Consider the following 57,671-nt stretch of genomic DNA (forward strand, 5'->3'; position numbering starts at 1 on the left):
TCAGGGCATCGATTGGGTACAGCCGAAATTGAAAGTGCGTTAGTTGCCCATGAAGCTGTTGCTGAAGCTGCCGTCATCGGGATGCCGCATGACATTAAAGGGCAAGGTATTTGTGCCTTTGTGACCTTACAAGCTGGTGTTGAAAGTACAGATTTATTGCGCCGTGAACTCATTCATTGGGTTCGAAAAATTCTGGGTCCAATTGCAACGCCTGATGCTTTGCACTGGGCGCCTGCGTTACCGAAAACCCGCTCAGGGAAAATTATGCGCCGTATTTTAAGAAAAATTGCTGCCAATGAACTGGATAGTTTAGGGGATACCTCAACTTTGGCTGAGCCGCAAGTGGTGGATCAATTGATTGAAGAAGTGAAACGCAATAGTTAAAAAACTGATTTAGCTTTCTAAAAATACCGACTTTTACGTCGGTATTTTTATGTGGGGAATAAGCTCAGCATGCTTTTGCATAATGTCAGGGAAAGTGATCTGTTAAGCTAATTGCATGCTGTAAATGAGTAATAAGAATGAATGCACGATCACCTAATTTAGAATTATCCGCTGTTGAAATAGCAGAAAAACTAGCAGCAGAATTTGCGAAAACTGCTGCACAGCGTGATAAACAAGGGGGCAACCCGAAACATGAGCGTGATCTGATTCGTCAAAGCGGTCTGCTAGGATTATCTATTCCTAAAGCATTTGGTGGTCAGGGGGCAGATTGGCGAACGATTTTTAAAACCATTCAAACCATTGCCCGTGTTGATAGCTCATTGGCACATGTCTATGGCTTCCATCACTTACTCATTGCGACGGTTGAACTTTTTTCTCAAGCTGAACAATACGCACCGTGGTTTAAACAAACTGCCGAACAGAATCTATTCTGGGGAAATACTTTAAACCCTTTGGATCGACGTACCACAGCGACCCAAGTGTCTGAAAATGAATTTATTTTCCATGGAGATAAAAGTTTCTGTTCAGGTTCAATGGATTCGGACATTTTGCTGTGTTCAGGATATAACGAGGCAGGAAAATTACTCATTGGGGTGATTCCTACCGCACGCGAAGGCGTGAGTTTTCTTGGTGATTGGAACAATATGGGACAGCGCCAAACGGACAGTGGTACCAGTCATTTTGAACAAGTCAAAGTGTTTAAAGACGAACTACTTTTAAATCCTGGGCCGCTTAGTACACCGTATTCAAGCTTACGTCCGCTTATTGCTCAATTGATATTCGTGCATATGTTCTTGGGTGTGGCGGAAGGTGCTTTCGACGTGGCAAAAGATACAGTCCAAACGCAAAAGGCATGGTCGAAGTCACTTGCGGAGCAGGCGGTAAATGATCCATTTACCCAAAAACATTTTGCTGAATTTTATGTGCAACTTGAAGGGGTACGTTTGTTAGCAAACAAAGCGATTCAAACTTTGCAGCAGGCGTGGGATATAGGTGCTGATTTGACTGCGGCACAGCGTGGTGAAGTCTCTATTGCAATTGCGACGGCCAAAATCGCCGCGACCAATACCTCGCTCTATATCACGCAGAATATCTTCCAAGTTATGGGGGCTCGTGCAACCACCGCGAAATTAAACTTAGACCGTTTTTGGCGTAATGTACGGACCCAAACCTTGCACGACCCTGTAGATTATAAATATCAGGAAATTGGTGAATGGGTACTGACAGGTAAAGTGCCTGATCCAAGTTTTTATTCTTAATCAATATCAAGAAGCCCTCAATAGAGGGCTTTCATCTTTAGGTATTGGCGTGTTTAAAGACTTCAATCGCACATGCTCGGGAACTTTTTAAGTCGACAATCGGATGTGGATAATCCAATTTAAGCTCCTTATTTTTCGCATAAGGTTCATGAACCATAGTGCTGTCTAAATGTTTCAACTCAGGCAGCCATTTCTTAATGTAGTCACCGTTAGGGTCAAAACGCTGCGACTGATTAATCGGGTTAAAGATTCGGAAATAGGGCGCTGCATCCATACCTGTCGAGGCACACCATTGCCATCCACCATTATTGGCAGCTAAGTCACCATCAATCAAATGTTGCATAAACCATGCTTCACCAAGTCGCCAATCAATCAGTAAATTCTTGCACAAGAACATAGCCGTAATCATTCTGACGCGATTATGCATCCACCCTGTTGCCAAGAGTTGACGCATGCCTGCATCCACAATAGGAATACCTGTTTGACCGCGTTGCCAAGCGTCTAAATCTTCAGGTGCATCGCGCCATGGAATCTGTTTGGTATTGGCTTTAAATGGTTGATGTTTTGAAACGTGTGGGAAGTCGTGCAAGGTATGCTGATAAAACTCACGCCACAGCAATTCATCGAGCCAAGTCTGTTGACCTTCGTTATTAATTTGGAAATAACCATTGGTGTTTTTAAATAATGCTTGTATGCAATGGCGAATTGAAAGCATGCCTAAATTTAAATAAGGCGAAAGTTGGCTAGTGCCATCTAAACTCGGGACATCGCGTTCATCTTTATAGTATTCGACTTGATCTTCTATCTTAAAGTGAAAGAGGACTCCACCCGACAGTCAGGGTGGAGGTGAATTTCAAGGATTTTAACCTTGTTGGTTTTCAATGTATTTTTTAATAATATCCAAAGGTGCGCCACCACAAGACCCTGCAAAATATGAGCGTGACCACAAAACAGGTTTTGCGTAACTACCACGTAAATCTAAAAACTCATTTCTCATTCTTCTGCTTGTTACTGATTTTAAGTTATTTACCAATTTACTGAGTTGAACTGTCGGTGGGTACTGAATAAGCATGTGAACATGGTCAGCTTCACCATTACACTCCTTTAATTCCGCATCAAACTCTTTGCAGATTTCAGATGCACACTCAATAAAATACTTATGATGCAACTCACCTAGAATTTTCTTTCTGTACTTAGTAATAAACACTAAATGTACATGCAAATTAAAGGCTGAATGTCGGTTTTTATATATTTCTGTCATTGGTGAATGGCTTAATTAGTGGTAGTATTTATACATATTAACACATACACACTCATTTATGAAAATCAACAAAGCGTACAAATTTAGGCTTGAGCCTAATGCAGAACAGGAGCTTGTTTTAAACAAGTTGCTTGGTTCTGCACGTTTTGTTTGGAATCAGATATTGGCTGCATCATTCGAGATGCTTGCTAATAATGAGCGAATTAACAAAGTTAATTTAGTTAATAAAATCCCTGAATTACGCAAAAAGCCTGAGTGTGCTTTTTTAGAAAACAGTTCAAATGGTGTCTCACTTCAACAAAAAGTTCGTGATCTTGGTGATGCTTGGGGTAAATTCTTCGATAAAAAAGAACAAGCCAAGCTAAAGCAAAAACCATTCAAAGCTAAGAAGCCAAAATTTTTTAAATTACCCGATGGTAATGAAATTCAACTTAGACCACTCATGCCACGATTCAAGAAAAAATCAGATGGTTATGATTCAATTCGTATTGTTCAATTTAATAGGTATTGTTGGGTTAAAGGCAACCAAGTTAAATTGCCTAGTGATATTGGCGTTGTAAAATTTAGAAAATCACAAGATATTTTAGGCGAGATTAAGAACGTCACAATCTCAAAGCATGTTGGCAAGTGGTATATCTCTTTTGGTGTTGAAAACACAATTGAAACACCAATTCACCCATCTAAATCAGCTATTGGTGTTGATCTTGGCATCAAGAAATTGGTCACAACCTCTAATGGTCAGGTATTCAACCCGATCAATAGTTTTAAAGCCAATCAAGTGAAATTAGCTAGACTTCAACGCAAGTTGAAAAAGAAAACCAAGTTCAGTGAAAATTGGAAAAAACTTAATTTAAAAGTTAACAAACTACATCATCATATTGCCAATATTCGGCATGACTACTTGCACAAAGTCACTACAACTCTCAGCAAAAACCACGCAATGATCGTAGTTGAGGACTTAAAAGTAGCTAATATGTCGAAGTCTGCAAAAGGCTCAATTGAGAAAAAAGGAAAGAATGTTAAAGCCAAATCAGGCTTAAACAAATCAATCCTAGATCAAGGGTGGTCAATGCTTGTTGATATGTTGGAGTATAAGCAACAATGGCGAGGTGGCTTACTTGTTAAAGTTGACCCTAAATATACAAGTCAGACTTGTAGTTCATGTGGTCATGTTGCAAAAGAAAATAGGCTCACTCAGGCAAACTTTAACTGTATTGAGTGTGGTTTTAGCGAGAATGCGGATATAAATGCTTCTCGCAATATTTTGGCGGTGGGACACACCGTTTTGTCTGTGGAGGGTGGATGCGGTAAAGGTCGCCTTGTGAAGCAGAAAGCAAGCGAAATCCGTGAGGGAGTCGCCTAAGAGCTTTTGCTTTTAGAATCCTCCACTTGAGCTAGTCGAAAGTGGTGGGAGTGTGTCAAAAAGTGATGCAATCGTTGTTCAATGGTTTCATCTTCAACTGACCATAATTGAGCGATGTCAGGATTATGATAAGGCTGAGCAAACTGATATAAATCAACTTGTTTGAGGCTTAGATTGAGCTTCAATTCTTTCTGTACTCCAATATCAGGTAAACATGCTGGAACATCCAAAATTAACCGCTCATAACATTTTTTCTTAAAAGCAGTGAAAACCTGATAGGGCTGATTGCTACCATTACGAATGGTCGTTAAAGGAAACAGGGTAAGATCTTCATAAAGGCTCAGTTGAATATCAAGTTTTTTTAATAGCTCCAAAGCGACTTGATCACGCTGTTCTTCATTAAAACCGACTTCGATATTGGCATGAACGTGATGAATGTTCAGACTTTGGCAGAGTTCTAGTAACCGTGTTGGAATGTGTTGCCACAAAGGTTCTTCTAAGATTAAAAGTGGAATGTTGAGTTCCGCCAATTGGGTTTTTAAAACTTTTAATCGTCTGAGATAAAGATCAATTTTAATATCGGCATCTTGATGTAAGCGCCACTGTTCCGGCGTAAGAAATACCACGCCAATACAGAGACCGTGTTGCGCTGCAAAGAACAGGGCACTGTGATCATGAATACGTAGATCCTGACGAAACCAAACCAATTGCATAGCGGTTATTCTAAAATGATGACTTAAACCAATTGTAAGAAAAGGGATGTGAATAAACTGTATAGAAATGGATGCAATACAAAAATTTAAAAGCAATGGTATTTTACTTATGCAAAATACCATCAAAAATAGAATCGGGCTGGATATTAGCCTCGGTGAATATTTTCCAATGTATCCACCAATGTTCGTGTGGTTTGATCAATTTCATAATTGATTTCATCACCGACTTTGACATTTTTCCATGTGGTAAGGCGTAAGGTTTCAGGAATCAAGTCGATTGAAATTTCACTCGTTTCACGGTCGACACGATTGACCGTCAGACTACAACCATTTAGCCCAATAAAACCTTTAAGGAAAAAGTATTTGATATTGCCGTTCGGAATTTGAATATCAATATGATAGGTCTCGCCACGTCTTTCTAATGCTTTTACGAGCGCTGTTCCTTCAATATGTCCATACAGATTATGTCCGCCATTTTCACTACCGACTTTGGCAGAGCGTTCAATATTGACTTCATCACCCACCTTAAGTGCTTTTAGGGTGGTCAGTTCAAGTGTGACATTTGAAATATCAAAATGGATTTGATTAAGCGTAGTATCAATTTTAGTGACGGTTAAGCAGACACCATTGATGGCAACACTTGCACCGATAAATACATCCTGAAAAAACTGCTGTTCATTACTGACGATAATTGTAATAAAACCATCGCCTTTTTTAATTTCAATAATTTTTTCTAAGCCTTGAACAATACCTGTATACATCGACATATTCCTAATTAAGCTAATTTTGATTGTAAGCAGCAATTGAAAAGCTGACCACCACATTTATATAAAAAAACCCTCAGGCCGAGCCCTGAGGGTTGAAATTGGAACAACGTTTATCGTTATTATTATCGGGCTGCTTTAGGCAGATTTAGCAGTAATTAGACTTTGCTCTTTGGCTTCAAGTTCACGTACCAATGGCAACACTTTTTCACCGAAGTATTCTACTTCTTCAATGAAATGCAGGAAGCCTGAAAGAATTAAATCAACACCAACTTTCTTCAGTTCAACAATGCGCTCTGCAATTTGCTGTGGTGTACCGATGAGGTTAGTACGGAAACCATCGTTGTATTGAACTAAATCTTCAAAGGTTGATTTTGCCCAGTTACCTTCACCTTCGTTGGTGGCTGCACCTGCTTCACGTGTTGCATCACCAAAAGATTTCACGGCATCAACATGGGCTTTATCAATAATCTCTTGAAGCACGGCTTTAGCTTCTTCTTCAGTATCACGTGCAATGATGAAAGCATTGACCCCGATCTTGACCTGATGATTATTCGCCTTGGCTTTTTCACGGATATCATCAATTTGTTTTTTAAGTTCTGAGGGTGTGTTGCCGTTGGTAAAATACCAATCTGATACACGTGAAGCCATATCACGTGCCGCACGTGAGCTGCCACCTTGGAAGATTTCAATATGTGGTTTTTGTACAGGTTTAGGACTCAGGGTGTAATCTTTAAATTGGTAATATTTCCCATCAAAACTAAAATTATTCTGTGTCCATACGCCTTTTAAGCTACGAATAAATTCTTCTGAACGTGCATAACGCTGATCATGTTCAGGCCATTCTTCACCGATTGCATCGAACTCACTACGAAACCAGCCACTAACCACGTTAATGGCAATACGGCCATTGGTTAGATGATCAATCGTTGCAAGTTGCTTCGCGGCAAGTGCAGGTTTCCATGGGCCAGGTAGGATCGCTGCAATGACTTTTAGACGTTCAGTTTTTGCCAAAATACCATGACTGAAACTGACTGATTCATGTTGATTTTCTGCGTTATAGCCTGCAGTAAAACGGATTTGAGTCAATGCATAGTCAAAACCTGCTTTTTCAGCAGTTTGTGCGAGACGCACGTTATAGTCAAAGCTCCAATCTGTGCGTTGCTCAATGGTACTGACTACAAGGCCACCACTGACGTTCGGTACCCAATAGGCAAAAACAATATTATTATCTTTAGACATTTTAACGACCCTCTAGATGCACGATGGTTTTATGCCACGTGCGTTTTCGGCGATTTATTTTGGTGAATACGAGCTTCTGCAGCATCTAGGTTAGGTACTGCGGCAGATGGTAAAACTTCTTCTTGTTCAATTTGTTTGTTAATACCCAAGTTTTGGCTGGCTTGAATGGTTTTTTCTTTGATCACGTCAGCACGTTGACCTTTGGCAGGTGCCCATTCAAGAATCGGTAATGCACGTGCCACAGCAAGGGTAATGCGTGCGCGTAGAAGTTCACTTTGAATAGTGTATTCAGGTGTGAAATCACGATCAGTCGCATAGACGCCAATTGGTAGTGTTTGTGCTTGGAAGAAGCTGAACAATGGGCGAAGCTGATGTTCAAGGACAAGTGCATGACGTTCAGAGCCGCCAGATGCAGCAAGCAGTACAGGTACATCAACCAATGCCGTTTGTTCTACAAAGTCAAAGAAGTGCTTGAAAAGACCCGTAAATGAAGCACGGTATACAGGTGTTCCCACAATGAGAGCATCTGCTGCTTCTACTTTGGCTAAATCATCCTGTACACGTTGTGGCAATTGGTTGCGGTAGATTGCACCCCCTAAGAGTTGTCCAATTTCACTAAATTTAATGAAATGCACATTGATTGGCGTTGCCTCACCCAACTCATCAAGAATAGCTTGAACCAATGCTTCTGTCTTCGATGGATTATTGAGACCACCGGAAACAGCAACAATGTTTAGTGGTTTTTGGAGAGATGAATGTGACATAAGAAAAACCTAAACTGTATATTTATGGATTAACGTTATTAATCCAAAATCAGCTTATGCGGTAAAATAAGGAAAATCTTAAAAGTTATCTATTTTTCATATATGACTAAATTGGTAGGGATTGATCTTGGTAGCTATTGCTAATACTTTGAAAAATAGATTTATATTCAAATCTGCTAAGCTTTGCTAAATCGTGATATACCATATATAAAAAAGTGATTAGAATTAAATAATTAACGAAAAAGAGCTGCATCATTTTTTTATGTAGATAAACTGAACATAAATTAAATATTTATTAATTCTTGCATACCCTAAATAGCACTTGTGTGGTTAGAATAGAGCTACCGTGCACAAGATCTCTCATGTTGCCTATGAATATTTTAATCGTTGATGATCATCCACTGTTTCGTCATGCTTTAATTCAAGCCGTTCGTTATAGCCTGCCACAAGCGCAAATCCATGAAACTGCTGCTGTGAATGAGTTTTATGAACGTCTAGAGAAAGGTCCTGAACCAGATCTTGTTTTGCTGGACTTGAATTTACCAGGGGCTTCAGGCTTCTCCGCTTTGGTTCATGTACGCGCGCAGTATCCTTCATTGCCAATTATTGTGGTGTCTGCACATGAAGAAGCCAGCATTATCCAACGCTCAATTGCACATGGTGCGATGGGCTATATTCCAAAATCGGCACATCCAAGTCATATTGGTGAAGCGATTCGTGAAGTGTTGGAAGGGGAAATCTGGTTACCACCAAACTTGCCTGCCAATATGAACTTCGACCCACGTGCGGCTGATGAAACTGCTTTAGCTGAACGTATTCAATCTTTAACACCACAACAGTTCCGTGTGTTGATGATGGTGGCAGAAGGTTTACTCAATAAACAAATTGCTTATGAGTTAGATGTGTCAGAAGCGACCATCAAAGCGCATGTCACTGCAATTTTCCGTAAGCTCGGTGTACAAAATCGTACCCAAGCTGTATTAGCAATTAATGCGTTGAATATCGAAGAAAAGAAAATATAAACACTTTGATATCGCCAAAAAGAAAAAGGAGTCGATGGTTCGACTCCTTTTTTGTTGTGTGTTTCACTTAAAATTACGCGATATAGTCCTGTTTTGGTGTCATATCTGCACAAAATAATGGGTTTAATGCACACTGTAATTCATCAATTTCTTCCTGCGACACATAGCCTTTATTTTTTAAAAATTCAGCGACACGTTCATCGCGTAAACTTAAGAATGTCGCATCATAAACACCAAGATCGACAAATAGCGCTGCGGTTTCAAGGCTATTAAAGCGGTCTAAATATACATCGTTGCCATACATCAAAAAGATATGGTCTTCATCGGCATGTGGGTCAACATTCAAACTTTCTGCCAAAACTTCAGGCGGTGTTTTAATAAATAGCAGTTCGGAGAGTTCATCAAACTGAGTGGTATCCAGTTTGAGTTCACCGGTTTTTACATGACCCAACCATGCTTTAAACACCAATACCGCACCGCCGCGTAGTAACATGCTCCAAATTTGGTGGCGAACTTCATGGCTTAATTCGCGTGATTCGACTTCTAAACTTTGAATCAGTTTCGATTCTTGTTCGGCAATTCGTTCAAATAAGCCTAGACCTTGAGGCTTGTAGGCATAAGGCTGGAATACATCAAAATGCAGCTCATCAAAAACTTTTAAGGCCAAAGGGACTGCGCTTTGATAAATCACATCGAGTGCTTGGATTTGAGCAGCATTCAGTTTGCTATGCTGAAACAGTTGTGCCCAATGAATCACAGGCAAAAGGGCATTTACGCCGTATTCACGGTGGAATTGTTGATTTTGATTATGTTCCAGCTCAGTGGTATTGATCGTCATTGTTGTTTGTCCTCTGCGTATTCGTGGTTGATCTTTGATAATCAGCTAATGTTTAGAATCAGAAGATCAAATCATGTGTTTATTTTTAGGCTTTATTACGTGAAAATTAAAGTAGGACAAAAGTTTAAAATTTATTTTTAATTTAAAAATAATTATAAATAACAATATCTTGAAATTTAAATTTTAGATTTTCTATATGTTTTTAAGAATTTTGAACAGTTTTTGCCATTCCAAAATTCAAAATGAGCACTTTGGTCTATAAAAAGTATGCGCGGGTATCGAAAAATGATGCGTTTTGTACATTCGCTTAAAAATTAAGCCAATTTGGAAATTTTTATTTACACTTAAAATAAAAATGCCCATGTTGCAGCACAACATGAGCATGCTCAAAACAGCAAATAGACCTAGCTATCTGAAATTTTTAAACCCGATAACCATGACCGTAATGAAGCAGGTTTAAGCGGTTTTTTCAGTAGGACAATATTTTGCTCTTTTAAGCGTTGAGGAAGTTCAGGATCAGAATCTGCAGTAATTAATGCCACAGGCACATTCTCTTTACGATGTTGCAAAATAAAATCCAGTCCCATTTTATTTTGATTCAAATGTTGATCCACCAACCAAACCTGAATATTTTCCTGTTGGATGAGTTCAGCCGCTTGCTCGGGCTCTGTTGCTTTAAAGACTTGATAACCCCATTTGCTGAGCAATGTGGACATTCCTTCCAAAATGGTTTCGTCATTATCTAAGCACAGCACTTTAAAGGCTTTCGCTTTTAATGGAACAGCTTGCGTTGGTGCTGCCACAACTTTTGGAGCTTCAACCAAAGGGACCTCAATCATAAAGCATGAGCCTTGACCGAGTGTTGAATAGACATAAACAGGATAATTCAACATGCTGGTCATACGCTGCACAATGGCTAAACCAAGACCTAAACCTTGTTCACCCCAAGGTGAAGTATGTCCACAGCGCTCAAACTCTTGGAATAGCTTGATGCGTTGTTCTTCAGCAATACCAGGACCTGTATCCCAAACCCCGATACGAATATGCTGGGGCTTGCTGCTTGAGCGTAATACGCCAACCACCACTTTACCTTTAGCTGTGTAGCGTAGGGCATTGCTGACAAAGTTTTGAATAATACGTCGAATCCATTGTGGATCGGTATCAATCCAGAATTGAGCATCATGTACGCTAAATTTAATCTCGCGTTGTGCAGCAATCGACTTAAATTGCAATTCTAAATCGCTAAGCAAATCGTGTAATGGATAGGCCTGACGTTTAGGTTGAATAGTTCCACCTTCTAAACGGGCAATATCTAACAGTGCAGACAACATACTTTCTGCACCATGTAAGGCACGATCCAGTTGCTGCAAGGTTTTACGGTCTTCTTCAGACTGTACACTTTGCTCGAGCGCAGTACTAAATAGACGTGCCGCATGCATCGGCTGCAATAGGTCATGACTGGCAGCAGCAATAAATCGACTTTTCGACATATTGGCTTTATCAGCTTGTTCACGTGCCAGTTGTTGCTCCGAAAGGGCATCCGCAAGCTGTTGTGTCCGGTCACGTACACGGCCTTCAAGCACAGCTTCATTTTCACGGAACGCTGTAATGTCGGCAAAGGTTGTCACAAAACCGCCACCTTCGATCGGATTCCCACGCATCTGAATCACACGGCCATCTTTACGAATACGTTCAAACTCATGGGCACTGCCTACACGCATCCAATGCATACGTTTACGGACATGCTCCTCGACAGAACCTGGTCCACATTCACCACGTTCAGCGTTATAACGAATCAAATCTGAAATTGGACAGCCAACATAGACAATGTCTTTTGGATAATCGAAGAGTTTAAGATATTGATTATTCCATGCAACCAAACACATGTTTTCATCCACCACACTCACCCCTTGGGTCATGTGGTCGATCATGGTCATAATCAGATTTTGGTTAAACCGTTGCCATTGGGATGCTTGGTCAAGAATATTCGCGACCTGACCAAGTGCCAAACCATTATTAACCATCGCGGTTGTCAGTAATGTCCGCGCAGAAGCAGCGCCAATCGTGCCTGCCAAATACTGTTCGGTAAAACGCCACCACATCCCGTTTGCACTGCTATTTTCATTCAGCTCTACATTGTTTTGAGTGCAGAACTGCTCAAAAGCACGCATGGTCGGTTCTTCACCAGTAATACGTTTCGAAAGGGTAATTAAGTCACCGACTTTTAAACGTGCTACATCTTGATGAGAATAAGTAATCTCATTATTCAGACTTTGTGAAGGCAAAGGCTTGGTTTCATAATAAAAGAAACTTTCTGCCTGAATTTGCTCTGCAATGCTTGGTCGGAAAATACGCGATACCCAAATATATAAAATAAGGTTTAGACCAAGTGACCAAATCACACCATGGGTCAGTGGATCAAAAGATTCAAAACCGAGTAAGGCTTCAGGACGTAAAATATTGATGCCAAATGGACCATGATTGAGAATATTTTCACTGATGTACTGAAATTCTGTAGGTAGACTGCGCAAAACGGTTGGGATTAACAAAGTATAGGCCCACATGGCAAAGCCGGTAATTAACCCTGCATACACACCTTGCTTACTGCCACCACGCCAATATAAACCACCAATCAGAGCAGGGGAGAACTGTGCCACAGCACTAAATGCCAAAAGACCGAATACAGAAAGCTGGTTAATGTCGTTAAAGAAGTTATAGAACAAGAAGCCAAAGAGCATCACACCAAGAATACAGATACGGCGTGTAAACTTAAGAACTAAAGGCAAGCGTTTGTCATGGCGAGAAATAAATTTAAAGCGCCAAAGTGCCGGCATGATTAAGTCATTACTGAGCATAATCGACAATGCCACGGACGATACCAATAGCATTCCTGTGGATGCAGAAAAACCGCCCAAGAATGCCAATAAAGTAAGCCAATCTTGGTTATAACTGAGGGGTAAAGACAAAACAGCCACATCCGGAATGGCTAAATACTGCGGAGCTGCATGTAAAGCCCAGCTGGCGATGGGAATAATAGCGAGCGTGGTTAAAATCAGATACACAGTAAACCAGCGACGTGCCCCGCGAATATGTTTTTCATCACGCAATTCAACCACAGCAACGTGGAATTGGCGTGGTAAACAAATGATCGCTAATGCCGCAAGCAAAGTTTGTATCCAGAAACTTTCAGGCACACCAAACAGCTGAACATCTCGGAATGTTGTACTAATGTCATTTGAGATTTGCGCAACATTGGCTGGTGAATCGAACATAAAGAAACATGCAACCGCGAGCAGTGCAAAGAGTTTCACGAATGATTCAAACGCAACCGCGAGCATGAGACCGCCGTGTTGTTCAGTATTGGCAATTTGCCGTGTACCAAAAATCATCGCCAAGATCGCCAAAATACCGGTCAATAGAAGTACCCCATTGGTGGTACTCGTGATCCCTGCGGTCGGTTCCAAAATCACGGCGGCACTTAATGCGATGGCACGTAGCTGTAAAGCCAAATACGGAATAATCGCGATGACAGCCAAAATGGTGACTAATGAAGCCAATGGCCCACTTTTACCGTAGCGTGCTGCTACAAAGTCGGCAATCGATGAAATGGCATGGTTCTGACGGACTCGTCCTAGGCGTCGCCAAATGTCATATCCCAGTGCTACAAACAGCAAAGGTCCAAGATAAATAGGCAAGAAAATAATACCTTCACGAACTGCAGCGCCAGTTGCGCCATAAAACGTCCACGAAGAACAATAGACACCTAAAGTTAAACTAAACAATAACATGCGTCCGCGAGTACTAAGACGACTGGCATGTTTTTCACCGAAAAATGCACAAATAAAGAGGATTGCGATATATAGGGCGAGCACCCCGATAATGAGCCAACTGTTCATATAGCCTGATGTGTACTGAGCAGAACACTATGATACCGCATCCATAAAGCCCCCGTTGAAATTGATTATTTTTTAACGACCAAAGTCTAAATTACAACCAGTAGAGAAGCTTGCTAACGTGGTGCAGTGATAATTCGAATTAAAAAATAACCGACCCAAGGTTGGGTCTAAGGAGAAAAATGATGGATGAGGCACAAGTAGACCGAATTCTACAAAATCCAAAATTTAAAGAGATGGTTCAAAAAAAGCGCAATCTAAGTTGGACACTGACAGCCATTATGTTGTTTGTCTATGTCGGATTTATGCTGCTGGTTGGCTACAACAAAGAGTTTTTACTCAGTTCATTGTCTGGTGGTGTGACAACTTGGGGTATTCCATTGGGTATTGGCATCATCGTTTTATCATTCGTGTTGTGCTGGGTGTATTCATCCATTGCAAATAACAAACTTGATCAATTGAATGCTGAAGCGATTCGCGAAGTCGAAGCCATTACTCAACAACAAGGAAAGCACTAAGATGAACGGATATTCATTTAAAAAATTTGTGCTGGCATTACTGGCACTTTCACTTTCTTCTGTCGCATTTGCGGGTCCAGATTTGGGCGCAGCTGAACAGCAGGCTACAAACTGGCATGCCATCATCATGTTTGTGATTTTCGTAGGCGGAACACTCTTTATTACCAAGTGGGCAGCCAAACAAACCACAAATACCAAAGATTTCTATACCGCAGGTGGTGGTATTTCAGGCTTCCAGAATGGTTTAGCGATTGCCGGTGACTTTATGTCAGCAGCATCATTCCTCGGTATTTCTGCGATGGTGTTCCTGTCAGGTTTTGACGGGTTGCTGTATTCACTCGGTTTTATGGTCGGTTGGCCAATCGTTCTATTCTTAGTGGCTGAACGTCTACGTAACTTAGGTAAATATAACCTATCTGATGTGGTGTCATTCCGTTTACAGGAAAAGCCAGTACGTACTTTGGCTGCATTTAGTTCTTTGGTGGTTGTTGCTTTCTACTTAATTGCACAAATGGTTGGAGCAGGGCAATTGATCAAATTGCTCTTCGGTTTGAACTATAACTTGGCTGTGATTATCGTTGGTGTGTTAATGATGGCTTATGTGATGTTCGGCGGTATGCTGGCAACCACATGGGTGCAAATTATTAAAGCGGTGATGCTGCTTTCAGGCGCGACCTTTATGGCATTTATGGTGATGAAAGGCGTTGGCTTTAGCTTTACCAATATGTTTGAACAAGCCATTGGTGTTTTCTCAAATGTTCACAATGTTAGTTTGACTGAAGCAGCAAAAATCATGGGTCCAGGTAGTCTTGCCTCTAACCCGATTGATGCAATTTCACTGGGTCTTGCATTGATGTTTGGTACTGCAGGTTTACCGCATATTCTTATGCGTTTCTTTACAGTAAAAGATGCCAAGGAAGCACGTAAATCCGTTGTGGTTGCAACAGGGTTCATTGGCTACTTCTACCTGCTGACATTTATTATTGGTTTCGGTGCAATTTTGTATGTATCGAACAATCCGCAATTCCTTGATGTCGCGAAAATGGCACTAACCGGTAAGTTAGAGCTTGTCGGTGGTAATAACATGGCTGCGGTTCACCTTGCAGATGCTGTTGGTGGTGACCTATTCATGGGCTTTATTTCTGCAGTTGCCTTTGCCACAATTTTGGCAGTGGTTGCAGGTTTAACCTTGTCGGGTGCTTCTGCAATTTCACATGACTTATATGCAAACGTATTTAAGAAAGGTCAAACAACACCTGAGTCTGAATTGCGTATGTCAAAAATTGCCACTTTAGGTCTTGCGATCTTTGCCATGATTTTGGGTATTTTGTTCGAGAAGCAAAACGTAGCCTTCATGGTAGGTCTGGCATTCTCAGTAGCTGCATGTGCAAACTTCCCTGTACTTGTGCTTTCAATGTATTGGAAAGGTTTAACAACACGTGGTGCGGTGCTAGGCGGTGTTGCAGGTCTTGTGACTGCAGTCGTACTGATTGTGTTATCTAAAGCGGTATGGGTAGATACATTGGGTATTTCGGATACTGCGGTTGTACCATTTAACGGTCCTGCATTATTCGCAATGCCACTTTCATTCTTCTGCTGTTGGTTATTCTCTGTGACAGATCAATCTGCACAAGCTCAAGCAGAACGTAAAGCATTCGATGCACAGTTTGTACGCTCTCAGACAGGTATTGGTATTTCAGGTGCTTCAGATCACTAAAATGACCAAATAAAAAATGCTCCTCCTAGAGGGGCTTTTTTATTGTTTGAAAAATTTAAAAATCACTGGTGATTTTGATAGTTTTATCGCAGCATCAAACAATATAAAAAATAAGAAGCACAATATGGATAAGTTAGCTTGGCGAATTTACCGAAATTTCGAGTCTTTGCCGTCCGCATGGCTGTTGGCAATTCAGCTTGTGCTGCTCATTCTTTCTGTCTTGGCTTATGGCAATTTGGCTTACCGTGCTGCGACGTGGGTGATCGGTGTAATTCTATTGTTTGTGGTTGCAAAGGTGATTCGACAAACCCCCGTATTTACTTTCGTGGGGTTAACTTTTGTCACAGGTGCTATCTTTTTTTCATTACTCATTTTGTTAGGTGTTAGATCGACAGGTGTACATATCACAGCACATGCATTTGAAGCCGCCGCATATTTCTGTGCAGCTTACGGGTTATTTCGTTATATGTTTCATGATCGTTATTTAACTAAAGATGAGTTATTTGCAGCAGCAGCGGTATTTACATTACTGGCTTGGGGATTTGCATTTTTATATAACATTTGTCAGTTGGTCTATCCATTTAGCTTTAGCAGTGTAAATGGGCAGGCGGTGCAGCCCTGGTTCGATTTATTATTTTTAAGCTTCAGTGTGCAATCTGCGACAGGCCTATCTGATGTGATGCCGGTGAGTCCTTTGGCACGAATGCTGACCATGATTCAAATGTTTTTAGGGGTAATGTACCTTGCCATTATTGTCTCGCGTTTAATTGCATTGCAATACAAGCATCAAGTACCGAAATCTAAAGATAAATAAAGCATTAAAAAAGGACGCATAAAGCGTCCTTTTTTATTTCAGTATCTAATCAGAGATTAGAAACGGAATTTAGCATTTAAGCCAACAGTTTGTGTATCGTATTTATTACCTTCAGCATTAGCATTTACATAGCTAGCACCTACAGCAACTGCAGGGGTGATGAAGTAGTTTACGTTTGCACCTAAAGCTTTGTCAGGAGAACCTTCATAGCTAGATTCTAAGTAGTTCACACCAACGCTTAGTTTAGGGTTAAGGTAAAGTGTAGTACCTAGGTTGTAAGCAGTAGATTCACCATAAACTAAACCAGATTCAAAACCGATAGACATGTTAGTGCCGTCGATTGGACCTACATATTTAGTACGTGCAGTGATTGCATCTTGGTCTTCAGCGATAGTTGCAGATTCAAGAGCAGCTTTAGCAACACCATTAGAAACGATGTTGAAAGCATCATAAGAAGTTTGGTCAGCAACGCTAGTGTAACCCACAGCAACTAAGAAGTTAGGTTTAAGTAAAGCACCTACTTCTAAAGCATAACGGTCGCCGTTGTCATCAGCTTTACCAGCTTTGTTGTCTGTAATTGTATGGCTATAAGAAGCGCTTGCGTAAGCAGGAACAACTTTAGTTGGGATATAAGCTTCACCTTTCGCACCGAAAGTATGGTTGGCAGTACGTGTACGGTCAGCTTCTTCTTGACCATTTTCACCGTAGCTGTACGCAGCAGAAACGTTAGATGCATGGTTAAGGAAAGCAGCTTCAGCTAAAGGACCTTTAGAAGCGTCAACATCTTTGAAGTAGTAAGTACCTTGAACAGCGCCAGTAAAGTCTTTGTCGTTAGCAGTATTGTCGATATGTTCTGCTTGACCTTGAACTTCGAATTGGTACGCTTGAGCACCGGTCATCGCTAATAATAAAGCAGTGGCTAAACCAAGTTTTTTCATGATAATTACCATTTTGATACAAGGGATTTGAAACAAGTCACGATTGTATTGTAACAATTTATGTTGTCAATGGAGGGGATTATGCTCTTTTTCAAGAGTCTTGTATCGTATAAATTTTGTTTATATTTCCACTAATTTTCTTCATCTTTTAGATACTAATGTCTTAATTGTATAAATTTCATATATTTATGAATACGAATTTGATTATTTAATATCTTGAAAAATCAATAAAATTAAATCTCTTTTCGTTTTTTATTTATGCAGATTTATTATGAAAAACTTTAATAAACAGTTGGATATGTGAAATTTTTAAATTTGATTAATAGTTGGGCAATCAAAAGAATTTACATAAAAAAATTGTCTGTTTTTAGCTCAAATGATAGATGGGAAAGTGGTTTAAGTCACATTCATATATTTTTATGTGATTGGTTTAAAAACCTAGTAAATTGATCGGCTTTACATTTTTTGTGATTTTTGCCATAATTTATAGCATCTTGTTATAGATCAAATGTGTGATTTTCAATTGATCTTATTCTCCACAAGTTTTTGTTTTTATCAGTCCAACTTTCCCCAAGGTTGGACTTTTTTTTGTCTTTAAAAAAATGTGAAAAGTACCAATTCAAAAAAAATAAGATAATAAATCAAAATTTCTTTGCACTGATATGGTGCATTAATTTAGTTTAAAATTATTTAAATATTCTTAAAAGCAAAAAAAATCCCAATCTTCATAGAAAACTGGGATTTTTTCGCCAAAATTTGCGGGAAAACTAAATTATCTGCTGAGGTATAAATTAATTCGCCCTAATGCGGTGCATTATGCACTTATTTGTTGCATGTGTAAATAGTTTAAAAAAGAGCTTTTATAACTTTTTTTCATTAAGCCTAGTATTTAATGTGCTCTAAAAAGACGCTTAAATGGGGGTATTCAGGCTAGAAAATAAAAATCTTTTATAATCAGTGATATTGAATAATTAAAAATGAGATAAAATGCACGGATAAGGCGACAAAATGAAATAAAGATCACTTTATGAGCATTAATTGTTGATTGTATAATAGCCAGCTTTAAACGTGATTATTCTTTGGGATATTGAGGAGCGTCGGTTAACTCGTGAATTCATTACGCTCTGAAAAACTCAGTAAGCGCCTGTATTGGGCGATGTCGATCATTATTCTATGTCTATTGCTGATCTGTATCCCATTGATTTTCAGTAAAGGACAGAGCTTTCTTCAGTCCGTTAAAACCTATCACGAGTTAGAAACGATCAGCAGTATTGCGGATTTGGCAAATCAAATTTCTCGTGAACGTGCCCCTGCCAATAAAGCAATGTCGAGTAGCCCAAGTGAGTTGGCTGCACATCAACAAGAGTTGATGGAATATCGCTTAACAGTTGATGCAAAAATTAAAGAAACGGCTGAAATTTTAAAAGAGCATGGTTTTGATGAACTCAGTACGCAATTAATTCAGACAGTTCAGCCTTCTTTGGCACGTGGGCGTGCTGAAGTTGATCGTTATGTCGCTTTGCCATATAGCCAACGTAATGCCGAAGCCTTAGATCATTCCGTTTTAGCGATGTTTGATGCATGGGAAAGTTCTCGTAATATTTTAAAAGAATTCGTAATTACCTCGAAAACGCCTTCACCACGTTTAACGCCTTTTATTACTCAAATTTTACTTTTATCAGATTTACGTGACCAATCGGGGCGAGTTGCCTCCAACATCATGGCACACGTGACATTTGGTAAATATTTGCCTGATGAAAATCTGACACGCTCGTTACAGACTCAGCGTCAAGTTGTGTATCTATGGGATTTGGTCGATACTTTACAACCAAAACAAGATAAAACGCCTGAGTTTGTCCGTTTACACCAAGATATTCAGACTCAATTTATTGAAAAAGGCATTCCGATTGTTTCAGATCTGATTGACGATAGTATTCAGCATCGTCCATATAGGTTAACGGGTACTCAGCTTACAGAAAATATCGTCGATAAGTTTGCGACCGTGATTAAGCTGCAAACTTATTTGATTGATTACAGTACCGATCTTGCGCAACGTGAAATGCAGCAGAATCTAAATTACCTTTTATGGTCGGTTGCGATTTCTTTAATCTCGGTATTGGCAGCTGTATTTAGTATGGTATTTGCGCGTAGAAGCATTTTCTTACCATTGATTGCGGCACGTGAAATTTTATTTGATTTGAGTAAGTCCTCTGAACAGGAAGTACATAATAAAAACGAACAATCTTCTAAAGATGAAACTGAAACATTATTTGCTGCAATTCAAAAGTTAGAGCGTATGTTGCAGCAGCGTGATGCTTTGGAATTTCGTTTAAAAAATATTGCTCATTCGGATTCACTCACGGGCTTATCGAATCGTTTTGCTTTGGAAGAGTACACCAAGTTCTTGGAGGAACATCCGTCCAAATTCACCAAGACCTGTTTAATGATTATTGATATTGATCACTTTAAACAGGTGAATGATCAGCATGGTCATATCGTTGGTGATCAGGTGATTCAGTCTGTTGCGGATTGCTTAAAATGGAATGTACGTACTTCCGATATGATAGTGCGTTATGGCGGTGACGAGTTTTTGGTATTGATTGAAAATATTGAATTGGTCAATGCGCTGAATGTTGCAAACAAGATTCGTAAAGAAGTGAATGGCGAAACGATTTTGGATGGGGAAGGTCAGCGTATTCCATTTTCAGTGAGTATTGGTGTGGCTGTTGGTGCAGATTCTTGGTTGGAATTATTTGCAAAAGCGGATAGTGCTTTATTTGAAGCTAAAGCTAAGGGACGTAATGTCGTAGAAGCGGCTTGATGCTTTTTAATTGTTTTTGATTTATAAAGAATTATTTCAATTTAAACTTTATAAAAAATGAATCAAGATCAAGAAAAACGCTTAGAACAAATATTTCGAGATAATCAAAATAAAGGAATTGCAATTGCGATTACGGGATGTTGGGGTATTGGAAAAACTTTTGCTTGGAATAAATTTATCAAAGAAAGAGCAGAATTAGAAAAAGATAGAAAGCATTTACCATTAAATATTCGTCTTAAATATCCGAATATTTTTAATAAAAAATATTCCTATGTCTCTTTATTTGGTATCGAGAGTTTGGCTGATCTTAAAGTAGCAATCGCAACAAATATGAGTCGTAATTATTTTAATGAAGAGTCAACACAGTCTGTTGAGATACCTAAATTTTTGAAAAAGAGTTTATCTGCAATTCGTGATGTAAAAATGAGTGCTGGTGGAGGAAATTTGAGTCTTAATTCTTCAGCTAGAATTTTTGAAGCAGTTTTATATTCTCAAGTCAAAGATGCAATTATTTGCTTAGATGATTTTGAAAGACTATCTGAAAAATTGAAAATTCAAGATGTCATGGGGCTAGCAAATCAATTAAAACTCGAACGGAATTGCCAAGTGATTTTAGTTTTAGATGAGTCGAAAACAGATAGTGAAAATAAGAATAAATATTCTGAATACAAAGAAAAGTTAATCGATGAATCAATTAAGATTGCATCTGTTGAACCTTTAATTCGTAAAAATACAAAAGATATAGATAAGCCATTAGTAGATTTAATGGTGAAATTTGCTAATGAGTTAGAAATTCAAAATTTTCGATTTTTTCAAAAGATTATAAAACTGTATAAGGAGTTTAGAGCACAACTTCCTGAAGAGGTAGCTTATTCAACTAAAGAAATTATTTTGATTCGTATAATACAGGGTTACTTTATAGAGGATTTTGGCGTAGATAAAGAATTTGCTTGGAGTGATATTAAGCTTGTAAATGAAGAAAGACAAAAAGATTGGTCAGAGGAGAAAATAGGAACTTATCGTAGACTGAAAACAATAGATTATGCTTTTGTACATGACGATGAATGGTTAGCTGAGTTTATAAAATACTTTAATCAATTAGGTGAGCCAAATTTTTCCAAGCTTAGAGAGTTGGTTAATTCTGATTTAATATTAGAGGAAAGTAATAAACTTCGAGATGATTTATATCGCTTGATGGAGGAGTGGAGAAATCTAGAAATTGATTCCACATTCTGTAATCGTCTTTATTTTGTTGCTACTAAAAGGATAGCCTCTGAAAATTTAGAAAACTTAAGTTTTTACTGTGATTTATTGAACGAATTTGGACAGTCACTATTAGCTAATGAACTTCAAAAAAGTATTGAAGAATATTTGTTAAATGAATATCAAAGCAAAGGCTACCTTTTCGTAAAAGATCATTTTAGTTTTGGTTTCAAGTCTGAAAATAGATTTCACGTTTTTCTTAAATCTTTACAGGAGAAACAACCTCATCAAGGATTACCTATCCTGAGAGATATCGTTTATAGGTATGTTTTTCAAAGTGGATGGAACTCTCAAACAGATTCAATTGTTATTGGTCAAGCAACCAAAGCAGATTGGCATAATTTAAATTTTCATGACATTCCAACAGATGAAAGATTTCAAGAGTCGAATAAACTTCAAATTTTAATGAAATTATTAGATCAACAAATTTCGTTAGATTTACAACCCCAAATCAATACTTTGATTTTTGAAATACTTGAAGAGGAAGCACAAGCTTCTGACGTAGAACGAAGAAAAAATATTGAATATGTAATTAAGCGTTTAAAGGAATAGAAAAGGGCTCTTATGAGCCCTTTCTAAATCACTTCAACAAAGGCTTTAAGAACTTCGCCGTATGTGATTTCTTCGATTTCACTACTTCTTCAGGCGTACCTTCGGCAATGATCATACCACCGCCCGCACCACCTTCAGGACCTAAGTCCACAATCCAATCCGCAGTTTTAATCACATCCAAATTATGCTCAATCACCACAATGGTATTACCCTTGTTGCGAAGCTCATGCAGAATGTCGAGTAATTTGGCAATATCGTGGAAGTGCAGACCTGTAGTCGGTTCATCAAGCACATATAAGGTTTTACCTGTATCACGTTTTGCCAATTCACGTGCCAATTTCACACGTTGTGCTTCACCACCCGAAAGTGTTGTCGCAGATTGACCCAAACGGATATAGTCCAAACCAACTTGGTGCAAGGTTTCCAAACGACGGTGAATCACAGGAATCGCATCAAAGAAATGCATCGCATCTTCAACGGTCATTTCTAAAACATCAGAAATGTTTTTACCTTTGTAATTCACTTCCAATGTTTCGCGGTTATAGCGTTTGCCATGGCAGGCATCACAAGGCACATACATATCTGGTAAGAAGTGCATGGCAACTTTAATCATACCATCGCCTTCACAGGCTTCACAGCGACCGCCTTTCACGTTAAATGAGAAACGACCTGCGCTATAACCACGTGCTTTCGCTTCAGGCGTTTGTGCAAAGAGTTCACGAATCGGGGTAAATAACCCTGTATAAGTGGCAGGGTTTGAACGTGGGGTACGTCCAATCGGGCTTTGGTCAATATCCACGACTTTATCAAGGAATTGTAAGCCATCAATCGAATCAAACTTTTCCGCATGTAAAGTGGTTGCACCGTTTAACTGCGTTGCTGCTAGTGGTAACAAAGTACGGTTAATCAAGGTCGATTTACCTGAACCTGATACACCGGTCACACAGGTCATGACACCTAATGGAATGTTTAAATCGACATTTTTCAGGTTATGACCTGCCGCACCCATGAGCTTGATTTGCTCTTCAGGTTTTGGCGGTTGCACACGTTTTTTCGGGACTTCGATTTTTAGCTTACCTGTCAGGTATTGACCAGTGAGTGACTTTTCATTTGCCACGATTTCATCATATGTTCCTTCGGCAATGACATGACCGCCATGCACACCTGCACCCGGACCAATATCAATAATATGGTCAGCAGCACGAATGGCATCTTCATCATGCTCAACGACTAAAACAGTATTACCCAAGTCACGTAAGCGAACTAGCGTTTCAAGCAAGCGATCATTATCACGTTGATGCAAACCAATGGAAGGTTCATCAAGCACATACATGACACCCATTAGGCCTGCACCGATTTGCGATGCCAAACGGATCCGCTGTGCTTCACCGCCTGAGAGGGTTTCGGCAGAACGAGACAGACTTAAATAGTTCAAACCGACTGACACAAGGAAGTGCAAACGTTCACGAATTTCTTTAAAAATCTTATCGGCAATTTCACCTTTGGCACCATCTAGATTTAAATCTTGATAGTAGCTTTCGGCATCGCCAATCGACATTTTGGTAATTTCAGCAATGGTCTTGTCTTTAACACGAACATGACGTGAGATTTCATTCAGACGTGAACCACCACAGGCATCACACGCCGCATTAGACAGGTACTGTGCTAAATCATCACGCACATAATTACTTTCAGTTTCACGGTAACGACGTTCCAAATGCGGCAATACACCTTCAAATGGAATCACACGATTATGGCGACGACCACGCTCATCGATATAACTCAGGTCGATCTTTTCTTTGCCTGTCCCGTACAGGAATTTTTTCTTCACATCGGCATCAAGTTCATTCCAAGGCGTATCTAAAGAATAACCAAAATGCTCTGCGACTTTTTGAATCATGCTGTAGTAATACGGACGTTGACGATCCCACCCACGAATCGCACCTTGGCTAATGGTCACCTCAGGGTTTGGAATAAGTTTATCCGCACTAAAGTGACTGCGTGTCCCTAAACCGTCACAGACCGGGCAGGCACCAAATGGGTTGTTAAATGAGAACAAACGCGGTTCAAGTTCGCCGACAGCACGTTCACATTCAGGGCATGAGTGTTTTGCGGAAAATACACGATCTTCTTGTTCGCCTTTCATCCATGACAAGATCGCAATATCACCGCCTAGGCGAAGTGCAGTTTCAAAACTTTCCGCAATACGGTTACCCAAATCATCACGGACTTTAAAACGGTCAACCACGACTTCGATGGTATGTTTTTTCTTTTTGTCGAGTTCAGGTGGTGGATCAATTTCCATGATTTCACCATCAACACGCGCACGTACAAAACCTTGGCTTTGTAGTTGTTCAAACAGTGCTGAATATTCACCTTTACGCTCGCGAACCACAGGTGCAAGTAGAAGCAGGGCAGTCCCTTCTTCAAGTGCTTTTACCGCATCGACCATTTCAGACACGGTTTGTGCCACCATCGGCAAGTCATGTTCAGGACAATAAGGTGTACCAACTCGGGCGTAGAGCAGACGTAGATAGTCGTAAATTTCGGTAATGGTACCGACCGTTGAGCGCGGGTTGTGACTCGTTGATTTTTGCTCGATGGCAATGGCAGGACTTAAACCTTCAATTGAGTCAACTACAGGCTTTTCCATTTGGGAGAGGAACTGGCGAGCATAAGCAGACAGGGACTCGACATAACGGCGTTGACCTTCTGCATATAAGGTATCGAAAGCCAGTGAAGACTTACCTGAACCAGAAAGTCCCGTAATCACCACAAACTTGTCGCGTGGAATATCAAGGTTCACATTTTTTAAGTTATGGGTACGTGCGCCTCGAATACGGATGTGACTTTGGCTCATGCAATGATCCTAGAAATTTCATTTGAATAGAGTGTGTATATGATAGCGCATGAAAAATGTTCAAGTACGATTAATCGTTTTTTATAAGTCAAATTGTGTCGCAATGATGTAAGATTCACTCAAATTGCATGAATAGAAGACGATCTTATTGATCTCACAAATTTTTTATTCAACATTAAAATATTAAAACAAAAATTAAAAGGAACACTGGGGTGAAATTAATTTATGCCTTGCCATTGCTGAGCTTTCTATTGACCGCTTGTGGTACCGAACAGACCGAATCAGCTAAAACTTACGACAATTTGGCACAGGCTCAAGCTGCGATTCACTTTGAAAATGGCAAAATCGATGATCTGATTGCTCAGTTGTAATATGCACAGTCCGAAGACGAAATGAAAAATCTGATGTGCAAACTGATTCCTAAACAATATGACAAAGTCGCTGCTTTGATTGATGAAAACCAACAGCATATGACCGCTTCAGATCATGCAATTTTGGCAGATATGCGACACATGATGAATGAGCATAAAACAAAATTTTTAAACAGTGATAAGTGTCGATAAATCGGATTATTTTTGCGGTGAATGATATTTCTTAAACTCTAAGAAAACGTTTAAGGGTATGGTGCTTAAGTGTTTGGCGTGGTGAAAATTCTCTACATTTTAATTTTGGTTTTTAGCAGGGATTAAGTTCATAATACGCTCATTTAAGATGAAGGTTTAGGCAGCAGTGCTTAAGCCTGCACGAATCATGGATATGTCACGCATATCTAAGGTTCATCCAAATTTATATTTAGGTCGTTTTGTATGTTGAAACATTTTGGTTTCTCAATTGCATTTTCGGTCGTGTGTTTAGGTCTAGCAGCGTATTGGGGCTTTGCCCATCACCCAGAAGCGGGTGTACAGGCTATGATCACTGCACTGACCTTGACTGCAATTTTAGCAGTCATGGAAGTGTCATTGTCATTTGATAATGCGGTAGTGAATGCCTCAGTTTTACGTGGTTGGAATCATTTCTGGAAAATGATCTTCTTGACCGTCGGTATTTTGATTGCTGTGTTCGGTATGCGTTTGATCTTCCCAATCGTCATCGTGGCAATGACGGCTGATATGGGTATGCTTGAAGTGGTCAATATGGCCCTGAATGATCCTAAGAATTATTCAGAACGACTGATTGCCCATCATGCTGAAATTGCAGCCTTTGGTGGTTCATTCCTATTATTGGTATTTCTGAACTTCTTCTTGGATGAAGGTAAAGATACCCATTGGTTCCGTTGGTTAGAACGCCGTTTGGCGCACCTTGCCAATGTACCTGCGATGTCCGTATTCCTTGCACTAATCACACTTTTAGTTATGGCTGCTTATGTTGAAGAAGCTAAACGTCTTGTGGTGGTAATGGCAGGGATCTGGGGTATCGTGATTTATATCGGTGTACAAGTGCTAGGTCATTTGCTTGGCGGTGAGCCGGAAGTGGATGAACAAGGCAATGCCATCGCACATGACTCAAATGGTGCAGCAACAGGTGTAATCAAAGCAGGTTTAGGTGGTTTTATCTATCTAGAAGTTCTCGATGCATCATTTAGTTTTGATGGCGTGATTGGGGCATTTGCGATTACCTCAGACGTCGTCATCATTATGCTAGGTCTAGCGATTGGTGCAATGTTCGTACGTTCAATGACTATTTACTTGGTTGATAAAGGTACATTGGATGCTTATATCTACCTTGAGCATGGTGCGCATTATGCCATTGGTGCATTGGCGTTCATTATGATTGCTAGTGGTACAGGTCTGCATGTGCCTGAAGTGGTGACTGGTTTAATCGGTGTCGCATTTATTGTGTGGGCTGTGATTGCCTCGATTCAATACAATAAGCGTTTAGAACAGTCTTAACTGATTTAAATATAAAAATGAAAGCGTAGCCTCGGCTGCGCTTTTTTGTTTTTCAGATACAGTTCATTTTTATTTCAAATAAAAATCATGCCTTGCTTTGAGTTGAATGTCCTATAATCACTGCTCAAGATCAACTCAATCGACTGCCATAATTTATGATGAATGCTTTAGAACGTCGTTCAACCTTTGCCTTGAGCAGTATTTTTGCACTGCGCATGCTTGGGCTGTTTATGATTATTCCTGTGTTTTCAGTTGCGGGGCAATCATATCAGTATGCCACGCCTGCGCTGATTGGTTTGGCAGTTGGGGTATATGGTTTAACACAGGCAATTTTACAGATTCCATTTAGCTTAATTGCTGACCGTTATAGCCGTAAACCGCTTGTGGTATTGGGTTTGCTGATGTTTGCCTTAGGTGGTGCGATTGCTGCGATGTCAGACACCATTTATGGCGTGATCATTGGTCGTGCCATTGCAGGTGGTGGTGCTGTGTCTGCTGTGGTGATGGCACTTCTTGCCGATGTCACACGTGAAGAAAATCGCATGAAAGCCATGGCAACCATGGGCATGAGTATCGGTTTATCTTTTGTAGTGGCATTTAGTCTTGGACCTTGGTTAACGGGTTTAGTCGGTATCTCAGGGTTATTTTGGGTGACGACTATTATGGGGTTGGCAGCGATTTTGATGTTGTTGCTGGTACCAAAAGTCACACGTCATCATCGTAATTTCCAACAAGGATATATTGAACAGCTTAAACAAGTCCTGAAAATGGGCGATTTAAACCGTCTGCATGTTTCGGTATTTGCTCTGCATTTATTGCTAACCGCTATGTTTATTTACGTGCCATCACAGTTAATTGAGTTTGCCCAAATTCCATTGGCACATCATGGTTGGATTTATCTGCCTTTACTGGTGATCAGTTTATTTTTTGCCTTTCCAAGTATTATCTTGGCTGAAAAATATCGCAAAATGCGCGGTATTTTCCTGATTGCGATTGGGGGCATTATTTTAGGTTTACTGGTGCTAATCTTCGGTTATGAATCGAAATATATTTTGATTCTAGGTCTAGGGTTATTCTTCATTGCTTTTAACGTGATGGAAGCGTTATTGCCATCGTGGTTGTCAAAAGCTGCACCGATTCAATCTAAAGCGACAGCCATGGGCGTCAATGCCAGCAGTCAGTTCTTAGGGGCATTTTTTGGTGGTATGATCGGTGGTCAATTGTTGCTTTTAAACAATACTGCGCTTGGTTGGAGTATTTTATCGGCTATTGCTATACTTTGGTTGCTATTAAGTTTTAGCCTGTCCCAACCTCGCTATTTATCGAGTTTGGTGTTGAGCTTGCCTGAAGCCAAAGAAACGGATGAATGGACTTCTCAACTTTTGGCAATTCATGGTATTGAAGAGGTCGTGGTCATGGCCGAGCAACGAGTTGCATATATAAAAGTCGATAAACAGCAAATTGATGATGCTGCGCGACAACAATTAACGCACTTGTTGGGTAAAGAGGTAGCCATTTAATCATAACTCTTATAAAGTAAAATATAGAAATAGATAGGAAGTAAACGTCAGATGCGTGGTGTAAATAAAGTTATTTTAGTTGGTACTTTGGGTAAAGACCCTGAGACAAAAACTTTTGCCAATGGTGGTTCACTCACTCAGTTCTCAATTGCAACAAGCGATTCTTGGACAGATAAAAGTACAGGTGAGCGTAAAGAACAAACTGAATGGCACCGTATTGTGTTGCATAACCGTTTAGGCGAAATTGCACAACAGTACCTACGCAAAGGCTCAAAAGTATATATCGAAGGTTCATTGCGTACCCGTCAATGGACCGATCAAAATGGTCAAGAGCGCTATACCACTGAAATTCGTGGTGAACAGATGCAAATGTTAGATTCAAACCGTGCTCAAGGTGAACAGTCTGACAACGGCGGTTTCGGTCAACCGCGTTTTAATAATAACCAAGGTGGTTATGGCAACAACAATAACCAAGGCGGTTATAACAATGCACCGCAGCAAGGTGGCTATAACAATGCTCCTGCGAACAATGGTTATGGCAATAACAACCCAGGTGGTTTTGCACCAAAAGCACCTGCACCAGTGTCAGCGCCTGCTGCAGATCTAGATGATGATCTTCCGTTTTAAGCGAAGCATTTGATTCTGTGAAAGCCGCCTTAAGGGCGGTTTTTTATTGTTTGAAAAAAATAAATAATTCAGAAAAGAACTTTAGAAAAAACTTAATAAATCTAAAAATCCGATAGTTTTTATAAAAACTTACGGTTTTACCTATTTTAATAATTTTCGTATTCTAGCTTCAACGAAACAATGATCTCCCATACAGAAAGAGGAAAATCACATGAGCTTAATCAACACTCAAGTTAAACCATTCAACGCTACAGCATATAAAAATGGTCAATTTATTGAAGTTTCTGAAAAGGATATGATCGGTAAATGGTCAGTTGTATTTTTCTATCCTGCGGACTTTACCTTTGTTTGTCCAACAGAATTAGGCGATTTAGCTGATCACTATGCTGAATTCCAAAAATTGGGTGTAGAAATTTATTCAGTATCGACTGATACACATTTCACGCACAAAGCTTGGCACGATTCTTCTGAAGAAATCAAAAAAATCCAATATGCAATGGTGGGCGATGCAACTTGGACTTTAGCGAAAAACTTCGAAGTGTTAATTGAAGAAGAAGGTCTTGCTGACCGTGGTACATTTGTGATTGATCCTGAAGGTAAAATCCAAATTATTGAAATCAATGCGGGTGGTATCGGTCGTGATGCATCAGAATTACTTCGTAAAGTAAAAGCAGCACAATATGTACATGCTCACCCAGGTGAAGTTTGCCCAGCGAAATGGAAAGAAGGTGATGCGACACTTGCTCCTTCAATCGATTTAGTCGGTAAAATCTAAGCTTATCTAGATTGAAGCCCTATAAAAAAACCAGCATATATGCTGGTTTTTTTATGCTTTAATTTTTATAACCATGTCCACTTTCAGTTTTAGCTCTTAAGCCTGAAACTAAATGATCAATCAGTTTTTCCATTACCAAGCGTTGACCCTTACGCGGTGCATAGACCAGTTGAACAGTTCCCACATTTGAGCACCACTCTGGCAAAATATGCACTAAACGGCCACGTGCGATATCTTTTTCTACGGTCAGATAAGGTAAGTCAGCAATACCGAGACCATCCAAAGCAGAGTAATATACTCCAGCCAAATCATTACTTTTAACTCTTGGCTCTAAGGGAATATCAATACTTTCATAGGTATCTTGTCGGTATAAATGCCAGAGATGACGTGACTTATGTGTGCCTAGAACAATACTTGGAAATTGACTCAATTCAGTTGGATAGTGAATCTTTTGACCATTGAGTAGCTCAGGACTTGCGACTAAACAATGTGTGGTTTTAATTACATCACGTACGACAAGATTTGCATCTTCATTGGCAGTAAAGTTGGTTCGAATGGCAAGATCGACATCATCATGTAATAAGTCAATACGTCGACTACTCAGTTCCATTTCAATTTGGACTTGCGGATATTGTTTTAGGAAGCCATTTAACAAATCACGAATTTGATAACGCATCATTTCAGCAGGGCAGCTGAGCTTAATCAAACCTTGAGGTTCGCTTGTTTGCTTCAATAGCACATTATGCGCACATTCTACCTGATGAATGACTTTCTCACATTCCTGAAAAAATTCTTCTCCAAGCGGAGTTACTTTAAAATGACGCGTGGAGCGTTGAATCAAGTGGACATTAAATTTAGCTTCTAAGTCTAAAATTCGTCGGCTTAACTTTGATTTGGTAATTTCGGATGCATCGCTGGCGGCACTAAAACCTCCATGTTTGACCACTAGATAAAAATAGTAGTAATCATCAAAAGAATGCATGTTGGCTCCAAGCGTTCTGTGTGAAGAATGGAAAGAGGAAAAGACGTGAATAGTGTCAGTATCTAACTATACCGTCTAAATGCTGTGTATTTTTAGAGCTTTAATACTAAAGATAGCAAGAAATTAATCAATAGTTCGAATTTTGACAGATCATCATTCATTTATCTTAACGAACCTCAATATTTTTAATTGTTTAATAGGTTTGGTTCAAGATTATCTAAAGAATGGCTGGGAGTAGTTATACATTTTTCAACGTCACTTTGGACTCTGAGCTATTCATAATCAAAAGATTATTGTGTGATTTTTTGAATTTTGGACAGAACTTATCACTAAGCATAAATTAGTTAATAAATTAATTATATCAAACATTAAAATAGGACAAAAATATAAGTCTGGTTAATATATAATAACGATAAAATAAGATAATGTGACTTGGTTCAATATTTTAGTGTTTAAAATATCTTTATAAAAATGAAATTTAAAGTAAGCGTCCGCTGAACCCCATGCCTATTTTTTAATTCGGTTCAGGTTTCCAGCGGTGTGGTAGCAATTCTTCAATCTGAGTCACTTTATGTGTCGGCAACCTTTTCAGCACATCACTTAAATAGGCATACGGATCCAGCCCATTCAGCTTTGCTGACTGGATTAATGTCATAATATTGGCTGCTCGCTGACCGCTGCGCAGCGAACCTGCAAATAACCAGTTCTTACGTCCCAACGCCCAGGGGCGCATCTGGTTGTCGGGTAGTCAGACGCAGTTACCTACGTCCAACCCCCTAAGAACCGTGCATGCGAGTTTCCCAGCACACGGCTCAAGCCTCTGCTAAGGCGCCATTCGGCACCCGGTTATACATCGTTGACATTGGCAAACTGAACATTCCTCGGACAATACAGATGGTAAATCTCAAGATTAGCAACTGCATCCGTTCCACCATGACTTAGCTTCACAATATGACGGCTGTGCCATGGTGTATCTTTGGTGACTGGTTTAAGACAGGCGCAGCAGCGACCACCTTGTTTTAGCCACACCCGATACAGCTTGGCTCGCCCCTTTGCGGAGACCAGCATTCTTTTACCCCATCGGGATTCGAAGTACTCATCCCATGCGGGGTCATGAGGGTTAGCAGCAGCCTTGATCTTGATATGTCGCACAATTGGCGTGTCCGAGGCAGACACTAATGTGTATTGTCGCTTCCGACCATCGGCGGACTGTTCATCACATGAGAACACCCATCGACGCGCTCCTTGTACTTTGAAATACCGATCTTTGACCCATCGGAGTGTCTTGCGAGGGTGGCGACGTACAGCCCATCGCCAGAGCATTTCCCACACTGCGTTGTCTACCTGGTTGAAAACCTTCTTGGCAACGACATGACTATGATAGTTGGCCCAACCCCTTAGAGTCGGGTTGAGCAAACCGATCAAAGTGGCCTGTCGTGTCGCTTTGTTTGCATTGATTAATGCTCGCAGCTTGTCAAGGTGAGCGCTGATGTTTGCCTTTGACGGCTTGATCAGTAGCTTGCCGTTGTACTTACGTACGTTCCAGCCAAGAAAATCGAACCCGTTCCCTATGTGCGTGATTTTGGTCTTTTCCTGAGAGAGCACGAGACCGCGCTGCGCCAGAAATTCAACCACGGCAGGACGAACTTCATTTTCGAGCCACTCTTTAGAATACCCCGTGATGATGAAATCATCCGCATACCGTACCAGTTGCAGCTTTTTGCCTGTCCATTTGGCGTTAGAGAACCTCTTAGCCAGCATCGTTTCCAGTCCGTCCAAGGTCATGTTGGCCAGCACCGGGGAGATAATACCTCCTTGCGGTGTTCCGGAAAGACTGGGAAACAGCTTGCTTTGGTAGACGTAACCGGCTTTGAGCCATTTCCGTAGAATCACCTTGTCCATTGGGAGGTTGGCGATCATCCAGTCATGGCTGATATTGTCGAAACAGCCTTGAATGTCACCCTCTAGCACCCACTCCGCACTTACTTTTCTTGACAGCACACCAAAGCACTGTGCTGCAGCATCCGCGGTTGAGCGTTGCGGTCTGAACCCATAAGAGTTCCGATCAGCGATGGTCTCCGCGATGGGTTCCAAAGCCAGCAGATGGAGCGCCTGCATGGCCCGGCATTTCATCGTGGGTATCCCGAGAGGTCTCATCTTGCCATTTTTCTTCGGAATAAGGACTCTCCGAAGCGGAAGGGGCGTGTAACCTCGCCTCTTCAACGACATCATCGCACCGGTCTTGGCCTTGGGTGTATTCCAAGTCACCTTGTCGACCCCAGCCGTGTTTTTGCCTTTGTTTTCAGACACTCGTTTGACGGCCAATGCTTTGCCACTAAACGAGTGAGTCAGCAGCCATTGCAAAGCTTTCGCCTTGTTATGCCTGCCGTCTTGTACCGCCTTCACAATACGCGCTTGCAGCCCTCTGACATGACGCTGTACAGCAATCCAATCGATGCTGTCCCACGATGTGCTGGAAGGTGCACACGCTGATACTGCTGCATTCATTTGCTCTCCCTCCATTAAAAGGGTTCTACACACTCTCTTGTGATGAGAGACCATAAGGACGTCAGCCCGCTTTCGCGTGGGGTAATGTTTCAACCTCTATCCAACCCATTACAGACTGGCATTCGCTTTTTCCTCGTTCCTTCGCCCGCATCACCATGGGCAGTTTTTGCAAACTGCTTTCCCAATGGGAGTAATACGGGATTTCCACGTTCCGCTTACTGAAGTACATCGGCTTAGGTGCCTGCTATCGACCGGGAGGCGTATGGGTCACGAATGCGTAGTCGAAAGACGCAATTCCCACCTCCATTACCGTTTTGGTTCGAGCGTATCAGCCATTTCCGCTCGTTCAACTTAACGATCGTTACGCAGATTCACATGTGTTCACCATACCGATTATCTAGCCCTTGTCCGGCTATGGCTGCCAGAAGGGTACGCCTCTCACGATTGATACCCCGCACCTTGCGGTGCCTCGTTACATTGTCGAAGGCGCTCTTTATTCAGCCTTCTAGATTCACCCGGTGACACGGGTGGTTCCCGCAGGGGGAACAACTTCATTAAGCGACTTCGTGTCGCACCTCAACCCAATTATTATCTATAGGTAAATTGCCATCATCCAGATAGCGGCTTAAGGCTGGCCAACGCTTCAGAGTGTAATTGATCGCCTTGGCGGTTGGAGAACTCGATGGTACCGTCAGTTGATGTTGGTTGAGCCATTCATATAGTTGTTGCATCACTGGTTGACTATGCTGTTGTCGGTATTCGCGGCGGTCTTCCACTGTACCATCGGTCTTTTTCCTGAGTTCTGCTTCTATCGCATACAGTTTCTGAATCAGCACCAATGCCTGTGCAGCGACCTGACTTTTCCCGGTCACATGCAGTTCATGGAATTTACGACGTGCATGGGCCATGCAGCCCACCTCAATGACATCGCCTGATTTAAAGCGTGCTTTATAACCACTGTAATCATCACAGACCAGATGGCCCTGCCAGCCATTCAGGAACTCTTCTGCATGCTGACCTGAACGACTATCCTGAAAGTCATAGATCACCGCTTGAACTGGATTGTACTGTGTAGTGGCATAGGCCCAGACATAACCTTTCTTCGGTTTTTTATCATTCTCACCCATCCGCATGATGGTGACTGGTGTTTCATCTGCATGCAGCACCCGCTGTTGCAGCACCACCTGTTTTAAAGCATTGGCCAGAGGTTCCAGTTCTACACCGCAGCGACCTATCCAGTCGGACAGGGTTGATCTGGATAGATCAATTCCTGCGCGTAGAAAGATTTGACGTTGACGGTACAGCGGCAAATGATCGGCATACTTCGATACCAGCACATGGCTGAGCAGTTCAGGTGAAGCAATGCCTTTATCAATCACATAGGCGGGCATCGCTTGCTGAGTCAGGGTGTCACACTGATCACAGACCCATTTGCCACGCACATGCTGTTCCTTATAGAACTGTGCCGGTCTGAAATGCAGTTTTTCACTGATATCTTCGCCGATACGACGTAACTGGCAGCCACAACTGCATTGGGTTGATGCAGGTTCATGCTCAATACGGATGGTGTGTAGATGATCCGGCAGCAGTCGACGTTTAGGTTTGTTGACTGTGGCTTTCTCTGTCGATGCATCGGTTTTATCTGCATTCAGCCGCTCCAGTTCCAAATCAACTGCTGCGATATCCTCTTCAACCGCTTCGTCCCACAGATGGATTTGTTTTGCGGTGAGATGTTCGTTTTTACTACCGAATTTGTGCTGTTTAAATAGTGCGAGCTCATGCTCGTATTTTTGCGTGAGAATGGAAAGATGTTGAACTTTGGCATCCAATTGCTGGTTTGATTTTTCTAATTCTTGATTTGATTGTGCCAGAGACTGATGCTGCATTGCCAACTGTCTGGTAAATTCCAGCAGTTGTTCATGGGTCAGTTGGCTTAAGTCTGGCAGCGTATTCATGACCGCAGTATGCCTGAGGTCATGAGAAGAATGAAATAGAACGTTTGGAGGATGGCAGAATGGTCGAGCCTGGTTTAGAGCATTGTGACCACCTGCTGTCGTCCAATGCGCTGCCAGGGCAAACCCTGGATCAGTGCCTGTAACTGTTCCGGGCTGAGAGCTACGCTTTCACCCTGGTGAACTTTAGCCCAGTGAAATTTGCCCTGTTCCAGCCGCCGGGCACACAGCCAGATGCCCAGTCCATCATGCACCAGTACTTTCATACGATGGCCACGTTTATTACAGAACAGGTAGGCGCAATGCGGTTTGATCGAGCCAAAGGCTTTCATGATCTGCGCCATAGCCGTATCCATACCCGCACGCATGTCCATCGGCTGGGTAGAGAGCCAAATTTCATTGATACGGATCATGTTGCCAGTGCCTTGAGTAATTCTGCCAAGGCAGGTATTTCTGATGTCTGCCATTTTAGCTGAATATCATTATTCGTATGAGGCACGGTGATACACAACGTGATCCTCTCATCAATAGGTTGGCTGATTGCAGCAGTGTAAGGCAAAGCAATAAATGCTGGATTCACATGAGTAGGATCCTGCACGGCACCATCATGATGGCTGAGGATCCTGATCCAACGACTGACAAGGTTGGCATTAATACTATGTTGCAGTGCGACCGAAGCGATCGAGGTATTAGGATTTTTGCAGGCATTGACAATACTGAGTTTGAATTCTTTGCTGTATGTTCTGCGTTTTTTAGCAATAGGAGGTGTTGCTGAATATATATCCATGTTCATGGATTAAGTCCCCACTTGTTTTTAGGTGGGGACTAAATTAAGGCTTATAGGATCGCTTGGTAAGGCTGTGTTAGCCGGATGCTTACAATTTAAATCCATTGTCTCATAAATGAAATACTGAATATTAACTTGGTTATTTATTCATCATTACGTAAGGGCTAAGATAGCACCATGTTCATCCTATCTTATATAGGAGTAATAAGATGAAAAAAGTAATTGGTGTATATCGTAATCAACAAATGCATTGGGTTGGCGATGGCTTCCCAGTCAAAAATCTATTCTCCTATGATCGTTTGGGGCAAGCCATTAGTCCATTTCTGCTTTTGGATTATGCAGCTCCTTATCATTTCGATGCGACTCAAGCACAACATGGTGTAGGCTCACATCCACATCGCGGTTTTGAAACAGTGACATTGGCGTACCAAGGTGAAGTGACACATCAAGACTCAAGTGGCGGTGGTGGCACCATCCAAGCAGGGGATGTGCAATGGATGACAGCAGGTTCAGGCGTAGTACATGAAGAGTTTCATTCCAGTGATTTTGCCCAACATGGTGGTTTGTTTGAAATGGTGCAGCTTTGGATCAATTTACCTGCCAAAGATAAAATGACGACACCACGTTATCAGGCGATCACCAAAGCAGATATTCCTCGTGTGAAGCTTGAAGATGAGGCAGGACATATGCGTATCATTGCAGGTGAATATGCAGAGCACCGCGGTCCAGCCCAAACTTTTAGTGATGTCAATGTTTGGGATGGCGAGATCAAAGCGGGGCATGAAGCATTTATCAATGTGCCTTTTTTCCATAACAGTATTGTTGTGGTGTTAAAAGGTGATGTAGATATTAATGGTACGCATGTGTTGGACAGTTCTATGGTGATGTTTGGTAAAGGCACTGGAACAGGCATTCGTTTACAGGCAGATCAGGATACTCAGTTTTTAGTATTGACTGGGGAGCCATTAAACGAGCCAATCCAAGGTTATGGTCCATTTGTCATGAATAGCAAAGCTGAAATCGTGCAAGCTTTTCAGGACTTCAATAATGGTAAATTTGGTGAAATTGCTGTAGAAACAGTTTGATCTTGTAGAAAAGAAATACAAAAGCCTCTGTAAATACAGGGGCTTTTGTATTGCAATCGCTGTATGTTCTTCTTGTTATTAAGCTTATACACCGCAATTCGATCATGTGGAGGCTGATCAATCGAAGTGTTTATTATGTGATCATCTTAGTGAAAATTATATTTAAAGTAAAATAAGTTTTAATGATTGGTCAATCATAAACTCTGATTTGTAATGTATTAATCGATATAGATAAAAAAGCAATTAATTATAAAAATTCAAAGAAGGGAGAAAGAAGTCAAAATTTACTGTCCTGTTTGATTTTGGTGAAAAGCCTGCAATATGGAAGATTTTAATAACATCATTGCTCAATGCTTAGGTCATAATTTCGAAAAGTTTTTAATAATGGATGATCAGTTTGGATATCGCAGTAATTGGGAGTGGCATGGCCGGACTGGCAACAGCCAGAATTCTTCAAGATGCAGGACATCAGATTACGATTTTTGAAGCACTTCAAGGTCGTGGTATGGACAGTCATAGTCTGGAGTTTGAAGGTGGTTTAATTGATGCACCTTTACGTGTGATGAACCCTCATTTATGGAAAAACACGCTGAGCCTTGCGACTCATTTAGGCATTAAAACCTTTCCAGTGCGTACCTATATGGCATGTAGCTGGTTATTTGAAGATAAGACAGAAACATGGTTAACGACGTCACGTAGTCGAATTGGTAACTTCCCGATTATTAATAACCGTAAAGGTTTACAGCAATATGGCTGGCGTTTGGTCAAAGGTTTACTGCAACTGAAAGCGGCTTTAACCAAGTTTTTTAAATCTCAACATCAAGAGATCAGCTTGGCTGAATTCATCAATCGCAATGAAATTGAGGAAGTTTTTTGGCATGGTGCGGTGATGCCGGTACTTTATACGATTTGTACCTGTGATCCGAAAACTATTGGTGAATGGCCTGCGAAACCATTATTGATTTTCCTGCGTCAACTTACTGATGGAGATGCTTTACTTCGCATGCAAGGTGGAACACCTGCATTGGTTGATAAACTAATTGAAGGTATCCATATTGAAGATGGTGCTGCAATTACTTTGGTACAAGAGCAAGGTGATCAGGTTAAGGTAGAGAATGCGGCAGGGTATTCGAAACTGTTTGATCGTGTGATTGTAGCGACACCAACCACGAATATTGAACAATTCCTAGATGTGAACCAATTTGCTAATGATATCGAATTGCTAAAGAAATTTAAATTTGAGCAGGGTGAATTGGTTATTCATACCGATGCTTCTGTAATGCCGCCAAAACGTAAAGATTGGGCAGTTCTGAGTTATATGATGGATCGTAAATTCACTCGTCAGCAATTTACTGTTTGGCTGAATTCGATTGAACCGAGTTTAGTCGGCAAGTCTGCCGTATTCCAAACATGGCGTCCTGTGACTGAGATTGACCCGAAAAAAGTGATCTCATCTGTCACCTTAACGCGAGCAGTCGTCGATGCTGATACAGTTGCCTTGAATAAAGAGCTTCAACAACGTCACTTGGATGCCAATCGTAAAGTCTTTTATTGTGGCTCATGGTCATGTGATGGCTTACCGATTTTAGAATCTGCCGTAACCTCCGCGATGAAGATTGGTGAAATCTTTGCTGCTCCACTGCCATTTGCAGGTTTAAAACCTGTGGTTGAAGTTGCACCGCAGTTGGGCTACTAAAATGCATTTACCCAAAGCATTCAAGACCAAATTATCTGAACATAAATATGCAATTAATGCTGCAATGTTAGGTGATCAGTCGAGCTTGCCTTGGAGTAATTTGGGATATTGGCAAGCAGGTCAGCATGATTATGTGTTGGCTTGCGCGCAATTGGCAGATCATCTTGCTCAAGCTGTGAATTTAAATTCAAAAGATAAACTGCTTGATTTAGGTTGTGGGCAAGGTGCGAGTTTATTGTTTTGGCAACAGCATTATCAGGTACAATATTTGGCAGGCGTTGAGTTACAGGCACAGCATGTTGCGCGTATAAGGGAACAAATTCCTGATTTAAATGCCATTTATCATGCATCTTTTTTAAAACTGAAAGAGATCCAGTTTTCACAGAAATTTGATGTGGTGATGTGTATTGATGCGGCCTATCACAGCCCATTAATCACGTTGCTCGACAACATAAACAGTGTTTTGAATTCAAAAGCACGAATCGGATTTCACACGCTAATTTGGTCAGATCAAGGGCAACATTTAAATTCATTACAAAAATTACAATATCGAATGTTGCTAAAATCTGCAGATGTACACTTCAATGAGTTAAAAACGGCATCACAGCTAAAAAATATATTGGAACAGTTTGAATTTAAAGATATTGAGATTGAGGATTTATCAGCACAGGTCTTATCGGGTTTTGCGCATTACGTAAAACAGGATTTAAATTCAAAAGGACGCTTAAAAGAAAAAACGAGTACTAAGTTAGATGAATTTAAAATTCAAATGACGGCAAAGCTATGTGAGAAATTATTTAGAGATGGTTTTGTCAAATACGTACAAGTGACTGCACAAAGCATAAAATAGAAAAATGCGGGCTTTAAAAACATCAAAGCCTCACTAAGAAGCGAGGCTAAGAAATGGTGCCGGCACACGGATTCGAACTGTGGACCTACTGATTACAAGTCAGTTGCTCTACCAACTGAGCTATGCCGGCGTTGTGGGATGCATTCTACAGATTTTTTTTAGCCATGCAAGCCAAAAAATAACCGTTTAAATTTTTTGCGCTACTCTGCATAGGTAAAAACATTAAATCAGTGAAATAAATTGCGTAAAAATAATTTCGCCTGCATGTGGAGCTACAGGCGAAAATTTGACGAGTGAATAATATATGGAAATAATTAACGGCTTCTTAGCACTTTGTCGAGGTCTTGCGCGCATTCTTCTAAGGTGAATGCCATATCAAATTGTAACTGAGGTTTAAGTTCTTGAGCGAGGCTTCTCCATTGTTCAATGAGACGTAAAGCTTTCTGAATTTTATGTTTATTGACATCTTTGGCGATGGTCGGGGTATAACCGCCACGTTTAGCATTTTTGATCTGTTTTACATAGTTTGCGCTGTTATTCATATTCGCTCCTTAGAATAGCAGTGAACCTGAGTGGACATGAAGTGAAGATCAAGAGTGAACTAAGTCTTTTATTAAAATGGTTTTCTCCTTATTTATTAGGTTTAAATTGAACATAACATAAGTTTTGTGACAATAGAATTAAGCTATTTTTATGCCAATTTTTATAAGAAAATAAAAAAGCCACATAGTTGTGGCTTTTTTAATAAGGTCTAGAATTTAAAGATTAGAAGCGATATTTCAGACCGAAGTTATAGCTTGTGCCGTGTAGGTCAAGTGAACCGCTACGACCTTTTAATGTAGTGGTTTCATCTCCAACAGTTTCTGTGCCGCGAATGCTGGTATTTTGTGACCACTTATAACCAAGACCTGCATATGCAGCAAGTTGAGGCGTAAAGTAGTGACCTAATTCAATATTTACAGGAATGAAAATATTACGTGCTTTAGCATCGGTTTTAGTGGTTGTTTCTGTACGGTCAGTTTCTTCTCCCGTATCAGGATCAAATTCGATAGAAACGTCTGTGCTGCTATATTTTAAATCAGACCACATATAGCCAATACCTGCTTGTGCGAGCGCATAAGTATTGTTTTTATTGTAGAACGTGTATTGTCCACCAAAAGACACTTGCTCGTTTTTAAAGTCATCATCAGATTGATGCTCGTACTTAGTCCATACACCACGTTGGTCAAAATCATAAGTTGAACCAAGATGGAAACCATGAAAACGTGCTTTTCCACCAATAGCACTTGAATCTACTTTCCACCCTGTATAACCACCATGTAAGGTAAATGCATTATTGACTTGGTCAGATGCTACAGTTGTTGAAACATAGTTTGGTGTTGTCCCCAAGGCAGCAGGTTGACCATATTGCACATTCAAAGCTTGATCTGCGCAGGCAATTCCTGATGCTAAAGTTGTTAAACCAATTAAAATAAGTTTTTTCATTATTATACCCCTCAGTAATGACCTTCATGCTAACAAAAAACAATCGATTTACAATATTTTCATGATAAATAACGCAAATACTGGTGGGTCTAGTTTTTAGCTTGAATACCTTGGTTAAAATTTTATTTTTAAATATACCGTCAAATATCTCTGGATACTACAAGACTGTATAAGATTGCAAAGACGAAAAAAAAGGCTTGAACCCTTTAGATTCAAACCTTTTAGTACTACGGTATAGTCCAGTAACAAGCAATTTTGGCGGTGAAAGAGGGATTCGAACCCTCGATACGCTATAAACGTATACACACTTTCCAGGCGTGCTCCTTCAGCCACTCGGACACTTCACCATGGCGGTGCATAATATAGAAAAAACAGAATCATGCCAAGCTGAAACAATTGATTTGAAGAAAAAGTTTTAGTCTGGTGCTATGATCTGCAAAAATGCTTTAAAACGAAGACAATATATGCAAAGCACTGCACATAAAGCAGCTCTCCCAGTGGTAACACTTGCTGCGCTTGGGGTCGTTTTTGGTGACATTGGCACCAGCCCTCTCTACGCACTGCGACAATGTTTTCTTACCGCACATCTAGCGATTAGCGAAGCCTCAGTATTGGGAATTTTGTCACTGATATTTTGGTGCATCATGCTTACCGTCAGTTTTAAGTATGTGACCATTATCATGCGTGCCGACAACAATGGTGAGGGCGGAATCATGTCTTTATTGGCATTGAATCTGCGGACGACCTTAATTTCGGATGATAAAAAGATCTATCTGATTGCCCTTGGTTTTGTCGGCGCTTCACTATTTTTTGGTGATGGCATCATTACGCCTGCGATCTCCATTCTGTCTGCCATTGAAGGTCTGAGTATTGCAACGCCTGTTTTTAATGACTGGCTTATGCCTTTATCAATCGGGATCTTGGCGGGGTTATTCTTTATTCAGCGTCACGGTACAGCGACGATGGGTAAGTTCTTTGGTCCATTAACACTGACTTGGTTTTTATCTATAGGTGGTTTTGGTTTGTGGAGTATTCTGCAAACGCCTGAAGTCTTGGCGATGGTCAATCCTTATTGGGCTTTCCATTTTGTCTTTGATCAGCCTTATGTGGCGTTTCTAACTATGGGCGCAGTTATTCTCACGATGACGGGTGGTGAAGCGATCTATGCCGATATGGGGCATTTTGGACGTCTTCCGATTCGATTGGCATGGTTCATTATTGTATTACCTTGTTTACTCCTGAACTATGCAGGGCAAGGGGCTTTACTGCTTCGTGATGCCAATGCCCTGACCAATCCATTCTATATGCTGATTCCGAATTGGGCGTTGTATCCAATGATTGGTTTAGCGACAGCAGCAGCGGTCATTGCTTCACAGGCGGTCATTACTGGCGTTTTTTCAATGGTCAATCAAGCGATTCAATTACGCTATTTACCACGCTTAACCGTACGACATACTTCTGCAGTTGAACGTGGACAGATTTATTTGCCATTTATTAATTGGATGCTGTTTATCTCAGTCGTGATTCTGATTGCACTGTTTGAAAATAGTGCCAATCTAGCCAGTGCTTATGGCGTGGCGGTCACTATGACCATGCTTTGTGGAACGATTCTGATTTCGATATTGGCCTATGGTTTTTGGCGCTGGCCAATTTGGAAAGTATTGTTATTCGCGACACCATTTTTAATCCTCGATTTTATTTTCGTGGCATCGACGTCATTGAAAATTATTTCAGGGGGATGGGTGCCAATCATGCTTGGAGCAGTCCTGTTTACAGTATTGATGACATGGAAAGATGGTCGTGCATTGGTGCTGAAACGTATGGAACAAGATGCGCTGCCAATCGAGTTGTTTATTAAAAGTGTGTCGATGGGTGGTGGAACCAAATTTGTTCCGGGAGATGCGATTTTCCTGACTGGAACGCCGAATATTGTGCCACATGCTATGTTGCATAATATTAAGCATAACAAAGTTTTACATGAACGTAATATTATGGTTACGGTAGTGACGCGTGATATTCCTTTTGTGCCTGCCGATGAACGAGTTAAAGTCGAAAAGCTGGATCAACACTTTTATCGGATCTATATGTATTTTGGCTTTAAAGATCAGCCCAATATTCCTCAAGCTATGCAACAGGCCTATGCTGAATGGGACTTTGAATACGATTTAATGCAAATGAGTTTCTTTATTTCGCGTGATCGTATTATTCATACAGTTGGAGATGGCATGGCGCCTTGGCGTGAAAAACTGTTTATTTCCATGCAACGCAATACCAGTCCTGTGAGCGATTTTTACCAAATTCCGACCAACCGTGTTGTTGAATTGGGTAGCCAGATCGAAATCTAAATTTTGAAATATTGTGAAATGAAAACCAGAGCTAGTCTCTGGTTTTTTATGTGAAAAATAAAATTTAAAAATAAAGAATAAAAGACTGTTATGAATAAATACGGTGCAGGATTCAGCAAGAATGGATCTAAGTGCGACATAAAATGACGCATCAATGCTTATTTATTCAGCAAATAACGAGTGCTTGATATACTTCATTTACGCAGCTTGTTAAGCTCAGGCTCAATGCGGTAGATGTACAAAAGTAGCTGTTCAATATGGCAAAGAAGCAACGGAATTCAAAAAATTTAATTACTCAGTTTTTAAATGAAAATACGGTAAAAATCATTCTTGGCGTGGTCGCTTCAGGGAGTTTTGCAATTGCTTTTGGGCAAGAAAAAATTAGCCAATTGGTTTCGCTATCTTCAGGGTCTAATACAGCATGTCTAGATCAGTTTTATCGTGATGTTCCGCCTTATTTAGTAAAAGAAAGTCTGAAAAAAGACAGCTATTCACTGTGTTTTAATGGCTTTAATGTGGCTTATTCAGGTGTTTCAAAGACACCATTATGGGTGGCAGAGCTGTTAACGCCGTCGCGCTTAAGTCAAAAAATTCCGCGTGAAGATAATTTCCATGAGGAAGAGAGAGTTAAATCTGCACATCGTGCAACTTTAGCGGACTATCGTGCCTCAGGTTATGACCGTGGACATATGGCACCGAATGCAGATATGCCAACCAAAGCCGCACAGTTTGATAGTTTTTCGCTAGCCAACATGGTGCCGCAATTTCTGTCCATCTAATCATATCATATTTGGTATTAAGTATTTGTTTTTAAACAATTATAAAAATATGATAATCATATTTTTATATCATATAAATTTTTTATTAAGTGGATAATCGTGAAATTTAGTTTTTATTTAATCATATTTAGTATCTGCCTAAATAGTTCATTAGTGTTTGCTAAAGAAAATATTAGTGTTATAGATTATTCAGAAATTGCTAAGAAAAGACCGATAGAATTATATAGCAGTAAACAAAAACAAAATTCATTTGATGGTTGTTCTGATTTATTTCCTAAAAAAAATCCAAAAGAGACAACTGAGTTAACATATTTTAATAAAATGAAGTGGAGTATAAGGGAGTTATGTTCTGATAACTTTGCTGTAGTATATTCAGATCGCACTAAAACACCGCTTCTAGTTATTGAAAAATTAAGTGCTAAACAAATTAAAAATAAAAGTGAAGGTTTGAAACGGACAGATTTCTTTTATTCTGATCCTAGAATACCTACTAAAGGTAGAGCAAAAGCATCTGATTATAAAAATGTTCGGCCTAGCGTTGATAGAGGACATCTAGTACCAGCTGGTAATTCAATTACGGCTCGGGGTATGGCTCAAACTTTTGCATTATCTAATATTTTTCCGCAAGATTCAGACAATAATAGAGGTCCATGGAAAAAAATTGAGACTGATGTTAGAAAATATATCTTAAGATCTGAAGGAGATACTTATATTCTTTCTGGCATTATTTTCGATAAAAAAGAAAATTCAGTTAAGATCGGTAAAAATAGAGTTTGGAAACCATCTAGAATATTTAAATTAATTTATAACCCTAGCGAAGATAAAGTTTGGGTATATCTCATTAAAAATGAATCTATAAAGATTGTACCTGAACCAATATCTTATGAAGAATTTGTTACTGAGACAGGAATAAAATTTGGATTCATTAACAGTAATGGGTCTAGTTATAATTCATCTAGTCAGCCTGTTAAAGAACAAGATATATTCATTGAGAATATAAAATCAAAATTTTTGGAATGGTTGCAGAACTTTCTGCAAAGTTTAATTGTTAAAATTCTTCATTAAGAGATTATTTTAAATAATGTATATTTTTATTAATTAGTCGGATTGTTATGCCAAAACATAAAAGTCAATATAAAACTGACTCTGGTTTTTTATCTGGAAATTTTATTAAAGTAGTTTTAGCAATTATAGCAATCAGTAGTTTTGGATTAGCTTTCTATTATGATCAGGTATCAACAACTTTGGTTAAGCTCTATCCAATAGGGGATAAAAAATGCTTAGAACAGTTTTACAAAAATGTTCCACCCTATTTAAATAAAGAGAGTTTGCAGAGAGATACTTATCCATTATGTTTTAATGGTTTTAATCTGATGTACTCAGGAGTATCAAAAACTCCACTTTGGGTAGCTGAGCGTTTAACTGTTCAACGATTAAGTCAAAATGTGCCTAGAGAAGTTAATTTTCATGAAGAGGAAAGGATTCCTCTTGATTATCGTTCTAAGCTTTCAGACTATCGTGGTTCTGGATATATTCGTTGGCGTTTAGCTCCAAATGCAGATATGCCAAATAAAACTGCTCAATTTGACAGTTTTTCATTGGCGAATATAGCACCAGTTGCAAATTTAGAAGTACTAACAAAAATAGAATATTTAATACGGGGTATTGCGATTAAGAAGAATCAAGATGTATATGTGGTTACTGGACCAGTATTTGCTACGAAAAAACTTAAAACGATAGGTAGGGGGGTCATTGTTCCAACAGCAACCTATAAAGCCATATATATGCCAAAAACAGGGGTTGCAGGTGTGTACTATGCCGAAAATACCCTGAAAAATACTGTTCCAAAAGTGCAGGTGATCAGTGTATGTGCGTTGGAAGATCTCACTGGAATTAATATTTTTCCTCAGTTAGAGGAAGATCAAAAAAGAAATACATATAGTCTTCCTTTAAGCCCAAATGACTTAGCATCAGATAAAGAAATTGAATATTCTTATTGGGATGCCGAAAGTCAATGTGCAACTGATATTTCAGAAAAAGATATAAGCATGCTTCAGAAGAAGTTTAGCTTTGAATAAGTTGTTTATGATAATATCAACAAAGAAGGGCAGAGTAAAACTTGAAGTGCGACATAAACCACCTAATTAATTTAAAGGGTTTATGGAGTATATAAAATTGTCATACCATCATCTTAACTTTGAAGATCGTACTGCATTAATGCTTGAGTCAAGAAAAGAAGGCTTTTCACCCAGAAAATTTGCTGAACTCATTAAAAGACATCCTAGTACGATCTATCGTGAGCTTAAAAGAAACAGCATCAATGACGTTTATCAAGCTCAATATGCTTCTGATAACACCTTCGCTAGACGTAGACATGGTCACAGAAAACTCAAAACCGATTCAATCCTCTGGAAATTTATTGTTGAAGCGATCCGTTGTTTATGGTCTCCTCAGCAAATAGCAAAGCGTTTAAAGACATTTCCTGATTTGGATCAAACAATGAATGTAAGCCATACAACGATTTATTCAACGATACGAGCATTACCAAAGGGTGAGTTGAAAAAAGACTTATTATCCTGTCTGCGTCATGAAAATAAAAAGCGAAAAGCTACCGGTGAACCTAAAAAAGATTCTATATTACAGGATATTAAAACTATTCATGAGCGCCCAGCCGAAGTTCAAGAAAGAAAAATACCGGGTCATTGGGAAGCTGATTTAATTAAAGGTAAAGACAATAAAAGTTCGATAGCAACACTTATTGAACGAAATACACGGCTCTGTATCTTGGCAACATTACCTGATGCAAAGGCAGAATCAGTGCGCAAGGCTTTAACTGAAGCTCTGAAATATTTACCTGCAGAACTGCGTAAAACATTGACCTATGACCGTGGACGTGAGATGTCAGAACATAAAATCCTCGAAGAAGATTTAGGCATAGATGTATATTTCTGTGACCCACATTCGCCATGGCAGAAAGGCACATGCGAAAATATGAATGGTTTAATTAGGCAATATTTACCTAAAGGGATTGATTTAAACCAGGCAGATCAGCATTATTTAAATCAAGTTGCCATGTCTCTGAATACTCGCCCTAGAAAAGCGTTAGATTGGCTTACACCATTAGAGAAATTTGCTCAGCTTGTTGATTATCATAAGGCTTTTGAAACTGTCGCACCTCATGTTTGAATTCGCCAAGTTATTCTAATTTTTGATGAAAAAACTTTATTTATTAATACAATATTTTTAATATTATTATTTCGGGTGCATGATGCAAACTTGGGAAAATTGGTTAGATTCCAATAGGAAATTGATGCAGCACCCTGTAGATTTTGAAGAAAGATTTGTTATTGATATCCTTAAAAAAATTAATGGTTTAAAGCCAGAGGATGTTATTCCTCAATATCATTTTACTGATTTTGATGGAGGTAATCGTTATATTGACTTTTGTATAAAAAATGCAGAAAAAGGGTATTTTTTATCAATCGAGCTTGATGGTCGTTTTAAATTTCAAAATGATCTATTGGAAAAAACTTTAGAAAGACAAAATGCATTAGTTGCTAATGTTGGTACTTTAGTACGTTATGCAAATACGACTTGGTTGAATAATCCAAATAGAGTTATCAACGAAATTCAGACAATTTTATATAAGCAAAAAATTAAGCACATGAATGATGCAGAGTCTAGAAAACAGATACAAAAATCTCTAAGTGATTATCAAAAAGAATTACTGGAGGTAAAAGAACTTAGCATAAAAAATAATCATGAGCAGGAACTTAAAAAGTTAAACTCAGCAATTATGGCTTTAAAAGCACAAATGGCTGAGAAAAAAGAAGCTCCGAATGAGGTAGGAACTACTGATGAATTAAAAAATATTGCACAAATGATGAAAGGGCTTAGCCAACAGATTGATGAATTGAAGGCAAAGTCAAAAGAAGACATCAACCCAGAATCTAAACAAGATAAAGAGGTAAGTGCTACAAACCTACAATGGCCGGAACAAGTGCTTAATACTAGTCCTGAATTAATAGTTACATCAAATAAATCTGTTGGTATAAAGCATATCCATATGGCTTTATTAGGGCTCATAGTTATTTTTATAGTAGGTATAACTACATATATTTTGAAAAATGAAAAATCTTCAGATATTAAATATACTGATTCTAAAGATACAGTAAGCAAAATTGTGGACTCTGAACCTTCTTTTAATAAAATTTCTAATGAGTCTCCAGACATTGATCCTCTAGTGAATGATTCACCTCAAATTGAAGTGGAACAGGTTACTGCTCAGGAGCAGAATATTGAATCACATACAGAAGACTCATCATTTATACATGCTAGCGACGCGTCAAAATATATTGGTGAATACAGGAAAGTTTGTGGACAGGTTGTACAAATAAAAGAATTTTCAAAAGGCATATATTTAAATTTTGGTAATAATTATCCTAGACAAAATTTAACAGCTGTCGTTTGGTCAAGTGATATTTCTAATTTTGGAAATTTGAATCAATATGTGGGTAATAGTATCTGTATTTCTGGTGAAATTACGTCATATAGAGGTACGCCACAGATTGAATTAAGCAGTTTAGAGCAAGTAAATTAATATTATGGGTATCATCATAGGAATAGTAGGTTTTGTTTTTTTCTCCTCGTTTTAGAACAATATTTTAAAGATCAAGAGGAACGAGACAGGAAAAAAGCAGAAGATGATGCTAAACGAAAATTAGAAGCACAAAGATTACATAGCTTAAAGTTGGAAAAAGACCGTATAGCTCTTGAGGTATATAAGTCAAAATTATTAAATAAAAGTAATTTAAAAAATATGGGACTTAATAAAGATCAAATTATACTATGGTATTTACTCATAATTATTGTTGCATTAGTAGTTTTTATAACTGTTTGGAATATTTAAGGTCATGAAGAAAATAATGTTCAAGAAATTTAGCATAAGTTTATTTTGTTTAAGTATGGTGTCCTCTGCATTTGCCGCAGAAGTGAAAGTAGAAGCTATAAAGGCTCCTTTTTATGTAGGTCAATCAGTCATGGCTTGCGGTAAATTAGTTGAAATAAAGCATTTATCTAATCGACATTATTTGAATCTGGATAGAAAATATCCAAACCAAACATTAACAATATTAGTATGGGATAATGATTACCGTTGGTTTGAAGAGCGCTTTGGTAAAATTGATGCAAAAATTGGGCAGAGATTTTGTGGTCGAGGAACTATAGAGGAATATAAGAATAATATGCAAATGCAAATTAAGAACCCGCAGTTTCTAAGATTGATGAAGTAATACATTTGAAATTCTTAATAAGTTTAAATAAATTAATGACTTGCAGTTTAGTATTGTTTCTAAATCTAAATTGCATTTCTTCTATCTATGCTAATAATCCTCGCTATTCTTCAGCAGGTATCGTAATTAGTAATATTTTATATGTTGTTGATGGAGATACCATCCATATAAAAGATAAAGATGAATGGAAAAAAATTCGTTTACAAGGAATTGATGCACCAGAGAAAGACCAAGCATTTGGTAAAGAGAGCATGCGTGTTTTAGCTAACTGTTTGTATAAAGCTAAAAAAATTCGTATTGAATGGACTGAAAAAGACAAATATGGAAGGTTACTTGGAAAAGTTTTAGTAGATGAAACAGACTGTAATTTGTCTCAAATAAAACAAGGTTATGCTTGGCACTATAAATTTTATCAAAAAGATCAGACAGATCGTGATCGTCAATTGTACTCTAATGCAGAAATAGAAAGTCGTAAATCTGAAATAGGATTATGGAAAGAAAAATGTCCCACTCCTCCATGGGGCTGGCGGAGAAATAATATTTTAAAATGTTCTTAAGTATTTGAAAAAAATAGAATATTATGGCAATAAATCTTTAGGGTTTATATCGATTGACTTAGCAATTATATAAAGTTTTAAGACAGTTAAATTGACTTCCCCTCTTTCGATACGTCCTAAATAACTTCTATCTATCCCAGTCAGTAATGCCAAATGCTCTTGGCTAATTTTTTTAATCTCACGATTTTTGCGTATTAACTTTCCAATATCTTTAGCTAACTCTTTCATTCAGATAGATCAGTAAAAAATAGAACTATTAATTTTTGATGTTTATAAGTCCACGGCTTATAATCCTCATTTTGATTTTGGATTGCTAGATGTCTAAGAGAGTATTGCCATTCTATAATCGTTTTTTTGATCTTTTTGAGAGGCTTGTAATTGAACAATGGGAGGCTAAGACTTTTATTAACAATGTTTTATCAGAAGATCTTATCAATGATGAAAATAAGAAAAAAATTTATAAAGGAATTAGGGTCTGTTGACATTTGTTGCTTAAAAAAATAGCGAGGTAGTAAAATTAAATCGCCAAACCCAATTTTACTCTCGCTATGCCTCGTACAATGCTGAATGATCAACACTGGTCTAAGTTACTTTCTATTTTCCGAAATTTTGATATCTATTTCAAATCTAATTTGAGAAATTTTGTCGAAGCCATACTTTATAGAATAAGAACAGGCTGTCCTTGGCGTGATTTGCCTAAAGAATTTGGTTCGTATAACTCAATATTTAAAAAATATAATCGTTGGTGTAAAAATGATAAGCTAATGAAAGTATTTAAATTAATTTCTTCAAATGCTGATATGGAATGGGTTTTTATTGACGGTAGTCATGTTCGGGCACACCAACATTCTGCTGGAATAAAAGATCAGGATATTTCTAAAAGCATTGGTGGAAATAGTTCTAAAATACACTTAGCTGTTGATGCAGATGGCAATCCAATTGAAATTATTATCTCCGATGGAACGACGCATGACGTCAAGATTGCTCCAAAAATGATTGAAAAACTGGATTTGAGTGAAACGGAAGTATGTTGTGCAGACAAGGGATATGACTCTGAATCATTAAGGGAACAAATATCTGCGAAAAAAACTAAAGCTAATATTCCAAGAAAATCAAATACACAGTCAAATAATGACCATATGGATTGGTATTTATATAAAATCAGGCACTTAGTTGAGAATGCATTTTGTAGGTTAAAGCAGTTCAGAGGAATAGCAACACGATATGATAAGCTAAAGTGTAGCTATGAGGGTGCAGTTGCATTAGCTTGTGTATTTATTTGGCTACCTTTATCGGGTAAATTCTATACTTGAAATGTCAACAGACCCTAATGTTCTTTATAAATGTGGTTATTTAACACGTAAGAAAAATCCCAAAAACAGTAAAGTGTTTTTGTACACAGAGGCACAACCAATTGTGGATTATAGAGCGAAAAAAATTAACGAAAAGATTGAAAAAGTATTAAAAGAAAAAATGAATACTATCTCAGACAGTTTAAATACAAAAAGCAAAGAAGCTGTGTTCATTAGTGAATTAAAGGTAGAGTATCCAGAAATAGCTTGCCAAATTGACGTTATTCAACAAGAACATCTTCAAATTTTGAATGATTTAAGCACCAAAAAAAATGTCATAAAAAACTTATGCAATATTTTAATATAAGTGAATTCTAATATGGAAATAATTTAAAATTGATCAGATAAATCTTCAATTTTCCTATTAAAAAACATTAGGATTCTGATCCTAGACAGTATCGTGGACAACAAATCCCTCTAAATTCTTAAAATATTTCTGTTCAAAGGCTTCTGGGCTTAACCAGCCGTTTGCGGAATGCCTTCTGACCCGATTGTAATAAATCTCAATATAGTCAAACAAGACTGTATTCGCTTCTTTTCGAGTGGCAAACACACTGCCATGGACCACATGACCTTTCAATGTATGAAAGAAGCTTTCGGTCACTGCATTATCCCAACAGTTTCCCCTGCGTGACATACTTTGAACGCAGTTATTCGTCAATAATAGCGCCCTAAAATCACGACTACAGTACTGTGAGCCTTGGTCCGAATGCACCATGACACCCATTGGATACCCCTGACGAGCCATTGCATAATGAAACGCATCATACACCAATTGACGGTCTATTCGATGGCTGGTTTGCCAACCGACAATACGACGGCTGAATAGATCCAGCATCACACACAAATACAGCCAACCTTGCTTAGTACGGATATAGGTAATATCCGTTGTCCAGATCTTATTGGGTTCATTGACCGTAAATTGACGATCCAACAAGTTAGGCGCTGTAGGCAAACGATGGTTTGAATCAGTCGTATACTTGTATTTACGTGCAATCCTGCTACGTAAACCAAGCTTTTTAAGCGTTCTTCCAACGGTTCGTTCGCTCATGCTGTAACCTAAATCATGCATGTCATGTACCAATGAAGGTGCACCCAATCGTGCATGATGCTGCCAATATACGGCTTTTAAATCATTATATTTCTGCGCTGGATTGGCCTGGCGTTTTCGCCAGGCATAATAGCCTGAAGTGCTGACACCCAGGCATTGACAGGCAGAAGATACAGTGACTTCATTCACATCCAGATCTTGAATTACCGTGTACTTTTCTTGGCATGATCTGTCAGAAAGTACACATGCGCTTTTTTTAAGATGTCATTGGCTTCCCTGAGCTGTTTGACTTCTTTCTCTAATTCTAAGATCCGCTGTTGTTCTGGTGAAAGTTGACGTTTGCTTGAACCTACTGGATTGGCTTCACGAATCCATTTGTCTAAAGTTGAATAACCCACACCTAATTTCTGGGCGATTGCAGCTATAGGTTCGTGGGAGTTTGAAAGTGCATAATCAATCGCTTGCTGTTTAAATTCAGGACTAAAACGTTTAGCCATTTCTTGAATCTCCAAAGATTAAAGTTACGTTATCTTTAGAGGGACGTGCTGTCCATTATTTTGGCTAGGATCAGTATTTCATCCGCAGATTATGCATGAATATTTAAAATTCTTCGGTACAAATAATCAGGGCTTTGTTGCACAAACCTATCTGTAAAGGCTTTTTCAGCGATATAATTTCCAAATGAATAAGCCTACACAGAAAATCTACCGCACAACCAATTGGCCCGCATATAACCGAGCACTCATGAGTCGCGGAAATATTGCCATTTGGTTTGATCCTGCTACGCAATGGTATGCGCCATCAAAAGGCAAACAAGGGCGAAATCAAACCTACTCCGACGCAGCCATCCAATGCTGCTTAATGATTAAATCCTTATTCCGTCTATCTTTACGTATGGTCACTGGCTTTGTGCAAAGTCTGATTAAACTTTGCGGATTAAATTGGACCGCACCAGATTACAGTACGCTTTGTAGAAGACAAAAGCATATTGATATTGCAATCAGCTACCAAAAAAGTAGCGATGGGCTGCATCTACTCGTAGACTCTACAGGCATGAAGTTTCTAGGTGAGGGCGAATGGAAACGCAAGAAACATGGAGCTGAATATCGTCGCCAATGGCGTAAACTACATATTGGTATAGATGCCAAAATCCTACAAATACGCGCTATTCAGCTCACAACCAATAATGTCAGTGATTCACAGGTGCTTGGTGATTTACTTAATCAGATTCCACAAGATGAGCAGATTGACTCTGTTTATACCGATGGAGCTTATGACACCAAGCAATGCCGTCAGGTTATTGCAGATCGGCAAGCACATGCGGTGATTCCACCTAGAAAAAATGCGAAACCATGGAAAGATACAAAAAGTAGCTCGCTAGAGCGAAATGAATTACTTCGAACAGTTAAACGTTTAGGCAGGACATTATGGAAAAAATGGTCAGGCTATCATCGCCGCAGTTTGGTGGAAACCAAGATGCATTGCATCAAATTATTAGGCGATAAATTAATGGCAAGAAGCTTTCCTAGTCAGGTGAATGAAATTCATGCACGTGTAGCAGTCCTCAACAGATTTACGGAATTAGGTCGACCACTTACCCAAGTTACGCCTTAAATTTGGCTCAATTAGGGGCGCTTTGCATTTCAAATCTTTGTGCAACAAAGCCTATCAAAAGCATAACAGAGCTTTTAAATATTTTGTCTATTTTTTATTCAGTTTGTTATTGTTATTTTGTTTAAATATGATACTGAATGTAGTACACAGAACGCAAGCACCGAAAAATAATCAGCAGGTATGGCGTGAGCTTGAAGAAGCGACTCGTGCCATTGTGACCAAACAAAAATTAGATGTCTACGTTGTTACGGGTCCGATTTTTGCGGCTAAAAAATTAAAGACCATCGGTAAAGGCGTGATCGTACCGACCGCCACTTATAAAGCCATCTATCTTAAAGTGAAAGAGGACTCCACCCGACAGTCAGGGTGGAGGTGAATTTCAAGGATTTTAACCTTGTTGGTTTTCAATGTATTTTTTAATAATATCCAAAGGTGCGCCACCACAAGACCCTGCAAAATATGAGCGTGACCACAAAACAGGTTTTGCATAACTACCACGTAAATCCAAAAACTCATTTCTCATTCTTCTGCTTGTTACTGATTTTAAGTTATTTACCAATTTACTGAGTTGAACTGTCGGTGGATACTGAATAAGCATGTGAACATGGTCAGCTTCACCATTACATTCCTTTAATTCCGCATCAAACTCTTTGCGGATTTCAGATGCACACTCAATAAAATACTTATGATGCAACTCACCTAGAATTTTCTTTCTGTACTTAGTAATAAACACTAAATGTACATGCAAATTAAAGGCTGAATGTCGGTTTTTATATATTTCTGTCATTGGTGAATGGCTTAATTAGTGGTAGTATTTATACATATTAACATATACACACTCATTTATGAAAATCAACAAAGCGTACAAATTTAGGCTTGAGCCTAATGCAGAACAGGAGCTTGTTTTAAACAAGTTGCTTGGTTCTGCACGTTTTGTTTGGAATCAGATATTGGCTGCATCATTCGAGATGCTTGCTAATAATGAGCGAATTAACAAAGTTAATTTAGTTAATAAAATCCCTGAATTGCGCAAAAAGCCTGAGTGTGCTTTTTTAGAAAACAGTTCAAATGGTGTCTCACTTCAACAAAAAGTTCGTGATCTTGGTGATGCTTGGGGTAAATTCTTCGATAAAAAAGAACAAGCCAAGCTAAAGCAAAAACCATTCAAAGCTAAGAAGCCAAAATTTTTTAAATTACCCGATGGTAATGAAATTCAACTTAGACCACTCATGCCACGATTCAAGAAAAAATCAGATGGTTATGATTCAATTCGTATTGTTCAATTTAATAGGTATTGTTGGGTTAAAGGCAACCAAGTTAAATTGCCTAGTGATATTGGCGTTGTAAAATTTAGAAAATCACAAGATATTTTAGGCGAGATTAAGAACGCCACAATCTCAAAGCATGTTGGCAAGTGGTATATCTCTTTTGGTGTTGAAAACACAATTGAAACACCAATTCACCCATCTAAATCAGCTATTGGTGTTGATCTTGGCATCAAGAAATTGGTCACAACCTCTAATGGTCAGGTATTCAACCCGATCAATAGTTTTAAAGCCAATCAAGTGAAATTAGCTAGACTTCAACGCAAGTTGAAAAAGAAAACCAAGTTCAGTGAAAATTGGAAAAAACTTAATTTAAAAGTTAATAAACTACATCATCATATTGCCAATATTCGGCATGACTACTTGCACAAAGTCACTACAACTCTCAGCAAAAACCACGCAATGATCGTAGTTGAGGACTTAAAAGTAGCTAATATGTCGAAGTCTGCAAAAGGCTCAATTGAGAAAAAAGGAAAGAATGTTAAAGCCAAATCAGGCTTAAACAAATCAATCCTAGATCAAGGGTGGTCAATGCTTGTTGATATGTTGGAGTATAAGCAACAATGGCGAGGTGGCTTACTTGTTAAAGTTGACCCTAAATATACAAGTCAGACTTGTAGTTCATGTGGTCATGTTGCAAAAGAAAATAGGCTCACTCAGGCAAACTTTAACTGTATTGAGTGTGGTTTTAGCGAGAATGCGGATATAAATGCTTCTCGCAATATTTTGGCGGTGGGACACACCGTTTTGTCTGTGGAGGGTGGATGCGGTAAAGGTCGCCTTGTGAAGCAGAAAGCAAGCGAAATCCGTGAGGGAGTCGCCTAAGAGCTTTTGCTTTTAGAATCCTCCACTTGAGCTAGTCGAAAGTGGTGGGAGTGTGTCAAACATTCAGCAAGATATTTATCCATAAGCTATTTTCCTTGTTGTTTTAATTTATTGTTGTTGATTGTTTTTTGAACTTTTTCAGTTTATTTAATTAGCTCGATGATCACAACGACTATTTTAAAGGGTTAAACTATTTTGAATGCGCCATTGCTGTGGTGTCAGCTTGGTCCATTGTTTAAATGCCCGTTGAAATGCACTTTGTTCTGAATAGCCTAATAGCAACGCAATTTCTTGAAGGCTTAAATTGGCATCTTTTAAGTATTCGGTAGCCATCATGCAGCGTATTTCCTGCATGCGCTGTTGATAGGTTTTGCCTTGCATTTGTAAATGGCGTTGCAACTGTCTGACTGACATATTCATTTGCTTTGCGATATGTTCAATTTGGAACATATTTTTTTGCAAGCCCGTTAAAATCGCTTGTTGTAAGCGATGATCAGCGGGGCGGGTATTTGGCAGTTGTTCCAAAAGTGCTTCGGCTTGCTGTCTTAATAATTGTTGTAAAGTTTGATCGCCTTTTTTTAATGGTCGATTCAGTTCCGATACCGCCATTAAAACTTGTGTTTTCGCCTGACCAAAACGGACTTTGCAGCGGAAGTATTGTTCATAGACTAAGGTGTGTTTTGCGCTTTGATGCTGAAAATGAATTTCTTTTAAACGGATGTCTTGAATATCGAGAATCGATTTTAAAAATTCCATCATCAATGCAATCGCAATCTCATCAGTAATTTGCGCCGTCATATTAAAGGGAATTTCGTCCCAAGCGATGGATAAAAAATCATCCTGAACCGAGACTTGAAGTGGAGTACCGTCATAAACCAAACGATGATAGTCATGGTAACGCATTAGGGCATCGCCTAAAGTTTCGCAGGACAGAACGACATAGGCCAAAATACCCAGATGCTTCGGTTGAACCAAAGCAGCAATTTCCAGTCCTAGTCCAGGGCGTTGTAATTGTTGGTCTAAAGCGACCAGTAAATCACGCCAAATCACATAATCGAAACGATCAACATTCTGAATATCTTTGAGTTTTTTGGGAATCTCTACGCCTTTATGCTCATAATAGGCATAGAGCAAGTGGGCTAAGCCACCATAAATTGATCCTACATAATCACTAGAAACTTGCATTTATAATTCTTTTATTCTGTCGTGTTTTGTCAATCATATTCATTTTTTTGGTCAATATCTAGTCTTTCATATTGCTTATAGTGAAATAAGCGATTAGGAGGACCAACATATGTGGAAAGGATTTATTGCAGGGCTTGTTGTCGCC

Annotated in this window: 49 protein-coding genes, 2 tRNA genes and 5 pseudogenes (2 of these 56 cut by a window edge); 32 read left to right on the plus strand and 24 right to left on the minus strand. The window is 39.3% G+C overall.

Translation table 11 applies throughout. The annotated features are described in order from the left end of the window. Positions 1 to 384, plus strand: partial view of an acetate--CoA ligase gene (acs, locus tag A3K93_RS00265; protein WP_067727881.1) — the 3' portion only. Its footprint begins 1,560 nt before the window's first position; 384 of the gene's 1,944 nt are visible here — the last part of the coding sequence; its start codon lies beyond the left edge, outside the window; it ends in the stop codon at positions 382 to 384. 137 nt (positions 385 to 521) lie between these two features. Continuing rightward, positions 522 to 1,703 (plus strand): acyl-CoA dehydrogenase family protein, encoded by a 1,182-nt coding sequence (locus A3K93_RS00270; protein WP_067727882.1) that lies wholly within the window; start codon positions 522 to 524, stop codon positions 1,701 to 1,703. A gap of 37 nt (positions 1,704 to 1,740) precedes the next feature. Here A3K93_RS00270 and A3K93_RS00275 read toward each other — a convergent pair. Together A3K93_RS00275 and tnpA (A3K93_RS00280) are read right to left on the minus strand one after the other, a co-directional pair. Beyond that, positions 1,741 to 2,487, minus strand: a pseudogene (locus A3K93_RS00275) (cryptochrome/photolyase family protein); the annotation flags it as partial. Positions 2,488 to 2,565: 78 nt separating this feature from the next. After that, entirely contained in the window at positions 2,566 to 2,964 is a 399-nt protein-coding gene (gene tnpA / locus A3K93_RS00280) for an IS200/IS605 family transposase (protein ID WP_067727883.1), read from the minus strand. Between the two features lie 58 nt (positions 2,965 to 3,022). Here tnpA (A3K93_RS00280) and A3K93_RS00285 point away from each other — a divergent pair, with 58 nt between their 5' ends. Next, positions 3,023 to 4,327, plus strand: a complete 1,305-nt coding sequence (locus A3K93_RS00285) for an RNA-guided endonuclease InsQ/TnpB family protein (RefSeq protein ID WP_067727884.1) — start codon at positions 3,023 to 3,025, stop codon at positions 4,325 to 4,327. Here A3K93_RS00285 and A3K93_RS00290 read toward each other — a convergent pair. The 4 genes from A3K93_RS00290 to msuE form a co-directional block, all read right to left on the minus strand. Continuing rightward, positions 4,324 to 5,040, minus strand: a complete 717-nt coding sequence (locus A3K93_RS00290) for a deoxyribodipyrimidine photo-lyase (protein ID WP_067727888.1) — start codon at positions 5,038 to 5,040, stop codon at positions 4,324 to 4,326. The genes A3K93_RS00285 and A3K93_RS00290 overlap by 4 nt on opposite strands. 146 nt (positions 5,041 to 5,186) lie before the next feature. Next, positions 5,187 to 5,801 (minus strand): riboflavin synthase, encoded by a 615-nt coding sequence (locus tag A3K93_RS00295; RefSeq protein ID WP_067727890.1) that lies wholly within the window; start codon positions 5,799 to 5,801, stop codon positions 5,187 to 5,189. 141 nt (positions 5,802 to 5,942) lie between these two features. Next, entirely contained in the window at positions 5,943 to 7,046 is a 1,104-nt protein-coding gene (sfnG, locus tag A3K93_RS00300) for a dimethylsulfone monooxygenase SfnG (protein ID WP_067727892.1), read from the minus strand. Positions 7,047 to 7,075: 29 nt separating this feature from the next. After that, positions 7,076 to 7,810, minus strand: a complete 735-nt coding sequence (msuE, locus tag A3K93_RS00305) for an FMN reductase (protein ID WP_067727893.1) — start codon at positions 7,808 to 7,810, stop codon at positions 7,076 to 7,078. Between the two features lie 371 nt (positions 7,811 to 8,181). Here msuE and A3K93_RS00310 point away from each other — a divergent pair, with 371 nt between their 5' ends. After that, positions 8,182 to 8,832, plus strand: a complete 651-nt coding sequence (locus A3K93_RS00310) for a response regulator (protein WP_067731625.1) — start codon at positions 8,182 to 8,184, stop codon at positions 8,830 to 8,832. A 73-nt stretch (positions 8,833 to 8,905) separates the two neighbouring features. Here the strand turns inward: A3K93_RS00310 and A3K93_RS00315 are convergent, their stop codons facing one another. Both A3K93_RS00315 and A3K93_RS00320 read right to left on the minus strand, forming a co-directional pair. Then, positions 8,906 to 9,670, minus strand: a complete 765-nt coding sequence (locus A3K93_RS00315) for a hypothetical protein (protein ID WP_067727894.1) — start codon at positions 9,668 to 9,670, stop codon at positions 8,906 to 8,908. 404 nt (positions 9,671 to 10,074) lie between these two features. Next, positions 10,075 to 13,566: a hybrid sensor histidine kinase/response regulator gene (locus tag A3K93_RS00320; protein ID WP_067727895.1), complete on the minus strand. Its 3,492-nt coding sequence runs from the start codon at positions 13,564 to 13,566 to the stop codon at positions 10,075 to 10,077. A gap of 182 nt (positions 13,567 to 13,748) precedes the next feature. Between A3K93_RS00320 and A3K93_RS00325 the strand changes: the two genes are divergently transcribed. From A3K93_RS00325 to A3K93_RS00335, 3 genes are all read left to right on the plus strand, one after another. Next, positions 13,749 to 14,081, plus strand: a complete 333-nt coding sequence (locus A3K93_RS00325) for a DUF485 domain-containing protein (protein WP_067727896.1) — start codon at positions 13,749 to 13,751, stop codon at positions 14,079 to 14,081. 1 nt (position 14,082) lies between these two features. Then, a complete protein-coding gene (locus A3K93_RS00330; RefSeq protein WP_067727898.1) occupies positions 14,083 to 15,798 on the plus strand; it encodes a cation acetate symporter in 1,716 nt (571 codons plus the stop codon). Positions 15,799 to 15,922: 124 nt separating this feature from the next. Further along, positions 15,923 to 16,612: an ion channel gene (locus A3K93_RS00335; protein ID WP_067727900.1), complete on the plus strand. Its 690-nt coding sequence runs from the start codon at positions 15,923 to 15,925 to the stop codon at positions 16,610 to 16,612. Positions 16,613 to 16,668: 56 nt separating this feature from the next. Here the strand turns inward: A3K93_RS00335 and omp33-36 are convergent, their stop codons facing one another. Further along, positions 16,669 to 17,550 (minus strand): porin Omp33-36, encoded by an 882-nt coding sequence (gene omp33-36, locus A3K93_RS00340; protein ID WP_067727902.1) that lies wholly within the window; start codon positions 17,548 to 17,550, stop codon positions 16,669 to 16,671. A gap of 1,108 nt (positions 17,551 to 18,658) precedes the next feature. Between omp33-36 and A3K93_RS00345 the strand changes: the two genes are divergently transcribed. Continuing rightward, positions 18,659 to 20,371 carry a GGDEF domain-containing protein gene (locus A3K93_RS00345; RefSeq protein ID WP_067727904.1) on the plus strand — a complete coding sequence of 571 codons (1,713 nt, stop codon included), beginning with the start codon at positions 18,659 to 18,661 and terminating at the stop codon, positions 20,369 to 20,371. A 57-nt stretch (positions 20,372 to 20,428) separates the two neighbouring features. Then, positions 20,429 to 22,186: a KAP family P-loop domain protein gene (locus A3K93_RS00350; RefSeq protein WP_067727907.1), complete on the plus strand. Its 1,758-nt coding sequence runs from the start codon at positions 20,429 to 20,431 to the stop codon at positions 22,184 to 22,186. A gap of 28 nt (positions 22,187 to 22,214) precedes the next feature. Here the strand turns inward: A3K93_RS00350 and uvrA are convergent, their stop codons facing one another. Then, a complete protein-coding gene (uvrA, locus tag A3K93_RS00355) occupies positions 22,215 to 25,046 on the minus strand; it encodes an excinuclease ABC subunit UvrA (RefSeq protein WP_067727909.1) in 2,832 nt (943 codons plus the stop codon). A gap of 212 nt (positions 25,047 to 25,258) precedes the next feature. Between uvrA and A3K93_RS14870 the strand changes: the two genes are divergently transcribed. The 6 genes from A3K93_RS14870 to ahpC all read left to right on the plus strand — a co-directional run bounded on the left by A3K93_RS14870 (position 25,259) and on the right by ahpC (position 29,857). Then, the gene (locus tag A3K93_RS14870; RefSeq protein ID WP_157883244.1) at positions 25,259 to 25,417 is read left to right on the plus strand and encodes a hypothetical protein; all 159 of its coding nucleotides are present in this window, start codon (positions 25,259 to 25,261) and stop codon (positions 25,415 to 25,417) included. A 21-nt stretch (positions 25,418 to 25,438) separates the two neighbouring features. Next, complete coding sequence (locus tag A3K93_RS14875) at positions 25,439 to 25,609, plus strand: hypothetical protein (protein WP_157883245.1); 171 nt, start codon at positions 25,439 to 25,441, stop codon at positions 25,607 to 25,609. Between the two features lie 243 nt (positions 25,610 to 25,852). Then, complete coding sequence (locus A3K93_RS00360) at positions 25,853 to 26,935, plus strand: DUF475 domain-containing protein (RefSeq protein WP_067727910.1); 1,083 nt, start codon at positions 25,853 to 25,855, stop codon at positions 26,933 to 26,935. Between the two features lie 155 nt (positions 26,936 to 27,090). Then, positions 27,091 to 28,455 (plus strand): MFS transporter, encoded by a 1,365-nt coding sequence (locus A3K93_RS00365; RefSeq protein ID WP_067727911.1) that lies wholly within the window; start codon positions 27,091 to 27,093, stop codon positions 28,453 to 28,455. A 51-nt stretch (positions 28,456 to 28,506) separates the two neighbouring features. Further along, the gene (ssb, locus tag A3K93_RS00370; protein WP_067727912.1) at positions 28,507 to 29,082 is read left to right on the plus strand and encodes a single-stranded DNA-binding protein; all 576 of its coding nucleotides are present in this window, start codon (positions 28,507 to 28,509) and stop codon (positions 29,080 to 29,082) included. Positions 29,083 to 29,293: 211 nt separating this feature from the next. Beyond that, positions 29,294 to 29,857 (plus strand): alkyl hydroperoxide reductase subunit C, encoded by a 564-nt coding sequence (gene ahpC / locus A3K93_RS00375; protein WP_067727914.1) that lies wholly within the window; start codon positions 29,294 to 29,296, stop codon positions 29,855 to 29,857. A gap of 58 nt (positions 29,858 to 29,915) precedes the next feature. Here the strand turns inward: ahpC and A3K93_RS00380 are convergent, their stop codons facing one another. The 6 genes and pseudogenes from A3K93_RS00380 to A3K93_RS00405 form a co-directional block, all read right to left on the minus strand. Beyond that, a complete protein-coding gene (locus A3K93_RS00380; RefSeq protein ID WP_067727916.1) occupies positions 29,916 to 30,839 on the minus strand; it encodes a LysR substrate-binding domain-containing protein in 924 nt (307 codons plus the stop codon). Between the two features lie 514 nt (positions 30,840 to 31,353). Continuing rightward, positions 31,354 to 31,581: pseudogene (locus tag A3K93_RS00385) on the minus strand (transposase domain-containing protein); the annotation flags it as partial. A 104-nt stretch (positions 31,582 to 31,685) separates the two neighbouring features. After that, on the minus strand, positions 31,686 to 33,347 hold the full coding sequence (gene ltrA, locus A3K93_RS00390; RefSeq protein ID WP_067731626.1) for a group II intron reverse transcriptase/maturase: 1,662 nt from the start codon (positions 33,345 to 33,347) through the stop codon (positions 31,686 to 31,688). Positions 33,348 to 33,922: 575 nt separating this feature from the next. Next, positions 33,923 to 35,302: pseudogene (tnpC, locus tag A3K93_RS00395) on the minus strand (IS66 family transposase); the annotation flags it as partial. 74 nt (positions 35,303 to 35,376) lie between these two features. Next, entirely contained in the window at positions 35,377 to 35,712 is a 336-nt protein-coding gene (tnpB, locus tag A3K93_RS00400; protein WP_067727917.1) for an IS66 family insertion sequence element accessory protein TnpB, read from the minus strand. Further along, complete coding sequence (locus tag A3K93_RS00405) at positions 35,709 to 36,092, minus strand: transposase (RefSeq protein WP_067727918.1); 384 nt, start codon at positions 36,090 to 36,092, stop codon at positions 35,709 to 35,711. Before A3K93_RS00405 ends, tnpB begins: the two co-directional genes overlap by 4 nt. Positions 36,093 to 36,295: 203 nt before the next feature. On the opposite strand from A3K93_RS00405, the gene A3K93_RS00410 reads away from it, so the two are divergent. From A3K93_RS00410 to A3K93_RS00420, 3 genes are all read left to right on the plus strand, one after another. Beyond that, positions 36,296 to 37,171, plus strand: coding sequence for a pirin family protein (locus A3K93_RS00410; RefSeq protein WP_067727919.1), 876 nt, complete (start codon positions 36,296 to 36,298; stop codon positions 37,169 to 37,171). Between the two features lie 388 nt (positions 37,172 to 37,559). After that, on the plus strand, positions 37,560 to 38,867 hold the full coding sequence (locus tag A3K93_RS00415; protein ID WP_067727921.1) for an FAD-dependent oxidoreductase: 1,308 nt from the start codon (positions 37,560 to 37,562) through the stop codon (positions 38,865 to 38,867). Between the two features lies 1 nt (position 38,868). Further along, positions 38,869 to 39,717, plus strand: a complete 849-nt coding sequence (locus tag A3K93_RS00420; protein WP_067727922.1) for an SAM-dependent methyltransferase — start codon at positions 38,869 to 38,871, stop codon at positions 39,715 to 39,717. Positions 39,718 to 39,771: 54 nt separating this feature from the next. On the opposite strand, the gene A3K93_RS00425 is transcribed toward A3K93_RS00420, so the two are convergent. From A3K93_RS00425 to A3K93_RS00440, 4 genes are all read right to left on the minus strand, one after another. Continuing rightward, positions 39,772 to 39,847 (minus strand) — tRNA-Thr (locus A3K93_RS00425). 184 nt (positions 39,848 to 40,031) lie between these two features. After that, entirely contained in the window at positions 40,032 to 40,259 is a 228-nt protein-coding gene (locus tag A3K93_RS00430) for a hypothetical protein (RefSeq protein ID WP_067727924.1), read from the minus strand. Between the two features lie 223 nt (positions 40,260 to 40,482). Further along, positions 40,483 to 41,202 (minus strand): hypothetical protein, encoded by a 720-nt coding sequence (locus A3K93_RS00435; protein ID WP_067727925.1) that lies wholly within the window; start codon positions 41,200 to 41,202, stop codon positions 40,483 to 40,485. 256 nt (positions 41,203 to 41,458) lie between these two features. Further along, positions 41,459 to 41,549: transfer RNA gene (locus A3K93_RS00440), tRNA-Ser, on the minus strand. Positions 41,550 to 41,666: 117 nt separating this feature from the next. On the opposite strand from A3K93_RS00440, the gene A3K93_RS00445 reads away from it, so the two are divergent. The 8 genes and pseudogenes from A3K93_RS00445 to A3K93_RS00480 all read left to right on the plus strand — a co-directional run bounded on the left by A3K93_RS00445 (position 41,667) and on the right by A3K93_RS00480 (position 50,174). Further along, positions 41,667 to 43,547, plus strand: a complete 1,881-nt coding sequence (locus A3K93_RS00445; RefSeq protein WP_067727926.1) for a potassium transporter Kup — start codon at positions 41,667 to 41,669, stop codon at positions 43,545 to 43,547. 257 nt (positions 43,548 to 43,804) lie between these two features. Beyond that, positions 43,805 to 44,311, plus strand: a pseudogene (locus A3K93_RS00450) (DNA/RNA non-specific endonuclease); the annotation flags it as partial. A gap of 168 nt (positions 44,312 to 44,479) precedes the next feature. Continuing rightward, the gene (locus A3K93_RS00455) at positions 44,480 to 45,391 is read left to right on the plus strand and encodes a DNA/RNA non-specific endonuclease (protein ID WP_157883246.1); all 912 of its coding nucleotides are present in this window, start codon (positions 44,480 to 44,482) and stop codon (positions 45,389 to 45,391) included. A gap of 47 nt (positions 45,392 to 45,438) precedes the next feature. Then, on the plus strand, positions 45,439 to 46,404 hold the full coding sequence (locus A3K93_RS00460; protein ID WP_067727928.1) for a DNA/RNA non-specific endonuclease: 966 nt from the start codon (positions 45,439 to 45,441) through the stop codon (positions 46,402 to 46,404). 82 nt (positions 46,405 to 46,486) lie between these two features. After that, the gene (locus tag A3K93_RS00465; RefSeq protein ID WP_081408487.1) at positions 46,487 to 47,512 is read left to right on the plus strand and encodes an IS30-like element ISAba125 family transposase; all 1,026 of its coding nucleotides are present in this window, start codon (positions 46,487 to 46,489) and stop codon (positions 47,510 to 47,512) included. Positions 47,513 to 47,591: 79 nt separating this feature from the next. Continuing rightward, positions 47,592 to 48,926, plus strand: coding sequence for a hypothetical protein (locus tag A3K93_RS00470; RefSeq protein ID WP_157883247.1), 1,335 nt, complete (start codon positions 47,592 to 47,594; stop codon positions 48,924 to 48,926). 313 nt (positions 48,927 to 49,239) lie between these two features. Beyond that, positions 49,240 to 49,617, plus strand: a complete 378-nt coding sequence (locus tag A3K93_RS00475; protein WP_227509873.1) for a hypothetical protein — start codon at positions 49,240 to 49,242, stop codon at positions 49,615 to 49,617. A gap of 5 nt (positions 49,618 to 49,622) precedes the next feature. Further along, positions 49,623 to 50,174, plus strand: a complete 552-nt coding sequence (locus A3K93_RS00480) for a thermonuclease family protein (protein WP_157883248.1) — start codon at positions 49,623 to 49,625, stop codon at positions 50,172 to 50,174. 21 nt (positions 50,175 to 50,195) lie between these two features. On the opposite strand, the gene A3K93_RS00485 is transcribed toward A3K93_RS00480, so the two are convergent. Then, positions 50,196 to 50,402 carry a helix-turn-helix domain-containing protein gene (locus tag A3K93_RS00485; RefSeq protein ID WP_067727935.1) on the minus strand — a complete coding sequence of 69 codons (207 nt, stop codon included), beginning with the start codon at positions 50,400 to 50,402 and terminating at the stop codon, positions 50,196 to 50,198. A gap of 320 nt (positions 50,403 to 50,722) precedes the next feature. Here A3K93_RS00485 and A3K93_RS00490 point away from each other — a divergent pair, with 320 nt between their 5' ends. Beyond that, positions 50,723 to 51,487, plus strand: coding sequence for an IS5 family transposase (locus A3K93_RS00490; RefSeq protein WP_067727941.1), 765 nt, complete (start codon positions 50,723 to 50,725; stop codon positions 51,485 to 51,487). Position 51,488: 1 nt separating this feature from the next. Next, positions 51,489 to 51,833: a hypothetical protein gene (locus tag A3K93_RS00495; RefSeq protein ID WP_067727943.1), complete on the plus strand. Its 345-nt coding sequence runs from the start codon at positions 51,489 to 51,491 to the stop codon at positions 51,831 to 51,833. A gap of 81 nt (positions 51,834 to 51,914) precedes the next feature. Here A3K93_RS00495 and A3K93_RS00500 read toward each other — a convergent pair. After that, positions 51,915 to 53,074 (minus strand): IS3 family transposase gene (locus A3K93_RS00500; protein WP_101494806.1). Its coding sequence is split into 2 segments (ribosomal slippage): positions 51,915 to 52,840 and positions 52,840 to 53,074, totalling 1,161 coding nucleotides; the frame shifts between segments, so codons are not numbered across the junction. 184 nt (positions 53,075 to 53,258) lie between these two features. Between A3K93_RS00500 and A3K93_RS00510 the strand changes: the two genes are divergently transcribed. Both A3K93_RS00510 and A3K93_RS14590 read left to right on the plus strand, forming a co-directional pair. Next, a complete protein-coding gene (locus A3K93_RS00510) occupies positions 53,259 to 54,191 on the plus strand; it encodes an IS5-like element IS17 family transposase (protein WP_081408488.1) in 933 nt (310 codons plus the stop codon). Positions 54,192 to 54,345: 154 nt separating this feature from the next. Further along, positions 54,346 to 54,525 (plus strand): annotated as a pseudogene (locus A3K93_RS14590) (DNA/RNA non-specific endonuclease); the annotation flags it as partial. 54 nt (positions 54,526 to 54,579) lie between these two features. On the opposite strand, the gene tnpA (A3K93_RS00520) reads toward A3K93_RS14590, so the two are convergent. Next, the gene (gene tnpA / locus A3K93_RS00520) at positions 54,580 to 54,978 is read right to left on the minus strand and encodes an IS200/IS605 family transposase (RefSeq protein WP_067727863.1); all 399 of its coding nucleotides are present in this window, start codon (positions 54,976 to 54,978) and stop codon (positions 54,580 to 54,582) included. Between the two features lie 58 nt (positions 54,979 to 55,036). Here tnpA (A3K93_RS00520) and A3K93_RS00525 point away from each other — a divergent pair, with 58 nt between their 5' ends. Beyond that, positions 55,037 to 56,341: an RNA-guided endonuclease InsQ/TnpB family protein gene (locus A3K93_RS00525; protein WP_067727950.1), complete on the plus strand. Its 1,305-nt coding sequence runs from the start codon at positions 55,037 to 55,039 to the stop codon at positions 56,339 to 56,341. 177 nt (positions 56,342 to 56,518) lie between these two features. On the opposite strand, the gene A3K93_RS00530 is transcribed toward A3K93_RS00525, so the two are convergent. Beyond that, positions 56,519 to 57,526 (minus strand): AraC family transcriptional regulator, encoded by a 1,008-nt coding sequence (locus A3K93_RS00530; protein WP_067727952.1) that lies wholly within the window; start codon positions 57,524 to 57,526, stop codon positions 56,519 to 56,521. Positions 57,527 to 57,635: 109 nt separating this feature from the next. Between A3K93_RS00530 and A3K93_RS00535 the strand changes: the two genes are divergently transcribed. Continuing rightward, positions 57,636 to 57,671, plus strand: the 5' end (the start) of a protein-coding gene (locus A3K93_RS00535; RefSeq protein ID WP_067727954.1) for a hypothetical protein. It continues 576 nt past the right edge of the window; 36 of the gene's 612 nt are visible here — the first part of the coding sequence; the start codon lies at positions 57,636 to 57,638; its stop codon lies off the right edge, out of view.

Source organism: Acinetobacter sp. NCu2D-2, assembly GCF_001647675.1.
Lineage (GTDB): Bacteria > Pseudomonadota > Gammaproteobacteria > Pseudomonadales > Moraxellaceae > Acinetobacter.

Coding starts and splice junctions, on each gene's coding strand:
- A3K93_RS00270 (WP_067727882.1), top strand. CDS start 522: ATGAATGCACGATCACCTAATTTAGAATTATCCGCTGTTGAAATAGCA.
- tnpA (WP_067727883.1), bottom strand. CDS start 2,964: ATGACAGAAATATATAAAAACCGACATTCAGCCTTTAATTTGCATGTA.
- A3K93_RS00285 (WP_067727884.1), top strand. CDS start 3,023: ATGAAAATCAACAAAGCGTACAAATTTAGGCTTGAGCCTAATGCAGAA.
- A3K93_RS00290 (WP_067727888.1), bottom strand. CDS start 5,040: ATGCAATTGGTTTGGTTTCGTCAGGATCTACGTATTCATGATCACAGT.
- A3K93_RS00295 (WP_067727890.1), bottom strand. CDS start 5,801: ATGTATACAGGTATTGTTCAAGGCTTAGAAAAAATTATTGAAATTAAA.
- sfnG (WP_067727892.1), bottom strand. CDS start 7,046: ATGTCTAAAGATAATAATATTGTTTTTGCCTATTGGGTACCGAACGTC.
- msuE (WP_067727893.1), bottom strand. CDS start 7,810: ATGTCACATTCATCTCTCCAAAAACCACTAAACATTGTTGCTGTTTCC.
- A3K93_RS00310 (WP_067731625.1), top strand. CDS start 8,182: ATGAATATTTTAATCGTTGATGATCATCCACTGTTTCGTCATGCTTTA.
- A3K93_RS00315 (WP_067727894.1), bottom strand. CDS start 9,670: ATGACGATCAATACCACTGAGCTGGAACATAATCAAAATCAACAATTC.
- A3K93_RS00320 (WP_067727895.1), bottom strand. CDS start 13,566: ATGAACAGTTGGCTCATTATCGGGGTGCTCGCCCTATATATCGCAATC.
- A3K93_RS00325 (WP_067727896.1), top strand. CDS start 13,749: ATGGATGAGGCACAAGTAGACCGAATTCTACAAAATCCAAAATTTAAA.
- A3K93_RS00330 (WP_067727898.1), top strand. CDS start 14,083: ATGAACGGATATTCATTTAAAAAATTTGTGCTGGCATTACTGGCACTT.
- A3K93_RS00335 (WP_067727900.1), top strand. CDS start 15,923: ATGGATAAGTTAGCTTGGCGAATTTACCGAAATTTCGAGTCTTTGCCG.
- omp33-36 (WP_067727902.1), bottom strand. CDS start 17,550: ATGAAAAAACTTGGTTTAGCCACTGCTTTATTATTAGCGATGACCGGT.
- A3K93_RS00350 (WP_067727907.1), top strand. CDS start 20,429: ATGAATCAAGATCAAGAAAAACGCTTAGAACAAATATTTCGAGATAAT.
- uvrA (WP_067727909.1), bottom strand. CDS start 25,046: ATGAGCCAAAGTCACATCCGTATTCGAGGCGCACGTACCCATAACTTA.
- A3K93_RS14875 (WP_157883245.1), top strand. CDS start 25,439: ATGAAAAATCTGATGTGCAAACTGATTCCTAAACAATATGACAAAGTC.
- A3K93_RS00360 (WP_067727910.1), top strand. CDS start 25,853: ATGTTGAAACATTTTGGTTTCTCAATTGCATTTTCGGTCGTGTGTTTA.
- A3K93_RS00365 (WP_067727911.1), top strand. CDS start 27,091: ATGATGAATGCTTTAGAACGTCGTTCAACCTTTGCCTTGAGCAGTATT.
- ssb (WP_067727912.1), top strand. CDS start 28,507: ATGCGTGGTGTAAATAAAGTTATTTTAGTTGGTACTTTGGGTAAAGAC.
- ahpC (WP_067727914.1), top strand. CDS start 29,294: ATGAGCTTAATCAACACTCAAGTTAAACCATTCAACGCTACAGCATAT.
- A3K93_RS00380 (WP_067727916.1), bottom strand. CDS start 30,839: ATGCATTCTTTTGATGATTACTACTATTTTTATCTAGTGGTCAAACAT.
- ltrA (WP_067731626.1), bottom strand. CDS start 33,347: ATGAATGCAGCAGTATCAGCGTGTGCACCTTCCAGCACATCGTGGGAC.
- tnpB (WP_067727917.1), bottom strand. CDS start 35,712: ATGATCCGTATCAATGAAATTTGGCTCTCTACCCAGCCGATGGACATG.
- A3K93_RS00405 (WP_067727918.1), bottom strand. CDS start 36,092: ATGAACATGGATATATATTCAGCAACACCTCCTATTGCTAAAAAACGC.
- A3K93_RS00410 (WP_067727919.1), top strand. CDS start 36,296: ATGAAAAAAGTAATTGGTGTATATCGTAATCAACAAATGCATTGGGTT.
- A3K93_RS00415 (WP_067727921.1), top strand. CDS start 37,560: ATGATCAGTTTGGATATCGCAGTAATTGGGAGTGGCATGGCCGGACTG.
- A3K93_RS00420 (WP_067727922.1), top strand. CDS start 38,869: ATGCATTTACCCAAAGCATTCAAGACCAAATTATCTGAACATAAATAT.
- A3K93_RS00430 (WP_067727924.1), bottom strand. CDS start 40,259: ATGAATAACAGCGCAAACTATGTAAAACAGATCAAAAATGCTAAACGT.
- A3K93_RS00435 (WP_067727925.1), bottom strand. CDS start 41,202: ATGAAAAAACTTATTTTAATTGGTTTAACAACTTTAGCATCAGGAATT.
- A3K93_RS00445 (WP_067727926.1), top strand. CDS start 41,667: ATGCAAAGCACTGCACATAAAGCAGCTCTCCCAGTGGTAACACTTGCT.
- A3K93_RS00460 (WP_067727928.1), top strand. CDS start 45,439: ATGCCAAAACATAAAAGTCAATATAAAACTGACTCTGGTTTTTTATCT.
- A3K93_RS00465 (WP_081408487.1), top strand. CDS start 46,487: ATGGAGTATATAAAATTGTCATACCATCATCTTAACTTTGAAGATCGT.
- A3K93_RS00470 (WP_157883247.1), top strand. CDS start 47,592: ATGATGCAAACTTGGGAAAATTGGTTAGATTCCAATAGGAAATTGATG.
- A3K93_RS00475 (WP_227509873.1), top strand. CDS start 49,240: ATGAAGAAAATAATGTTCAAGAAATTTAGCATAAGTTTATTTTGTTTA.
- A3K93_RS00485 (WP_067727935.1), bottom strand. CDS start 50,402: ATGAAAGAGTTAGCTAAAGATATTGGAAAGTTAATACGCAAAAATCGT.
- A3K93_RS00490 (WP_067727941.1), top strand. CDS start 50,723: ATGCCTCGTACAATGCTGAATGATCAACACTGGTCTAAGTTACTTTCT.
- A3K93_RS00495 (WP_067727943.1), top strand. CDS start 51,489: ATGTCAACAGACCCTAATGTTCTTTATAAATGTGGTTATTTAACACGT.
- A3K93_RS00510 (WP_081408488.1), top strand. CDS start 53,259: ATGAATAAGCCTACACAGAAAATCTACCGCACAACCAATTGGCCCGCA.
- tnpA (WP_067727863.1), bottom strand. CDS start 54,978: ATGACAGAAATATATAAAAACCGACATTCAGCCTTTAATTTGCATGTA.
- A3K93_RS00525 (WP_067727950.1), top strand. CDS start 55,037: ATGAAAATCAACAAAGCGTACAAATTTAGGCTTGAGCCTAATGCAGAA.
- A3K93_RS00530 (WP_067727952.1), bottom strand. CDS start 57,526: ATGCAAGTTTCTAGTGATTATGTAGGATCAATTTATGGTGGCTTAGCC.